We start from the raw sequence: 55,768 nt of genomic DNA, 5'->3' as shown, positions 1-55,768 counted from the left end.
AAATTCTAGGAGACGACGTGCTGCCGATGCGACTTGTTGGTCGATTAAAACTGCGGCTTTCGGATTTTCAGCTCGAATATAGGTAAAGATGCCGTCGCGATCGGAAAGTGCATAGCGCGCCCAGACGAGCTTCACTGATCAGCCTCATCAATTTCTTGCAGCGCCTGAGCTCGCCGCTCTTCGAAATGTGCTTCGACGTCCGCGTCGTCGATATCCGGCCGCGTATCGGCAAGCGCCTGCAGAACCTTGGTTCGAAACCAAGTGTCGTGCGCCTCACCATTACTTAAAAGCTCAAGCGGCAAGGCGCCTTCATTGGCAGTTCTGGTGAGCAATATTCGAACGGCGTCGGAAACCGTCAGCCCCATTGTCTCAAGAACAGCAGTAGCGCGTTCCTTGATCTGCGGATCAATCCTTGTCTGAACAAGCGCGGTCGACGCCATCTACTGTCTCCTTCAACCAGAATAGGGTGTAATGCAATTGAATGACGATTTCCACCATCTCCCTCCAAAAGCCATCTCGATCATGCGTGTCCGACCTGTCCGCGTATGAAAGAAAGACGCTGTCCGCAGTCGTGATTTCGGTATAAAATCGCAAGATGGATGACGCTATGCCCCTGTTTGCAGCGCTTAGGCATTCGGCGCTGCCTGATATTGCGGATGCCATAGAGCGGTTGGTCGTCGAAGCACCCGACCATCATCTTTGCCGCGTGAATGCGCTTGCCTTTGCGAACAAGTACGGATTCGACGAAGACTTGACGGTCAACGCCTTTCTGCATGCAGCGCGGCTCGGGCTGTTCGAGATGTCCTGGAACGTCCTTTGCCCGGGCTGCGGCGGCGTTCTCGATGCCAATACCTCACTGAAGACCATCCAGAGCGATACCTATAGCTGCGCGCTATGCGCCGCCGGTTATGAGCCGACGCTGGACGAGATGGTCGAGGTGACCTTCACAGTCAGCCCGCGCGTTCGCCATATCGCGGCGCATGATCCCCACTCCTTGTCTCCCACAGAATATTTCCGGCAGATCTATTGGGGCTCCGGCATCGAGCTTCCGGAAGAAGGTTACGAGGAAAAGGTCGATGCGTTCGTGCTGGAATCGCTCGAACTGCCGCCGGGGGAAAAGGCCGTCATATCGCTACAGCTGCCGGCAGAGTTCACCGTGATCTTCGAGCCTGTCACGCATGCTGCGCAATTCATCGACGTGCAGGGCGAGCCGACCAGGGAGCGGCAGAACCTTTCCCTCGTCTTTGACCGCGTGCAGCGGCATGGCGATGTGCTTAAGCTCAGACCAGGACCCTTACGTCTTTCCGTCGAAAACCGAACGGAAGTGCGCACCCTTCCATCCGTATGCCTTGCCAACGACGCGCTTCATTCGCTGCTGCACAATCGCCGGTCTTTCCTGACGGCCAAGCGGCTGCTTTCCAACCAGACGTTCCGTGACATCTACCGCACCGACACGATCGACGTCGATCAGCGGCTGAAGATCACTAGCCTCACATTTCTTTTCACCGATCTGCGCGGCTCGACGGAGCTTTACGAGCGCGTCGGCGACCTTGCCGCCTTCGATCTGGTGAGGACCCATTTCGGCATCCTCAACGATATCGTCGGCGCCGAGGCCGGTGCCGTCGTGAAGACCATTGGAGATGCCGTCATGGCCACTTTTCCGACGCCCGATCGGGCCATCATGGCTGCCATGCGGATGCGCGAGGCGATGCTCAGCCTCAACAAGGAGCGCGGCAGTGACGACCTGCTTCTGAAAATCGGTATCCACGAGGGACCGTGCATTGCGGTCAGTCTTAACGAGCGGCAGGACTATTTCGGCCAGACGGTCAACATCGCGTCGCGCGTACAGAACCTCGCGACGTCGCACGAGATCTTCGCAACCGGTTCCGTGCTTGGCTATCCCCAGGCGGCAGAACTCTTGAGCACCCACGGCTTGAAGCCGGTATCGCACAATGTCGCTCTTCGCGGCATCACGAACCAGATCGATGTTTTTGCTATCCCGTGATCAAAGCCGCGCAATGGCTCCCTGAAGACGTTTCAAAGCCTTCAGGGATGCAAATCAGCTGGCGAAACGGCCAGCGTCGGCGCCGTAGTAGTTCACATAGCGATCGGAAATGCTTGATATCGGCAGAACGATTAGGACGTCTGTCGTGTTGAAGGCCTGATCGACGACGGCGCCGGAGCCGACCATCGCGCCGAGGCGCAGATAACCCTTGATGAGCGGCGGCAGCGCCATCAACGCCTTCTTGGAATTGACTGCCTCCACAGGCATCAGGTCCATGGTGCGGGCAAGATTCGGAAGCGCGCCAACGGTCCATTCGTCCTTTGCAAGCACATTGTGATGCAGGAAGGACAAGGCGAGCGCATGCTGTTCCGGCTGGATACCCGGGAAGGAAGCGCAACCGAACATAGCGCTCATGCCGTGCTTCAGCGAGTAGGCCCAGTTACCCTGCCACAGCAGCTCGACGGTGCGCTTATTGCGATAGGCAGGCAGTACGCAGGAGCGCCCGAGCTCCATGAAGCGCTTTTCCGGGTGACGGGCGAGCAACCCGTCGATGGCGAATTCCGAAGCAGAATAGAAGCCGCCGTTCGCCATGGCCACTTCCTGGCGCAGCAGACGATAGGTGCCGACGATCTGGTCTTCCGAATCGCCTTCGAGCGAACGGTCGAGCACCAGCAGATGATCACAGATCGAATCATAGGCATCGACGTCGCGCCCGCGGCGCATCGCATCTGCCGGCAACTGAGCATTCATCTCTTCGACGAACACGCGAAAGCGCACGGCCTGCGCGGCATCGATCTCGCGCTCCGTTCGGGCAAGGCGCGTCTCAAGATTGCCGATGCGTCCAAACACATCGCCGCTCACGGGCACACTGGTTTTATTCGACGTCTGAACTGCTTCGCCCTGAATTTCGCGATTCAACATTTCGATAGACATGGCGGTTCCCCTCTACGGGTTGGGTTACACGCCATTAAGCAAATGTATACGACAGGAAAGTGACATGGTGCAATGCGAAATGCAAGAACCGTGCCTGTTCAAAACCTTCCACAAAGCCGGTTTTCAGTGGACGGAAGCGGCCTCCAAAGCGCGGGTTGCAAGTCTCTGAACCTCGGTCACCAGACGCTCCGGATCGACCGGTTTGGCGAGTACGGCATCGGCTCCCTCGAGGAGAGCCTTATTGTGAGTCTCCTGGCGATGGTCGGCGGTCAGCACGAGAATCGGCAGGGCCGGCAGGCCGTCGCGGCGTTCACCGGCGCGTATCCGAGCAAGCACATCCAGCCCTTCTCCGCCGGGCATGGACAGATCCGTGACCATCAGATCCAGCCGGTCCTCGCCCATCTCGGCTGCAATGCCGAGAAGGGTTTCGAAATCCCCGACAAGCTGGACATTGTGCCCCGCCTTCACGAGCGTTGCGCGCACCAGCATGGCGTTGACGGGGTCGTCCTCGCCAAGAACGATACGGAGGCCGGTCGGGGGCTTCACCTCCGGTACTGCCGGGCCGAAACCACGCTGGTTGTCGTTGATCGCATCCCGCTTTTCCATGCCCCGCATGCGGCCGCTGAGCACATCGATCAGCGACTGTTCACGAAGCGGCCGGATGAGCCAGGCATCGAAGAGATCAAGCGGCCGGATCGCGCGTTCCTCGGGATTGACCAGGAAGATCTTGCGCAGATCGGGTGCCGCGATCTGGACGCGGTCCGAAAATTCGCGGAAGAAATAGGGAGCCATACGGTGATCGACGATGATGTCAGTCGGCAGCTCGTCCGCCTTGCCCACCGCACTCAGCGAAAAGCCGCCGATATCGCCGGGTTCAAGCCGCTGGCAATGACCGCCGAGCGTGCGGATCGTGCTGGCGATGCCGATGCTCGCAGGGCCATCCGGCGCAAGCAGCAGCACGCGCGTTCCCTTCAGCAGGCCACGACGGCTCGAACCGCGGTGTTCCGGCGATACGCTTAGGGGGAATCGGATCGTAAATTCGCTGCCCTTGCCTTTTTCGCTGGTCACTGTCAGCGAGCCGCCGAATTCCTTGATGATGCGGGCTGAGATGGGCAGGCCAAGGCCCGTCCCTCCGCTTCTTTCGATCGCGTCGCCGGCCTGTTCATACTCGCCGAATATCCGGGCCTGTACAGCCGGCGTCATGCCTGGCCCGCTGTCCCTTACCGTTATCAGCAGGTCGGCTCCATCGAGGCCGGCTCGGATCAGTACACCGCCCTGATGCGTGAACTTGACTGCATTGCCGATGACGTTGAACAGCACTTGCCGAAGGCGTGCGGGGTCGAAATTCATGAGTTCGGGGACGTCGGCGGACACAGTCGTTCCGACCTCTATGCCTTTTTCATGTGCCCGATGAGACAGCATCTCGACGACGCTTTCGATCAGCTGGCGCAGGGGTTCCGCGCGAGGGCGGAGCTCGAACCGACCGACCTCGATCGTCGAAAAATCGAGAAGGTCCTCGACCAACTGCACCAGCGCGTTTCCGGACTGGCGAATGCCCGCCAGATAATTGCCCTGCTCGGCGGTGAGGTTCGTCTGACTGAGCAGGTGACTCATGCCGAGAATGCCCGACAGCGGGGTTCGGATCTCATGGCTGACAGTCGCAAGAAGCCGGGACTTGGCGGCATTGATGTATTCCGCCTTCAGGCGGGCTTCCTCGCGGGCGTGGGCCGTCAGGCGTTCGTCGGTGACATCGCGGGCGATGCTCTGCACCATCAGGTCGCCGGAGGCCGGATCGCGGATCATGACGTCATGCCAGGCAAAGATGCGTTGGCCGAGCGGCGTGGACATCTCGACATCATAGCGATTGGGCTCGGTGCCCGGACGGAAGGCAAGACCCAACTCTTCGCAGCTCATGCCTTCCGGATGCGGCCTGCCTGTCATCTGCCGGAAGACCGTGTTGGCGCGGACGATGCGGCGATCCATGTTTCGTGTCACGGCGATGTCGCCGAGCTGGTCGTGTATGGTCGCAAGAAGCATGGCGCGTTCGTCCTGCTCCCACTGCCGGTCATACTGATGCTCGGTGTAAGTCTTCGGCTGCGACGAATGAACGCGGCCTGCCGTGCCTTGGCTGTGTCTGACAAAATCTGTCACGGCGATCGCGACGGCCACAAGGATGAGGAAGGCGGCCAGAGCCAGCGGACCACCGGCATAGCCGATGGAGAGCATCAGGACGCCGGCAACAAGACCGCCGCCACTCAGCCAGTAGCGATGAAGCCGCTCCGGAAGTCGAGGCGATCTGGCCTGGGGCGGCGAATTTTCAGCGTTTTCAGGGATATGGCCATCGGCCAGATTTTCCGGCGCAAGCGGAGGCGCATCGATCCGCGGGACACCAGATCTGCGCGCGCCGTCACCAAAGGTGGACGCCAGCCTGTCCTGCAGATTTCCGAGAGCGCTCATGTGAGCCCTCTAACATGAGCACCCTTCCAAATGCCTTCCAGATATCGTTAAAACTTTATCCTTTGGCCTTTTTTGGTAGCAGCAGCTCATCCAAAATGACTGCCGCTGCGCCTACCGAAATCAAGCTGTCGGCGAGATTGAAAACGGCAAAGGACCATGTCTCGGTGTGGAACAGGACATAGTCGATCACGTGGCCGTAGAGAAAACGATCGACAAGGTTGCCGAGCGCACCTGATATGATCAACGCAAAGCCGAGATGGGCGAGCCAGCGGTCCTTCGACGTACGGTGCCATAGCCAGAGCACGAAAACGACGATGACAAGGCGCATGCCGACGATGAACCAGCCGTCCATGCCTGACAGCATCGAGAAGGCGACCCCAACATTATAGGTCCGGTAAAGCGCCAGCATGGGAATGACCGGAACAGCCTCCTGCAGCGGCAGAAAGCGGTCGACGGCGATCTTGATCGCCTGGTCGAGAATGACGGCGATGACGATGAAGATCAGGATCGGCAATGGCCGGGAAAACAATGCGGATTTGCGCGGCTCGGTGGACGGAAGTTCGGTCATCTGGTCTCGCTGAGCGTCAGGATGTGGCGGCGGGCCTCAAACAGCATCACTGCTGTCGCGACTGCCAGGTTGAGGCTGTCGGCGCGACCGGATTGCGGGATGCGGGCAAGCGCATCCGCCTCTTTCGCAAGCATGTCGGGCAAGCCGGATTGCTCATTGCCCATCAGAATGACGACGGGCTTCTTCTTGTAGTCGATGGTCCGGTAATCGACGGCGCCTGCGAGATGCGTGGCAACGACCGAAACCCCGGCGCCCTTCTTCCAGGCGAGGAACTCTTCGGCTGTCGCTTTGGCGACCGGGACGGCAAAGACCGACCCCATCGTGGCGCGCACGGTTTCCAGTGAAAAGGGATCGGTTGCCTCGCCGACGAGGATGACGCCGGAGGCGCCGGCCGCATCGACGGTTCGGATAATCGTACCGAGATTGCCGGGATCACGGACGCGGTCGAGCGCCACCCAGGTTTCGCCCGGCTTCGGATGGATGTCTCGCAGCGTCGTCCAGCGCTGGTCGAAGATGCCGACCACCATCTGCGGATTGTCGCGACGGGTGATCGAGGAAATGACCTTCTCGCTCACTTCCAGCACCAGTCCGCCCGAGGCCACCGTCTTTGCGGCGACCTGCTCGACCAGCGGCTTGCCCTTGGCTGCCTTGGCGTAGACGAGCGTACGGATGGTCCAGCCGAGCTCCAGCGCATCGATGACCAGCTTCAGGCCCTCGGCCATGAAGGTGCCGGTCTCCTCGCGCGTCTTCTTCGATGTCAGCGCCTTGATGTCCTTGATAACAGGGTTGGCAAGGGAGGTAACTTCCTTCACCTGACCGACCCGGCGCGGACCGCGCTCCTGGAATTCGTTCATTTCGGCACCCAACGGGAAAAGAGAGAGGTGGAAAGCGCCTTGCCCGGGGTCTTTCCATCGAGGCCTGCTTCGCGGATGACCAGCTCGCCCGATTCCACGGCGCCACCACGGCCACGCATGGTCTCGCGCATCAGCTCGTGGATCGAATAGAAGCTGGCGCGGATCGAATAGGCGGTCAAGACGAGGCCGAGCGCCTTCGGCGACAGGATCTCGCGGCAGATATCCAGCATCAGCGGTAGGTGCTCGAAGAGATGCCAGACTTCGCCGTTCGGGCCGCGGCCGAATTTCGGCGGATCGGTCAGGATGATGTCATAGGTACTGCCACGTCGTTCCTCCCTCAGGATGAACTTCATCGCGTCTTCGCAGATCCAGCGGATCGGCAGCTTCTCCATGCGGCCGAGCGCCTGGTTCTCGCGCGTCCAGCCGATCGCCTTCTTGGAGGCATCGACATGGGTGACTTCGGCGCCGGCGGCAGCCGCCACCAGCGAGGCGACGCCGGTATAGCCGAAGAGGTTCAGGACCTTCAGCGGCCGGCCGGCCTTCTCGACCTGATCTTTCATCCAGGTCCAGTGGACGATCTGCTCAGGGAAGACGCCGACATGGCGAAAGGAAGTGAAGCGGCCATGGAAATCGACGCCGAGCAGATGCAGCGGCCAGGTCTCGCCGAGCGCCGCCTTCGGAAAGCGCCAGCGCCCCGTTCCTTCCTCATCGGTATCGCCGGTGAAGACGGCATCGACATTTTCCCATGCTTGGACCGGCAGCGACGGCTGCCACAGCGCCTGCCCCTCGGGACGGACGATCCGGTACGGTCCGTATTGCTCAAGCTTCAGGCCGTTGCCGCTGTCGATCAGATGAAAGTCGCCGGCACCGAGGGATTCCAGAATGATCGGCACGCGCTCGGCAGGTCGCTCGCCGGTGCGGGCGATCAAAGGCCGATCAGGCGCTGTGGGAGCCGCCGTTTCGCGGACCGCAGCAGGTTTGGGATTTCGCGCCGATGCGGACGGTGCCGTCGGCTTGGCGGGGCGCTTCTGACGATCGTCCGTGGGCCGCCCGCTATTGGGAGCAGCCGCATTTCTCTGTCCCGGCCGGCGTTCTTTCTGTTTCACGTTCTTTTCCGCGTCCAAATAGTTAGAGCGTCCTCTAGCCACAAAACGAGGCGCAATCAACCTAAGCCGGCGTTCTACAGCCGAAGGGCTCAACCTCTCGCGATGACCGGCCTATTTCAAGCCCCCGTTTATCTTCAGCCAATGTGCCGCTGCATACAGAGCTGCAACATGCATGCCCTGCATGATGAGGGCGCCGGACTGAAGATCGCGAAGGACATCGTCAAGCGGCCGAAAAAGCACTTGCACGTCTTCGCTCTCATCCAGAGATTGCTCCGCTACCTTGTTGAGGCCGAGCGCAAGATAGGTCGTATGGATGTTGTTATGGGTCGCCGAATTGGGATGCGTCACGAGTATTTTGACGAATCTGTCCGCCTCGTAGCCCGTCTCCTCCAGCAATTCGCGTTTGGCTGCTTCCATGGCAGGGTCGTCGGACCGTCTGTCGCTTTCCTCAACCCCACCGGCGACCACACCGAGCACGATTTCGCCGCGACCGTGCCGGTATTCCCTGACCAGCAGGACACGTCCGTCCGGCATAACAGGGACAACGTTAATCCAGTCGGGATATTCCAGCACATGGAACGGGGCGACCAAGGTGCCGTCTGCGGTGAGGCAATCGTCGCTTCTGACCTTGATCCAGCGATCCTGGTAAGTGATGCGGCTAGCGGTAACGCTCCAAGGCTTGGGATCTCGTTCCATGACTGCCATATGTTTGAAGTGTGATGACGGATGAGATTGTCACCGGCGAAATAGCATCTGGGCGCCACTTGGCAAAGCGGTTTCCGATCTGCGATTATCCCGGCTCGAATGCGGAAATGGGAGGAATTGCATGGACATGACCGGGCAAGAGCGGATTGCCGCGCCACGCGATGTGGTGTGGACCGCCCTGAATGACCCTGACATTCTCATGCAGTGCATTCCTCGATGCGAGAGCCTGCAATGGGTTTCGGAAAGCGAATTGACGGCGCGGGTCAAGGTCAAGGTGGGGCTGATTTCGGCAGGTTTTACCATCGCGATCACGCTTTCCAACGTCCGCAGCCCTGAGAGCTACACGATTTCGGCCGAGGGCAAGGGCGGACTTGCCGGTTTCGGCAAGGGGTCGGCGAATGTGGTGCTCGAGGAGGATGGCAGGGAAACTATCCTTCATTACGAGGCCGGCGCTGAAATCGGCGGCAGGATCGCGCAGATCGGGTCGCGGCTCATCGGATCCGCCGCCGGGAAACTGGCGCAGCAATTCTTCGCCGATTTCAACGCGGCGGTCAGCCAATAGAGGGAGAATGTTGACGAACAGATCTTGGACGATCAGGCCGGCCGAGCGGGAAGACCGGACAGTGCTTTCGGATATCTACCTCTATGTGCGCCGCACGACCTTCACATGGGTCGATCCAGGCCAATTCCACGAGGAGGACTTTGCTGCCCATACGCGCGGCGAGCGGGTTTTCGTGTGCGAGGACAGGGCCGTCGGCATTGCCGGATTCCTGGCTTTGTGGGAGCCTGAGGACTTCATCCATATGCTTTACATCAGGCCGCGTTTTCAGGGCCAGGGTGCAGGCACCGCCCTCTTAGAATTCCTGCCTGGATGGCCCGTTCGAGCCTACCGCCTGAAATGCCTTGTGAGGAACAAGCGCGCGATGGGCTTTTACGCGTCCCTCGGCTTCCAGGTCACCGGCAACGGCACCTCGCCAGAGGGGGATTATCTGGACATGCAGCTGAGCGTGGCCGCAGAGATGTCAGGATAGACCCTATTTGGACGGAAGGTGACCGGCGATCTGTTCGGCGCGGCTGCGATGCCTGTCGGCTTCCGCCTGCCAACGGATCGCTTCACGAGCCTCGGTGCGCGCCCGCTTGCGGTGACGGCCCTGGCTGAACCAGGTGGCGGCGGCGCCGATGAGCATGCCGAGGATCAGCGCCACGAAAAGGAAGACGAACAGCGGAGCGTGAACCGCCAACACCTGGTCTTCCGGCCGGAACGGATTGAAGGCGACCGTCGCGGCCTGGCGGTTGGCAACGCAGAAGACGATGAGAATGACGCCGAGCGGTATCAGAACCAGCAGGTTGACGATCTTCTTTGCCATATCCGCAATCTCCGTTTTCCAAGCCCGCAACATATAGCCGGAACTTTCGGCGGCAGAATAGGCAAGATCAAGGCAAGTTCAAGTGCTCGCTTGTCGCTAGAGCGCTCCCGCTTTTCTTCGAATCGCGAAATCGCTCTATCGACTTGATTCGACGCAATTCAGGACGCAAAACCGCGTTACACTTTTGCTTGAATTGCTCTAGCGGCTTTCGATCCGGCTGGTGTCGGATGTCAATTTTCGTCGTCGTGCTCGTCGCCAGAGCCGGGATTGAGGCGCTCGCGCAGCTCCTTGCCCGTTTTGAAAAAGGGAACCCATTTTTCTTCAACGAAGACGGTATCTCCGGTGCGGGGATTGCGACCGGAGCGCGAAGGACGGTTCTTGACCGAGAAGGCACCGAAGCCGCGAAGCTCGACGCGATTGCCTCCTGCAAGCGCATCGGTGATCTCGTCGAGGACAGCGTTGACGATATTCTCGACATCGCGGTGATAGAGATGCGGGTTGCGCGCTGCAACAATCTGCACCAATTCCGACTTGATCACGGTCGTCCCCTTTAAATCATTGATTTATCAATGCCCGACACCCTGCCAAACAGAAAGCAGGCCGTCAAGAAACAACTTCTCGGTCATAAGTTTCTGGAAGTCCTCTCCCTTAACGAGATCACCATAACCAAAAAGATTTAGCAAGCCGGCAGCGGCCTTGGAGAAGAAGAAGGAGGACCTCTTGCCGGAGGCATCCCAATCGACGATCGGGATGTCCTTGCCGACCTTGCGAGTATCAAGATAGGCGCGGATCGCCTCGTCGCCGCCAAGGCTGTCGACGAGCTTGTTCTTCAGCGCCTGGCGCCCGGTAAAGATGCTGCCGTCGGCGAGCTTCACAACCTCGTCGCGCGGCAGCTTGCGGCGATCGGCAACCAGATCCACGAACCAGTCGTAGCTGTCCATGACAAGATTGCGGATCATTGCCTTGGCATCGTCACTGGCCGGATGGAAGGGCGATGGCTCCGCCTTCAGGGGCGCCGACTTGATCTCGTCCAGGGAGACCCCGACCTTGTCCATCAGATCCTTTACCTGCGGATACTGGAAAATGACGCCGATCGAGCCGGTGATCGAGGTCTCGCCGGCAACGATATCGTCGCCAGCCGTGGCAATCATGTAGCCGGCCGAGGCAGCCACCGTGCGGATGTCGGAGACGACGGGTTTCTTTGCGGCCACCGCGCGGATCGCCTTGAATATCCGTTCACCGCCATAGGTCGTGCCGCCGGTCGAGGAAATGGAGACGATCAACGCCTTCACCCGGTTATCGTCCTCGATCTTCTTCAGCCGCTCTAGAAGTTCGGTATCATCCTGGATAAGGCCTGATATTTTGACCCTCGCGATCTGCGGCCCCCGGTTCACGACGAGGTCGCCGCCGGCGACGCTATAGAGCGCGAAGCCTAACGCCACGAGAAGCAAAACGGCCACAATGCGCCAAAAACCGACTTTGCGGCGCAATTGCCGCCTGTCTGCGATTGCAGAACTGTCCATGACGTCCTATTTCCCTCCGTGTCACGAAGCGGACACATAGTTTCCTGGGCGGTTTGAGCAGTAGCGGCACACACCCAGTCATATGAAACATTCATAGAATGGATTTTTCTGCCGAGATTGTTTGTTGCAGAAAAAAATCCATATTGGCAAGTCAATGCAATAATGCGAAAGGACGTGGCGAGCTTGAATATGCACTGAGTGCAGAGTTCTCCCGGCCCCAATAGACGGACCATTGCATGCTCAACACTCTTGAAGCTTCTGACCAGGAAAAAAACAACGCGCTGCGCCGCAATGCGTATAGCGCTGCGTTGTTTCATTCCCGACGGGTGAGAAAGCTCAAGTTCTTGCTTCCGATTGCCGCCCTCATCATCTCCGCAATCTTCATTGCGGTCTCCGTGGCGCGCTCCTATCTGCCGGAAAACATCTCCATCGAAGGCGCCCAGATCGAGGATGGCAAGGTGGTGATGTCGCGGCCGGCGATCGCGGGGCGCAATGCCAACGGCGTGAACTATTCGATGGTGGCGGAAAAGGCGCTGCAGGATCTGAAGAATCCCAACCTGATCACCCTGAAGAACATCAAGGCATCCATGCCCGTCAATGCCGACGTGATCGCGCATGTGGAAGCCCTCAGCGGCGACTTCAATCGCTCGGCAGATACGCTCAAGATGACCGAGCCCTTTACCGTCGTCATGGACAACGGTATGAGAGCTGAATTCAAAACCGCCGACTTGGACATCAAGTCCGGTAACCTTGTCTCAAATGATAGGGTCGCAATCCAAAAGGGCGGTGCATCGGTCGTTGCGCAATCTGTAAAGATGACCGATAAGGGCAAAGTAATCGAATTCGATGGGCAGGTTCAAATGCATATCGACCCATCCACCATACATAATTCAGGCACCTAACAGCCGGACGGCCCATGACAAACGATTGTCGCTTCTCATTCTCTACCTCTGGCCTTCGCAAAGCCGCCTTGGCTGGGACGATAGGCATGCTTGGACTTCTGGCGGCCGCAAGCGCGGGTGCCCAGCAGTCGACGACCAGCAACATGCCGGGCCTGAAGCTTTCGAAGGATCAGCCGATCCAGATCGAAAGCGACAAGCTGCAGATCCACGATCAGGAAAGCACGGCCGTTTTCACCGGCAACGTCAAGGTCGTTCAGGGAACGACCACGATGCAGGCCGGCACGATGACGGTCTTCTATAAGAAGAAGCAGCCTGCCGATGCCAATGCAGCCGGCACCAAGCCCGCAGCCGACGCAAAACCGGCCGCTGACGCAAAGCCGGCCGCCAAGACGCCCGCCGCCGGCGGGGGCAACAATTCGCTCGTCTCCGGCGATGCCGACATCGACCACATCCTGGTCAATGACAAGGTCTATATCGTTTCGGGAACGCAGACAGCGACGGCCGACAACGGCTCCTTCGACATGGCAGGCCAGCTCGCCATCCTCAACGGCGACAAAGTCGTCCTGACGGATGGACCGAATGTTTTCACGGGCTGCAAGCTGACCGTTCACATGAATACCGGGGAAGCGCAATTGGATAGCTGCGGGGGCCGCGTCCAGATTCAGCTCGACCCGAAGTCGCAGCCGTCCGCAACTCAGAAAAGTAACTGATCCCGGTCCCTACGTGAAAATAATGTCGCTCCCCACTAAGCCCGGCAAAGCCGGGCCGCAGACTGGTGTATCCGAAACGGGTGCCCCGGACAAAACCCGCTATCAGGGCACCCTGATAGCGCGCGGCCTGACCAAGACCTATCGGACGCGACGCGTCGTCAACGGCGTCTCGCTTGTGGTGCGGCGCGGCGAGGCCGTGGGGCTGCTCGGGCCGAACGGTGCGGGTAAGACGACCTGTTTCTACATGATCACCGGTCTCGTGCCTGTCGACGAAGGGACGATCGAGATCGATGGCAATGACGTTACGACCATGCCGATGTATCGTCGTTCTCGTCTCGGCGTCGGTTACCTTCCGCAGGAAGCTTCGATCTTTCGCGGCCTGACGGTCGAGGAGAATATCCGCGCCGTTCTCGAGGTTCACGAAAAGAGCCGGGCCCAGCGCGAGCAGAAGCTCGACAGCCTGCTTGAGGAATTCCACATCCGCAACCTGCGCGCGGTTCCGGCCGTCGCACTGTCGGGCGGTGAGCGCCGAAGGCTGGAAATCGCCCGTGCGCTTGCCACGGACCCGACCTTCATGCTGCTTGACGAACCCTTCGCGGGCGTCGATCCGATCTCGGTCGCCGACATCCAGAACCTCGTCCACCATCTGACGGCCCGCGGGATCGGCGTTCTGATCACGGACCACAATGTGCGCGAGACGCTCGGGCTGATCGACCGCGCCTATATCATCCATGCGGGTGAGGTGCTGACCCACGGTCGCGCCAATGACATCGTCAACAATCCGGAAGTGCGCAGACTCTACCTTGGCGACAATTTCAGCCTCTGATACCGTACCGGCAGGCTAGAAATTCACCTTCCCCTTACTGTTCCGCTTGACCAAACCCAATAAAAAAGCAATTTTTGGGCCAGTTGGAAATCCGTGCCTTTTTCCCAAGCGATAAAGAGCGATTTCCCTGGGAGTCGAAGGGAGTTTCGCGTCCATCATGGCGTTATCTGCCAACCTTTTTCTGCGCCAAAGCCAGAGTTTGGTAATGACGCCGCAGCTGATGCAATCCATCCAGCTGCTGCAGATGACGCATTTCGAGCTCAACCAATTCATCGCCCAGGAAGTCGAAAAGAATCCGCTGCTCGAATTTACGACAAATGACGGCGAAATGGGCAGCGAGGACGGTCGCCAGGCAGAAGATGATGGCTACGACAGTCACGGCGAAGACGGCTCCGATCATGGAAGCGGCAACCTGGAAAGCGACTGGTATGAAAGCGACAATACCGGTCATGCGGATCGGCTGAACGCCGAACTGGATACCAATTTCAGCAACGTCTTTCCCGATGACGGCCCGCCGCAGCGCCTCGATGCGCCCGAATTGCTCAGCCAGTGGAAATCCATGCCCGGCAGTTCGGAGCCGAGCGAAGGATACGATCTCGACGATTTCGTCGCCGGGCAGATCTCGCTGCGCGATCATCTGAACCAGCAGATCCCGTTCCTGCTGCCCTCCCCGGCCGACCGGCTGATCGCCCAGCAGCTGATCGACCAGCTCGACGATGCCGGCTACCTGCGGGCAGATATCGACGAAGCGACCGGCCGGCTCGGCACGGAAACTGCGGAAATCGAGCGTGTGCTCGGCATATTGCAGACGCTCGATCCACCCGGCGTATTCGCCCGCTCGCTCGGCGAATGCCTGGCAATCCAGCTCAAGCAGAAGGATCGGCTGGATCCCGCGATGGCGATGCTTTTGGAGCACCTCGATCTGCTGGCCCGACGCGATTTCGCCACGCTCAAGCGGGTGTGCGGCGTCGACGAGGAAGACCTTCTCGACATGATGACCGAGATTCGCCAGCTCAACCCGAAGCCGGGCAGCGGCTTCGAGACCGGCGTGTCCGAGGCGATCATGCCCGACATCATCGTGCGCCCATCGGCCGACGGAAGCTGGCTGGTCGAGCTCAACCCGGATACGCTGCCCAAGGTCCTGGTGAACCAATCCTATTTCGCGTCGATCTCCAAGACGGGGGGCGATTACGCATTCCTGTCCGAATGTCTTCAGAACGCCAATTGGCTGACGCGCAGCCTCGACCAGCGCGCCAAGACCATGATGAAGGTGGCAAGCGAGATCGTCCGACAGCAGGACGCCTTCCTGGTTAATGGCGTCGATCACCTGCGGCCTCTCAATCTCAAGACCGTCGCCGACGCGATCAAGATGCACGAGTCGACCGTCAGCCGCGTTACCTCCAACAAATACGTGCTGACGCCTCGGGGCCTGTTCGAGCTCAAGTACTTCTTCACCGTCTCGATCGGCGCGGTCGAGGGCGGGGACAGTCACTCGGCGGAAGCGGTCCGTCACCGGATACGGACGCTGATCCTGCAGGAGAGCCCGGAGGCGGTGCTTTCCGACGACGATATCGTCGACACGTTGAAGAAAGGCGGCATCGAGCTCGCACGCCGAACCGTCGCCAAATATCGCGAAGCGATGAACATCCCCTCTTCCGTCCAGCGGCGCAGGGAGAAGCGGGCGCTTGCGAAAGTCTCCGGTTTCTAAGCCACAGCATCTTCAACCATACGCTGTCGGGATATTTCGATTCGTTAAGAGACTGTTGACTTTCGCCTTAGTCGCGGCTAGAAGCCCGCCGCAATCGGTGCAAGACATTACCGTGAGACTTATCCCCATCATCCTGAAGGCGCCTGACAAACGCAATTTGTCTTCAATCGTGCGAAGTGCTTGGATGAGCTTGAGGCTTGGCGTAAACTGATACGCGCAGATCACTACAAGAAGGGAAACTCCATGAGTGTGCGTGTATCCGGTAAACATATGGAAATTGGCGATTCTTTCCGTCAACGGATCGAAGACCAGGTCGGTATGGCCGTCACGAAATACTTCGACGGGGGGTATTCGGGCCAGGTGACAGTTGAGAAATCCAGCTCACGCTACGCGGCAGACTGCAAAGTTCATCTCGACAGCGGCGTGGTATTGCACGCAGCCGGCGAGGCAATGGATCCTCAACTCGCGTTCGATGCCGCTCAAGTCCGGATCGAGAAACGTCTGCGCCGCTACAAGCGCAAGCTGAAGGATCATCAGGCAGCGAACCATATCAACGGCTTTGCCGAGGTTGCCTACACGGTCATGGACGGCGTCCCTGATGAGGATGATGAAATTGCCGACGACTTCGCACCCGCGATCGTCGCTGAGAGCACGAAGCAGCTGAAGACCATGTCGGTCGCGACCGCCGTGATGGCGCTCGACATGACCGACGAGCCGCTGCTTCTGTTCCGCAGCCCTGGCAAGGATCACTTGAATATCGTCTACCGCCGACAAGACGGCAACATTGGCTGGATCGACGCAGCCAATATCAAAGGCTGAGAAATGAAGATGGGCGGCGGCCCACGGGCCGCCGCTTCCCGGTCATCGAATCTCGGCGACACGAAGGAACGAAGAGAATGGCGTTGGCAGATCTTCTGCAACAAGATGCAATCATCCCCGCCTTGAAGGCTAATTCCAAAAAACAGCTGCTTCAGGAACTGGCGATCAAAGCCTCCAAACTCACGGGACTGCCCGAGCGGGAAATTTTCGATGTCATTCTGCAGCGCGAGCGCCTCGGCTCCACCGGAGTCGGCAACGGCATCGCCATCCCGCACGGCAAGCTCACAAGCGTAAAATCCATTATCGGCATCTTCGCCCGCCTGGAGGCACCGGTTGATTTCGAGGCACTGGACGATCAGCCGGTCGATCTCGTCTTCCTGCTGCTCGCCCCCGAGGGCGCCGGCGCGGATCACCTGAAGGCCCTGTCGCGGATTGCCCGCGTGCTGCGCGACCAGGATCTGGTCGCCAAGCTCAGGGCCACCAACTCGGCTTCGGCCATCTACGCTTTCCTCAACCAGGAACAGGCGTCCAACGCCGCTTGAAGCGGCTGATATCTCCCTTCTCCCTCCGGGAGAAGGTGGCCTGAGGGGCCGGATGATGGGCGGCACAGCAGACGGAAGGTATTATCCTTCGCTCGCCGCTCACTCTATTTATCGTTTCGCTACCCCATCTCTCCGTCCGCCTACCGGCATCTTCTCGCCGCTGGCGAGAAATGGCCTTTCGGGCGCCCGGCACGATTTGCCGTCTGCGGGGCCGAATTATTCGTAGATTTTCGCGGCTGCGAGCAGCGTGGCGGCGTGTTCCCACGGATTACCCGGCAATGGCTGCTGCCAATCGATTACCCATGCCTGTATGGCTTCCAAAAAGCATGCGAGATCAGCGTTTTCCCATTGCCCTGTTGCGCCAGAATCATTCAGATCCATCCTCAACTGCCTGAGAAATTCAATGAAAGTATCACGGTCGCAAACGAGACTTGGGTTCATCGGAATAGCATGACAAAGCCGGCGTATCTCTGCAATGGGCAAAGCGGCGATGCCCGGAGAGCGCTGAATGCAGCGTGCCAACTCTTTTGGGGAGAACTTACGTGCTGATCGATAGCATCGACGAGCTATATAAAAGGAGGCATTGGCGGTACTGGCGAGTAGACGAACTTGTTGCCAAAAGAGGTCCGGAAAAGAACGATTTTTTGTTCATCAAGCTGATTATGGCTCGGCCTGATTTGACTGAGAAGAACACCATTACCTACTATTTCGACCAATGTATCGATTTCGAGCCCATTAAGGTATCGAACTTTTCCGGCATCCATTTGATGATCGAGCACAAAAGGTCAGACTTTCGCGAAGAGGTTCGCTTTAGAGTGTACGATGAAGAGCACAAAGCGTTTGATTTCCTCTGCGGGCAGTTTGTCGTAGAAATCGATGAGTGACCGGTTTGGGCCGAAAGCCGTCATGGAATCTTCGCCCCACGCATAATCATTTCCAATGGTCGATAAATCTTTTAGCGATTGGGCCGTCCTTGGTAGCAAGGACGCTCCAACCGGGTTTCGCCCCCGGCACTAAAATGCCCACCAGTTCATCGTGTAAATATATCCTGGCAATGGCTTCATATTGCTCGGATGCTTCCCAAGAAATACGTACGTCTGCCGGTTGCTCCATGAATCGAATTGCGAGGTCGGTACGTACATATTCAGCAGGATTCAAAAATGGCATTGCCTCTTTGTCGTGCCATTGGCCCTCAGCCGGGGCATGGCTACGGTTGTATAGCCATACGTCAGCGATAAATTTGTTTTTCCTATCAGTTAAATAACCATAAGCCACTCGTCCATCGTCTTCCACGAGAACGCTGTAACCAGACGCCACATCTCTAACGATAGCCATTATTGAATCTTCTGCGCTCATCGGATGAACCAACTTTATTTGTGGCGACCGCGGGAATCCGGTGAGGGTTTTATACCGCTTGGCTTGGCAAGGCTATGTCCGCAAAGGGCCGATAGCGGCCCAATTCCCTCTTTCATCCCCCTAGAGGCATGGCTGATTGAGCTGAAGGCGCGGCTATCAGACGCCCGCGCCCAGGGTGATGAGAAGTTCATCCAGCTGCTCGAACTGCTCGGGCATCGCGTCTTCCATGCCGACGAACGACTGGTCTAGGGCTTCCTTGGAGGGATAGAGTTCTCGCAGGACCAGCAGCGTCTTGCCGTCCTCTTCCTCGAAAGTGACGGTGGTGACGGCGCCTTCACCGCTTTCGTCATTGGTCCAGACGAGGCGCGAAGGCGGCGTCACTTCGAGATATTTGCCGAAGAAGGCCATGGAATTAGAGGCGTCGCGTCCGAACGCGATACGATAGCCGCCCCCGGTGCGAACATCCATTTCGCAGGAAAGCAGGGGGACGCCAATCGACTTCGGCGCCCACCACAACTTGAACAATTCAGGTTTGGTCCATGCGTCGAAGACGAGACGAACCGGACCATTGAAGGTCCGCGTCACGACGAGTTCGAGCTCGGACCTCCGTTCGACTGCCGTGCGGCTGTCACTCACTCTGCTGCCCATCGATTTTCTCCTTCCGTTTCAAAGCCTCGACGACCTGGTCCAGCGCGTCGAAGCGCGTGTTCCAGATCCGGCGGCGTGCTTCGATCCACGCTGCCTCCTCCTCGAGCGCGCGCAGGCTGAGCCTGCAGGTCCGCACGCGCCCGACCTTCTCCGTCGTAACCAGCCCCGCCTGTTCCAGGATGCCGACGTGCTTCTTCATGCCCGTAAGCGTCATGTGGAACTTGTCTGCGAGTTCCGTGATCGAAGCATCCGCACCGCCGAGCTGCTCCAGAACGCCGCGTCGCGTGGCGTCCGAGAGTGCGGCAAAGGAGGCATCAAGGCGACCTGTCGAAAACTGAACCATTTGGTTCAGTGTTAGCATGCGAAACGGCGTCGCGCAACAGGCCGGCCAGCGGCAGAGCCTCCGAACGACGTCCACGCAAAGACGAAAGGCATCAAACAAAAACGCCGCGCGTCGAAAGACACACGGCGTCATTCATTCCAAAATGCAGCTTTGCGCCGATCAGGCGTCCTTTTCGTCGAGCGGACTATTGGCGCCCGACTCGGATGCCTCGACGATTTTCGGGCCGCCCTTGGCGACGCCGACCATGGCAGGGCGCAGAACGCGCTCGCCGATGATGTAGCCGTCCTGCACGACCTGCACGACCGTGTTGTTCGGCACTTCGGCATTCGGCATTTCGAACATGGCCTGGTGGAAGTTGGGATCAAACTTCTGCCCGACCGGATTGATCTTGCGCACGCCGTGCCGCTCAAGAGCGGACAGCATGGAGCGTTCGGTCATTTCCATGCCTTCGATCAGGGTCGTGAGGCCTGCGTCAGCCGTCTCGCGGGCTTCTGCGGGAATGGAATCGAGCGCGCGGCGCAGATTATCCGAGACGGTGAGCATATCGCGAGCAAAACCGGCAACGGCGTAGGACTTGGCGTCCTTGACCTCGCGCTCCGTACGGCGACGCAGATTGTCCATGTCGGCGGCGAGACGAACGAAGCGCTCACGCACGTCGGCGTTCTCAGCCCTCAGAAGTTCGACGGGATCCGGTTCGGCCGAGACCTGATCGACGGCATCGGCATTCTCCTGCGCGATATCCGCAAAGTTGTCGGCCGCCGTGGCATCAGGTCCGTTTTTCGTTGTTTCGTCGGTCATGACGGTCTCCGAATAGTATTGTCCTTGGGATTTGCCCCCGATATCGAGGTTTGGCTCGGAAAAATCAAGACTTTGTCGCGAAGAAGCCTTGTTCTCCACGGCCATTCGACCTTGAAGCACGCTTCGTCAGGAGCCGGGCCTCGACATCCTGGAAATCAGCTGGGCGGTATAATCCACCATAGGGACGATGCGGGCATAGTTGAGGCGTGTCGGGCCGATTACGCCGACAGCGCCGACAACCTTGTCGTCTTCATCCCGGTAGGGCGCAACGATCAGCGAGGAGCCGGAGAGCGAAAACAGTTTGTTTTCCGAGCCGATGAAGATGCGCACACCCGGGCCGCTCTCCGCCAGATTGAGAATCTCGATCAGGCTGTCCTTCTTTTCGAGATCATCGAAAAGCAGCCGTAGCCGATCGAGATCGTCCGCGCCGACATCTGCGAGAAGGTTGGAGCGACCGCGCACGATCAGTTGGCCCGGCTTGCTCTCGTCTCCGTCGCCGGACCATACCGCGATGCCTCGTTCGACGAGTTCCCTTGACAGAATGTCGAGCTCATGACGGACATTTTCCTTCAGCGACTGAAGCTGCTTGCGCAGTTCCGGCAGCGTCTGGCCCGTCATGTGGGCATTCAGGAAATTCGCCGCTTCCGTCAGCTGGGACGATGTTACGCCGGCTGGCAGCTCGATAATGCGGTTTTCCACCTGGTCATGGTCGCCGACGAGAACCGCAAGAGCCTTCGTCGGCTCGAGGCGAATGAATTCGACATGCTTTAGCACCGCATCGTTCTTGGCGGTTATGACGAGACCGGCACCGCGGGAAATGCCCGACAACATGCGGCTTGCTTCGCTCATGACGGCTTCCATCGGCTGGTCGCGGTTGCTGCCGCGAACCTGCCGGTCGATGTTGGCGCGGTCTTCGGCCGAGAGATCGCCGACCTGCATGAAGGCATCGACGAAAAAGCGCAATCCGACCTGGGTCGGCAACCGTCCTGCACTGATATGCGGGGAATAGATCAGGCCGAGCTCTTCCAGATCGCTCATCACGTTGCGCACGGATGCCGGCGAAAGGGACATCGGCAGCAAACGGGAGAGATTGCGGGAGCCAAGCGGTTCGCCGTGCTCAAGATAGCTTTCGACGATGCGGCGGAAGATTTCCTTCGAGCGTTCGTCCAGCGCAGTAGCGGCATCAGAAACCGGCGTTGTCGGGAACCCCATCTCGTTCTTCAAATCCACTCCGTTGATCCTTGGTAAGGATATAATCAATCAACCGGCATTGGCAAAAGGGAAAATACTGTCGATGAAGCCGACGGCGCGGTCTTGGCTTGCATTTAACCTGAATGTGATTTCGGCCCATCTTTAACGATGAACTATTGCAATCGCGGGAGGCGATGATAGACGGGAATTCCGGCTCTGTTTCAAAGGGAAATTTTCATGCCGGATTCTTCCACATTATTGCTTTTCGCCGCCGCGTCTTTGGTCCTCACCGCAACGCCCGGTCCCGATATGCTGCTGATTGCGTCGCGGAGTGTCAGCCAGGGGCGATCTGCAGGATTTCTCACCTATGCGGGAATAGCTGCCGGCACGTATTGCCACGCTATCGCGGCCGGGCTTGGGCTATCCCGCCTCTTTCTCACCGTGCCTGTCGCCTACGAAGTCGTGCGCTGGGCCGGCTGCGTCTATCTGCTCTATCTCGCCTACAAGACGGTCAGAACACGAGGATCCGCCTTCGCTCCCTCTTCCTCGCTCATGCGACGCTCGGGCAAGCGGATTTTCGTGGAAGGTCTCGCCACCAATCTCCTCAACCCGAAAATGGCGCTTTTCGTGCTGGCGCTCTTTCCGCAATTCGTCGAGCCAGCAGGTAGCCCTCTGCTCCTGCAGATGGTTCTCCTCGCTACGATCTTGAACGGAGTGGGCTTCATCGTGAACGGCACCGTCATCTATTTGGGAAGCCACATCCGCACCCGGCTCTCTGCAATTCGCCGTTTTCCCAGGCTCCCTCAGTATCTGCTTGCGACCGTCTTTACCGGATTGGCGTGCCGTCTGGCTCTCGGAACGGGAAACTAAAACCCTTCGAGGTCCTGAGGCAGAGGAGCGCAATGATGAGCATTTCGTATTTTGACCCACGGCTCGTGGTTCCGGCCTGCTTTTTCTTTGCAAAAGGCAGTAACCAATCGTAGAAGCGGGTCATCAACATCAGGAGAAAAGAATGCGCCCTTCAGGCAGAAAAACCGACCAGATGCGCAAGGTCTCGTTCGAGCGCAATTTTTCCAAGCATGCCGAGGGATCGTGCCTGGTGAAGTTCGGCGATACCCATGTGCTCTGCACGGCGAGCCTGGAAGAAAAGACGCCGCCGTGGCTGCGCAACACCGGCAAGGGCTGGGTCACCGCCGAATACGGCATGCTGCCGCGCGCGACCGGCGAGCGCATGAAGCGTGAAGCTGCCGCCGGCAAGCAGGGCGGCCGCACCCAGGAAATCCAGCGCCTGATCGGTCGCTCGCTGCGCGCCGTGGTCGACCTGGTGGCGCTCGGCGAACGCCAGATCACCATCGACTGCGACGTCATCCAGGCCGATGGCGGCACGCGTACGGCATCGATAACAGGCGGCTGGATCGCGCTCTACGATTGCCTGAAATGGATGGAAAGCCGCAACATGATCAAGGTCGACCGGGTGCTGAAGGACCATGTCGCCGCCATCTCCTGTGGCATCTTTGCCGGCCAGCCGGTCATCGACCTCGACTATCTCGAGGATTCATCCGCCGAGACCGACGCCAATTTCGTCATGACCGGCGCCGGCGGCATCGTCGAGATCCAGGGCACGGCGGAAGGCACGCCATTCTCGGAAGAAGAATTCAGCGCGCTGATGGGCCTTGCCAAGGCCGGCATCGCCGATCTGGTGTCGCTGCAGAAGCAGACGGTCGCCTGACACCAAAGGGACGCAGCCGATGAACCCAATGCTGGAAGGCATTCTGGAGACCGCGCTCTACGCTGAAGATCTTGACGCAGCCGAAGCCTTCTATGAGGGCACGCTTGGGCTTTCGAAGATCACGCGGGCCGGCAACCGGCATGTCTTCTTCCGCTGCGGGCCGGGCGTTCTTCTGATCTTCAATCCGGCGGAAACGGTCAAGCTGCCGGCTGCCGATGCTGCCCTGCCCGTGCCGCCGCACGGCATGCATGGACAGGGACATGCCTGCTTCCGGGTGTCGAAAGAAAATATCGATGCCATGGCGGCGAGGCTGAAAGCTGCCGGCGTCGCCATCGAAGCCGACTTTCATTGGCCGAACGGCGGCCGTTCGATCTATTTCAGAGACCCTGATGGCAACAGCCTGGAATGTGCCGAAGCCGTGATCTGGGGTCTCGTTTAAGGATTTTTTGAATGCGCAAGCTCGATACGAAGACCATCGTGGTCGCCAGCCACAATGCCGGAAAAATCCGCGAGATTGCGGATCTGATCGGCCCCTTCGGGTTTACCGCGAAATCCGCTGCGGAACTCAACTTCATCGAACCCGATGAAACGGGCACGACGTTTGAGGAAAATGCCACGATCAAGGCGCTCGCTTCGGCCCATGCTTCCGGTCTGCCGGCGCTTTCCGACGATTCCGGCCTCGTCGTCGACGCTCTTGGCGGCGATCCGGGCGTCTATACCGCCAACTGGGCGGAGACGGCTGAAGGCACGCGCGATTTCGCCATGGCGATGCGCAAGGTCGAGGACGCGCTGGAGAAGGTAGGGGCGAAGGCGCCTGAAAGCCGTACAGCCCGTTTTGTCAGCGTTCTCTGCCTTGCCTGGCCCGACGGCCACACCGAGCTTTTTCGCGGCCAAGTCGAAGGCACGGTCGTCTGGCCGCCGCGTGGCGGCCAAGGCTTCGGCTACGATCCCGTCTTCCAGCCTCAGGGCTATGACGTCACTTTCGGCGAGATGAGCGCCGAACAGAAGCATGGCTGGAAACCAGGCGAGCCTCAGGCCCTGTCGCATCGCGCCCGGGCGTTCAAAATCTTTGTCGAAACCTGCCTGGAAGCGTAAGGTCAAGCGGTGGACACTCTCGATTCGCCAAGCCATGGCCTACGTAATACGCCCCTGCTTCCCGATACCGGCGAACCCGGTTTTGGCGTCTATGTGCATTGGCCTTTTTGCGCGGCAAAATGCCCCTACTGCGACTTCAACAGCCATGTCCGGCATCAGCCCGTCGACCAGGAGCGCTTCACCGCTGCTTTCCTGAAGGAGATGGCGACGATGCGCGCCATCAGCGGGCCGAAGACCGTCACCAGCATCTTTCTCGGTGGCGGCACGCCTTCCCTGATGAAGCCGGAAACCGTCGATGCGATCCTTGAGGGGATTGCCAAGAATTGGCATGTGCCCGATGGCATCGAGATCACCATGGAGGCCAATCCATCGAGCGTGGAAGCCGAGCGCTTCCGCGGTTATCGCGCGGCCGGCGTCAATCGCGTTTCCATGGGCGTGCAGGCGCTGAACGATCGCGACCTGAAATTCCTTGGTCGGCTGCACAATGTCGAGGATGCGCTGAAGGCGATCAAGCTGGCGCGCGAGATCTTTCCGCGCATGTCTTTCGACCTGATCTACGCCCGCCCTGATCAAACGGTCGAGGAATGGGAACGGGAGCTGAAAGAAGCCATTTCCTATGCCGTCGACCATCTGTCGCTCTATCAGCTGACGATCGAGGAAGGCACGCCCTTCTTCGGCCTGCACAAGGCGGGCAAGCTGATCGTGCCCGATGGCGAGCAATCGGCGCTTCTCTACGAGGCGACGCAGGAGATCACGGCGCGCGAGGGGCTTCCGGCCTATGAAGTGTCCAACCACGCCCGTCCCGGCGCTGAAAGCCGGCACAATCTCACCTACTGGCGCTATGGCGACTATGCAGGCATCGGGCCTGGCGCCCATGGCAGGCTGACGCGGGGCCACGAGAAACTGGCAACCGCGACCGAGCGCAAGCCCGAGACCTGGCTCGACATGGTGGAACGCGAGGGCGACGGCATGATCGATCGGGAAATGCTCGGTTATGACGAGCAAGCCGACGAGCTGTTGCTGATGGGCCTGCGGTTGAAAGAGGGTATCGATCTCGTCCGTTGGCAAGAGCTTTCCGGCCGCGACCTTGATCCGAAACGCGAGGAATTCCTGCTGGAGCACGGCTTTATCGAGCGGCTCGGCAATTCCCGCCTGCGCTGCACGCCGTCGGGCATGCTGATCCTCGATTCCGTGGTCGCCGATCTCGCCTGCTAGAAGCAATTCCAGCAAAAGTGCGCAGCGGTTTTGCGTCCGGAATTGCAGAAGGCTCCAAGGCTCAGGCGATCCGCTTTTTCCTGAAGCTTAACAATCGCCCGTCGATCGCGGCAAGTCCGATCGCGATCAGCGCCATTCCGACGAGATGCCTGCCCTCAAGATGCTCGCCGAGGACGGCAGCGCCCAAGAGGATGGCGCTGACGGGGATGAGAAAGGTCACCAGCATCAGATTGGTGGCACCTGCTGTCGCCAGGATACGGAAGAAGAGAACATAGGCGATTGCCGTCGAAAGCAGCGCGAGGCCGAGCAGAGCCAGCCATGTCTCGGCAGAGGGCATTGCGAGCGTCCAGGGGTGATCGGCGATCAGAGCAATCGGCAGCATCAGGACCGTGGATGCCGTGACCTGACCTGCGGCCGGGATGAGCGGCGCCATGCCCATGCGGCGGAAACGGCGACCCCATATGCCCGCCAGAGAGTACGACACGGCAGCACCCAGGACCGCGAGTTGGGCCAGAAGGTTTGAACCGAGATCGCCCAGCGCTTTAAAGCCGATCATATAGGCGACGCCGGCGAAACCGACCACGACGCCGACCAGCCGATTTGCCGTCATCTTCTCGTCGGTCGTCAGCAGATGCGCGACCACGACGGCAAAGAGCGGCGTTGTCGCATTGAGGATGGAAGCGAGGCCGCTTGCGATATGGGTCTGGCCCCAGACGATCAAGCAGAAGGGGATCATATTGTTCAGAATCCCCATGCCGAAGAAAGCAGCCCAGGATTTTCCGTCCCGCGGCATGGCTTGACCCGTGGCGCGGACAAAGAGGTTCAGCGCAATGGCCGCAAACAGCACCCGGCCGGTGACGATCGTAAAGGGCGGCAATGTCTTTACCAGAATACCGTTGAAGAAGAAGGAACCGCCCCAGAGGATCGACAGGGCGATCAGCATCGTCCATTCCGCCGCGCCCATCTGTTTGCTCGACATATCCGCTCCTCCGCATCGTCTTTTCTTATCGAATAGAGATTGGCGATGATTGGAGCCACCCGTTTCCTGCGGCTTCGCTTTCTCGCTGACGCCGCGGTTCTTCGTGAAACGGAAATTGGCGGAGGCCGCTGGCTGCCGACCGAGGCGGCCGGCAGCCAGGCAAAGCCTTAGGACCGGCCGGTTACGCCGCCCTTGAAAAGGCTGCCGGTGCGTGTGCGCAGGAACATTTCCAGCGGGATATGCTCCTGATGCAGGAAGCCGGTCTCAGGCAGCAGCCCGTCGCGGACCATCTCGATGATGGCGACGACCGAGGCCGAGGTGGTCCAGGAGATGGCCGTGCGCCGCTCGCCGGCAATTTCGATCGGATAATAAGCGCGCACGAACTCCCTGCGGCGCAGGCTGCCATTCTCCGTGCCTTCCGCCGAGACATGGACATAGACGACATCATCCTCGACCGGCGGCTTGGCTTCCGTCAGGATCTCGCCCGCCAGCTTGCGATGATCACGCATCAGAAGTTCGTGGAAGAAGAAGTTCATCAGCTCCATATGGCCGGGATAGCGCATGGTCTTGTAGTCGAGATTGTCGACGCGGCCGAGCATGGTGCTGCACATGGTTCCAAGCCCGCCTGAAGTCGTGAAGGCCTCGAGCTTGACGCCGTTCACGTAGAGGATCTCGTGCCATTCCATCGGCGAGACCAGCTTTCGCACGCCGCCCTCGATGACCTCGCAATCGTTGAGATATTCGTTGACGACGCCCTCCGGCGACCAGTTGAACGCATAGCCCAAAAGACCGGTCGGATGCTGCGGAAGAGCGCCGACGCGCATGCGCACCGACCGGCAGCGATCAAAGCCGTCGGCAAGGCTCGCCCCGACAATGCCGACGAAGCCGGGCGCCAGGCCGCATTGCGGCGCCATCAGCCCGCGGGCAGTGCGGGAAAGCTCGATGATGCCGTTGGTGGTGGGCACATCCTCGGTCAGATCGAAATAATGGATGCCGGCAAGATGCGCGATCCGCGCTAGTTCGGCATTGAGATGAAACGGCAGGCAGGAGAGTACCGCCTCCACTTTCGAAAACAATTCGCCGATGACCGCACCATTGGTGACGTCGCCCGCCTCGCATTGAAAGGGAAGGACGTCCCTCGGCAATTGCATATCGACGCCGGTGACGACGAAGCCGCTTTCATGCAGCAATGTGGCTGCAAGCCGTCCGACCTTGCCCAATCCAAGAACGGCGATTCTTTCAAAATTCATGCAGTTTCTCCCAATGGAATCGCTCCTCGCGAGACCGACTCTCTCCCCTTCCATGTCTATAGAATAAAAAACTTATAAAAGAAAACGGCCGGCGATGACGCCGGCCGTTCGGGCAAGACGGGAAAATCCTGCCTTTATTCGTTGATCAGACGCTTCAGAAGCTCGATCTCGTGGGACAGCTTGCTGTCGCCGGAAATCAGTTCCTCGATCTTGCGGACAGCATGCAACACCGTCGTATGGTCACGCCCGCCGAAGCGACGGCCGATCTCCGGGAAGGAGCGCGGGGTCAGCGTCTTCGACAGATACATGGCGATCTGGCGTGGCTTGACGATGACGCGCGTGCGGCGGTTCGAGACCAATTCCTGACGCGAGACATTGTAGTGACGAGCGACGATGCGCTGGATGTCCTCGATGCGGACCCGGCGCGGCTCGCCGGAACCGACGAGATGGGCCAGCAGTTCGTCGACGCGCTCGACCGTCAGGTTCGGCTCGAAGGAACGGCGGAAGAGCAGCTGGTTGAAGGCGCCTTCCAGTTCGCGGCCGCTCGCCGTGACGTTTCTTGCGACGTGTGAGAGCAGGTCGGCGGGAATATCCAGCGACGGATCTTCCTGACGGGCCACTTCGAGACGGCGCTTGAGGATTTCGAGGCGCATTTCATAGTCCGGTGCCTCGACTTCGATGGCGACGCCGCCCTGCAGGCGGGACCGCACGCGCGGATCGAGCGATTCCAGCTCCCATGGGGCGCGATCGGCCGCAACGACGACCTGCTTGGCGCTGTCGAGCAGCATGTTGAGCAGATGGCAGAACTCGTGCTGGATCATCTTGCCCTGCAGGAACTGCATGTCGTCGATGATCAGAAGGTCGATGTTGCGCAGCGAATCCTTCAGCGTCAGCGCATCATTGTCGCGGATCGCGGTTGCGAAACGCCACATGAAATATTCCGCCGTGAGATAGACGACGCGCAGTCCGCGCGGGTTCTGCACGGCGGCATTGGCGATCGCCTGCAGAAGATGCGTCTTGCCGAGACCGACAGACGAATGGACGAAAAGCGGATTGAACCGGACAGCGCCGGGGCCGGCTTCCGCGATGGTCTTGGCTGCTGCAAGACTGATGCGGTTGGAGCTGCCCTCGACATAGGTGTCGAAGGTAAACCGCGAGTCGAGTGGCGAGCCGAAGAGCGGCGAGCCAAAACTGGCGGGACGGGCAGAAGCGACAGCACTGACAGCCTGTGCTACTGCCTGACCGGCGGGCTGAGCCGCCGGACGACGGATCTGCGCAACCGACGCAGGTTCAGGCAGAGACAGTTGCTCATCCGCGTTAGGCGCCTTAACGCCCCCACGGGTAGCCGTACGCACTAAAATTTCGACTTTGAGAATTTCCGCATCTTCTGCCTGGAACAGGCCGGTAATCAGATCGAGATAGCGGTTGTTGATCCAGGATTTGAGAAAAGTCGTCGGAACACTCAACCGAACGACACTTTTCGAGACCGAATGCAATTTGAGACGCGCAAACCAACTCGCATAGACATCGGGACCGACCTGAGCCTTCAAGCGCGCGCTAACACGCTCGAACAGAATGCTATGCTTCATGTCTCCTTTTTCCCCCGCCGCTTCAAGGCAAACCGAGCCGAGAGCCTGCTGTGCATTGTCCCCTTGCTTCAATGCACCGGCCGTCATCGTATTCATTTGCATTATTGCCGCCTTCCAAAAATTCATTCGTATCGGGCAAAACGGAAACCGCCGTCCGATGCTTAGCCAAATGGTCTGGGACCGCTCCTCGCGAGCAGCCACATACCGGTTCATCAGCCATCGCCCCCTACCCGAAGGGCGTGCGCAAGAGGCTGCGGCGAAAACTGCAATCAAGCAGTTTGCGTCATACCTTCCTGCCAGGGCAGTCGCTCAGTCCTCGTTTCCGACCGGCTGCACCCGCATGGCTTTCAATTTTTCTCCCCTGCCCCTGCAGCCTTGCTTGGATTGGCTGCCTGAGGTGACAAGTTCCCACGACCGGAAACATCGCTGCTTCCGGGGTTCACCCGTCAACTGTTTGAAAGACCGGAATATTTCATCCGTCACAAGGGACAAAAGACCACCCACGCCGCCTTGAATGGCAGTGTTCGCGTAAGCCGTTTCAGGTGATGTCCGCGCCCCTTGTTGGATTGCATTTAGGCAGGATCACCGACGGGAATCAACGATGAATTTTACGCAAAATTAAGAGCCGGCCATTGACTCAGGATCGCATTTTTGACTGTCACACCGTCGTCAAAAAAGAATCGCTTTTGAATCAAGGGGATTCCCCGATGGTGCGATTCCGCCACGCCCTGAAACAAAAAAAATAATAAACTGCTTGACTCATCTGGTAGCCGGCAGCCAATCCGAGGCATCGCGCGGCGTTGGAGCAACCTGCCATAAATCATTGTTTTTAAATGATTTTTTCTGTCATCGCACTGACATGGACAGGTGTTGCAAATTAACCATTTGGGTGAGTTTTGTACGAATCCAAAAAGCCCGGCCAAAGGACCGGGCTCATCGTAACGCTATAATTGTTAACGAAATTTAAGCGGTTGCCGTCGACAGCGCCTTAACGCGCTTGGCAAGACGCGAGACCTTGCGGGACGCCGTGTTGGCGTGAAGGACGCCCTTCGTTGCCGCGCGCTGCAGTTCCGGCTGCACGACTCGGAAAGCTTCCTTGGCGCGATCGGCATCACCAGATGCGAGGGCCTCTTCGACCTGGCGAACGAAAGTGCGAACGCGCGAGCGACGAGCCTTGTTGACTTCGGTGCGGCGTGCGATCTTGCGGGTCGCTTTCTTCGCCGAGTTGGTATTGGCCATGTATGCCTCTCTCAAGAATTCGAACAAAACTCCGCTATTGCCGCGTCAGGCCCTGCGGCCGTTTCATCCAGCAATGCGGGAGCAATTGCGGAAAACCAGATCGGCTTTCCAAACTGTGGCGGGCATATAGCTCTATTGAGCCCCGGCGTCAACGCGGATTCTTAGCAAATCCGCCAAAACCCGCCACATCACGCGGCAGGCCTCATCGGTTCTTGAACGCCGGCTTGCGCTTTTCAATGAAGGCCGCCATGCCCTCTTTCTGATCCTCGGTCGCAAAGAGGCTGTGAAAGAGGCGCCGCTCGAAACGCAGGCCTTCCTCCAGCGTGGTCTCCAGAGCCCGGTTGACGGCCTCCTTGGCCATCATGACTGACGGGCGCGACAGGGAGGCAATCTTTGCGGCTGCCGCCAGTGCCTCATCGAGAAGCTTGTCAGCCGGCACCACGCGGGCAACAAGACCCGAGCGTTCCGCTTCCGCCGCATCCATCATGCGGCCGGTCAATATCAGATCCATTGCCTTCGCCTTGCCGACCGAGCGGATCAGGCGCTGCGAGCCGCCCATGCCGGGAATGACGCCGAGCGTGATCTCCGGCTGGCCGAACTTGGCCGTGTCCGACGCAATGATGAAATCGCACATCATGGCAAGCTCGCAGCCGCCGCCGAGCGCAAAGCCGCTGACGGCTGCGATGACGGGCTTGCGCGCCTTGGCGATTTCTTCCCAACCACTGATGAAGTCGCTCTTATATATGTCGGCGAATTCGAGGGGCTGCATTTCCTTGACGTCGGCGCCGGCGGCAAAGGCCTTCTCCGATCCGGTCAGCACGATCGCGCCGATCGCCTCATCCGCATGAAAGGCAGCATAGGCCTGCTTGAGCTCCGCCAGCACCGTGGAATTCAGCGCATTCAGCGCCTGCGGTCGGTTGATGCGGACCAGGCCCACGGCTCCATGCGTTTCGACAACAAGCGTTTCGTAGCTCACAGCTCTTCTCCCTCGACTTATTTCTGACAGGTGGCGCAATAGAAGGTGGAACGCCCCGCCTGCACGATGCGCGAAATCGTACCGCCGCATCCCGGCGTTCGGCAAGCCTCGCCTTCCCGGTCATAGACGGAGAAGGAGTGCTGGAAATAACCGAGCGAGCCATCCGTCTGGATATGATCGCGCAGGGACGAACCGCCGGCGGCGATCGCATCGGCAATGACGTCGCGAATGGATGAGACGAGCAGGGTCAGCTCTTCTTTCGGCTTGCCGGATTTGGCAACCAGCGTGCCTGCCGCGCGGGTGGGCAAAAGGTGGGAGCGCCACAGCGCCTCGCACACATATATATTGCCGAGGCCCGCTATGTTCTTCTGATCGAGCAGGGCGCTCTTCAGCGGCTGCGCCTTGTCCTTGAAGCGCTCGGCCAGATAGTCGGCATCAAGCGAATTACCTGTCGGCTCCGGCCCGAGATCGCGAAAGGACGGGTGGAAGGCAAGCTCGCTGCGCCGGGCCATGTCCATGAAGCCGAAGCGGCGAGGATCGTTATAGATGACGCGGCTGCGGCCTTTCTCGCCCTCAAGATGAAAAATCACGTGATCGTGTTTCTCGTCTTTCGAGCGCGGATGGTGAAAATCACCCGGAATATCGTCCCGCCCGCCCGCCTCGATACGGAAGGAGCCGGACATGCCGAGATGGGCAATCAGGGTCATGCCGTCGTCGAAATCGATCAGCAGATACTTGGCGCGACGGGACAGGCCGATGATGCGCCGCCCGGCGGCAAGCTTGGCAAGCTCGGGCGGAAAGGGGAATCTGAGGTCGCCGCGGCGCAGCTCCAGCTCGGTCAGCAGGGCGCCTTCCATCGTCGGCGCCAGGCCGCGCCGGACGGTCTCGACCTCTGGCAATTCGGGCATGATGATCCATCTTTATATTTCAGCCGCTTGCAATGGGCGATCAGCAAGATGAGCTTTAATTTAACCTCGTCTTGATCTAAACCAGCGCCAACGTGCCACGGCGTGTTAGCTTGGCCCTTGAGATAGCGTGGTGTCGGCGGTTTCGCTATGGTCACCGTTGCGATTTATGGAATGGAGTAGAGTTGATGGCACAAAGCCGCACCTCCGCCGATGGCGGCATGGAAACGTCCTACGGCTTCCGCGAGGTGGCAGACGGCGAAAAGCAGGGTCTGGTCAACGAGGTCTTCCACAAGGTCGCCAAGCGCTACGACGTCATGAACGACGTGATGTCCATGGGCATGCATCGCGCCTGGAAGGATGCGATGATTTCCGCGCTCAATCCGCGCAAGGATTCCTCCTACAAAGTTCTCGACGTCGCCGGCGGCACGGGCGACATCGCCTTCCGCATCGTCGAGGCATCCAACCGGCTGGCGCATGCCACCGTTCTCGACATCAACGGTTCAATGCTGGCAGTCGGCTCGGAGCGGGCAGAAAAGAAAAAGCTCTCCGACAACCTCACTTTCGTCGAGGCGAATGCAGAGGACCTGCCTTTCGAGGCAAATTCCTTCGACGCCTATACGATCGCCTTCGGCATCCGCAACGTGCCGCGCATCGATGTGGCGCTGAAGGAAGCCTTTCGCGTATTGAAGCGCGGCGGGCGGCTTCTGGTGCTGGAATTCTCCGAGGTCGACATGCCATTGCTCGACCGCGTCTACGAGGCATGGTCGTTCAACGCCATCCCGCGCTTCGGCAAGGCGATAACGGGCGATGCGGAGCCCTACCAGTATCTGGTGGAATCGATCCGCAAGTTCCCGAACCAGCAGGATTTCGCAACGATGATCCGCGAAGCCGGATTTTCGCGCGTGACCTATACCAATTACACCGGCGGCATTGCGGCGCTGCATTCCGGCTGGAAGCTTTAGGGCATGATGCTGAAGACTGCGAAACGGCTTGCCGTTAACACGCTGCGGGCCGGACAAACACGATGAGTGCTTTCGGCGCATATTTCGGGCTCCTCAGGGTGGGCTGGGTGCTGGTGCGCGAGGGTGTCGTCTCCGCGCTGCCATCAGAAGGGCTTCCCCCCTCCGTTAGCCTGGCAAAATCCTTTGTCAGCATGTTTGCCCGAGGCGGCTCCAAGAACCAGGCGCGCAGCGACCGGCTTTCCAAGGCCGTCGAGCGGCTTGGCCCTTCCTATGTGAAGATCGGCCAGTTCCTGGCGACGCGTCCGGATGTCGTCGGCGTCGAATTCGCCAACGACCTGTCGCAGCTTCAAGACCGCATGGCCTTCTTTCCTGTTGCTGCGGCAAAGGCCAATATCGAGGGCTCGCTGGGCCGTCCGCTCGATGAACTCTATGCCAGCTTCGGCGACCCGATCGCCGCCGCCTCGATCGCGCAGGTGCATCCCGCCGAGATCGATACGCCCGAGGGGCGCAAGAAGGTCGCCGTCAAGGTCGTGCGACCGGGTGTCCGGCAGCGCTTCGCCAACGATCTTGCGGCCATGTACATGGTCGCGGGATTGCAGGAGCGCTTCATGCCCTCCAGCCGCCGCCTGCGGCCGGTCGAGGTGACGAAGACGCTGGAGCAGACGACCAAGGTCGAGATGGATCTGCGTCTGGAAGCTGCCGCCTTGTCGGAAATTGCCGAGAACACGGAAAAAGATCCCGGTTTCCGCGTGCCTAAGGTGGATTGGGAACGCACCGGCCGCGACGTCATCACCATGGAGTGGATCGACGGCATCAAAATGTCCGATGTCGAGGCGCTCAAGGCGTCCGGTCACGACCTCAACGCGCTCGCCGACATCCTCATCCAGTCCTTCCTGCGCCACACGCTGCGCGACGGCTTCTTCCATGCCGACATGCATCCGGGCAATCTCTTCGTCGCGCCCGATGGCATGATCGTCGCGGTCGACATGGGCATCGTCGGGCGGCTGGGCAAAAAGGAGCGCCGCTTCCTTGCCGAGATCCTCTACGGCTTTATTACCCGCGACTATCTTCGCGTCGCAGAGGTGCATTTCGAGGCAGGTTACGTGCCGGGCCATCACAATATGGAAAGCTTTGCCCAGGCGATCCGCGCCATCGGCGAACCGATCCACGGCCAGCCGGCCGAGACGATCTCGATGGGCAAGTTGCTGACGCTGCTGTTCGAAGTGACCGAACTCTTCGACATGGAAACGCGGCCCGAGCTTGTCATGCTGCAGAAGACGATGGTGGTGGTCGAGGGCGTATCGCGCATGCTCAATCCGCGTTTCAACATGTGGAAGGCATCCGAGCCCGTCGTCGGCGACTGGATTCGCACCAATCTCGGCCCGAAGCGCATCGTCGCCGACCTGCGCGACGGGCTCAAGGCCGCCGTCAAGCTGGCGGAAGCCGTCCCAGAAATTGCTGCCAAGACTGAGAAATTCCATCACGAACTGCTGCAGATGAGCGAGAACGGGCTTCGCTTTGACGCACAGACGGCAGAGGCGATCGGCAAGTCGGAGGCAAAGCACAATCGTTCCGCCCGAGTGGCGCTCTGGTTCATCGCGCTGGCGCTCATCTATATCGCCTGGCGGCTAAGCTGAGCTGCGGCACCCCTATCAGGGCCGCCGCACAAAAACATCACGTGTTCGATATTTGGGATATCCCTCCCTCCTTCATGGTCGCATAATCTTGCTGCAAAAGGAGAATCGAAACCCATGCAACGCCAGATGTCCGGCATCGAACTCACGGGCCAACCGCTGAGTTTCACCGATCTCTTGAGGATCGGAGCGGGCGTCACGATACCGACCGCTTGCGAAAAAGGCATGTTGCGGATCGCCGCTGCCCGCCAGATCGTTCAGGAGGCAATCGACTCCGGCATGCCCGTTTACGGGTCCACGACGGGCGTCGGCGCCATGAAGGATGTCGAATGGTCGGCCGATGAGCTGTCCGCCTTCAATCTCGGCCTGGTGCGCGCCCACCACTTCGGCACCGGCTCCCCCTTTCCCATGTCCGTCGTTCGCAATGCCATGGCGATCCGCGTCAACACGGCACTGACCGGACAGGTGGGCTGCACGCGGGAACTGATCGAATCCTACCTTCGGCTGCTCAACGCAGATGTCATTCCCGTGGTGCGCCGCACCGGCTCGATCGGCTGCGCCGATATCGGCCTGATGGGGCAGATCGGCGCCGTATTGACCGGCGTCGGCGAGGCGGTCTACCGCGGCCGCCGGATGCAGGCGGCGGAAGCCTTTGCCGCAGCGGGTCTCGAACCCATCAACATGGCGCCGCGCGACAGCCTGGCCTCCCTCAGCGTCAATGCGGTCAGTTTTGCGGCAGCGGCGGAAGCCACGCGCAATGCGGCCGCCTCGACCCGCATATTGCTTGCGACCGGCATGATGGCATCGGGTGCGCTCGGCGCCTCGCGCGATCCGTGGATTTCGGTGCGCCATGTCGGAACGGCGCGGGAGGCCTTGATCGGCTCCTGGCTCTGTAATGCTTCCGAGGACTGGCAGTGGCCGGTTGCCACCCATGTCCAGGACCCGCTCAGCCTGCGCATGATCGCCCAGGTCTTCGGCGCCGTCATAGAAAACCTGCTCTCGACAGGCCACAAGATCCTGGCCGCGACAGGCCGTTCCGACGACAACCCTGTTGTCGTCGAGGGTCGCGTGATGACATCGGGTGGATCGTTGCCGCTCGATGTGACGATCCTGCTCGAATCGGCAGCGCTCTGCATGGCGCATGCGGCGCGAAACGCCTTCAACCGCTGCGTCCTGCTCGGCAATGGGCAGCGCCGCGGGCTGCCGGTCAATCTGGTGCCGGAGGGCCGCATCGCGACCGGCTTCGGCCCGATCATCAAGCTCGCCGGCGAGATCTTCTCGCGGGTTCTTTCCATGACCAATCCGGTTTCGGCGCAGTCGCTGGTGGTTGCAGCCGGCATGGAAGACGAGGCGGCCTTCCTGCCGCTCGTTATCGAGCGTTTTGAACGGCAGATGCGGGCGCTGAAGCGTCTCGCCGCTTTGGAAGCGCTGCTCGCGGCCCAGGCGATAGACATTCTCGGCGACAAGCCGGATGGCGTCGGCAAGATGCTTTACGAGGTGGTGCGCCGCCATGCCGATTTCTATGTTGTCGACCGGCCGCTTTCGGCGGAGGTCGAGGCGATCGAGGAAGACCTTGCCTCGGACGATTTCATTTCCATGTTGATCGAGCATACGCCGATCGCGTCCTTCGATGACTTCTTCGCGCTGGGATCGGTGCGACGGGTGGAAGAGCGCTGGTGCCAGGAGCCGATCGCCGCGATGGCAGACATGGTGCGCGACACGCAGATTCGAACCAGCGAAAGGCAGTGACATGGCCGATTTCGATCTCGTGCTCCAGGGAACCGTGGTTCTGCCTGATCGCATTGTCGAGCAAGGCTATGTCGCGGTGCGATCGGGCAAGATCGCAGAGGTCGGCATCGGCGTTGCGCCGGCGGCGCGCGAGCGGCATCTGCTCGGCAAGGCTCTGATCCTGCCAGGCGCGATCGATGCGCAGACGCATTCGCTAAGCCAGAAGGACCAAGAGGATTTCATCTGGTCGACCCGATCGGCAGCGGCCGGCGGCGTGACCACCATCGTCGACATGCCCTATGACGAAGGCAATCTCGTCTGCTCGGCGGAAGCGGTGAAGAAGAAGATCGACCATGCGAGCCCGCAGGCCCGTGTCGATTTCGCGCTCTACGGAACGGTCGATCCCGAGGAAGGCCCGAAGCGCATCCGCGAGATGGTGGATGCCGGCGTCGCGGCCTTCAAGTTCTCCACCTTCGGCACCGATCCGAAGCGCTTTCCGCGCATTCCCCCTGCCCTGCTCGACGCCTGCTTTGCGGCGATCGCGCCGACGGGGCTGACCGCCGGCGTCCACAACGAGGACGACGAGGCGGTTCGCACCTACATGGAGCAGGTGAAGGCAAGCGGCATTTCCGACTATCGGGCTCACGGCCTGTCGCGCCCGCCGATCACCGAGCTGCTTGCCATGCACACGATCTTCGAGACGGGCGCCAATACCGGCTGCCCGGCGCATGTGGTGCACTGCTCGCTCGGCCGGGGCTATGACATTGCCCGCGCCTATCGCCGTGACGGTTTCGAAGCCACTGTCGAATGCTGCATCCACTATCTCGTGCTCGACGAGGAAAACGACGTGAAGCGGCTTGGAGGCAAGGCGAAGATCAATCCGCCGATCCGCCCCCGCGCCGAGGTCGAAACGCTGTGGCGCAAGATCGCCGATGGCAATGTCTGGCTTGTTTCGACGGACCATGTCAGCTGGTCGGAGAACCGCAAGACCAACCCGGATATGCTTGCCAATGCATCCGGCGTGCCTGGGCTCGAAGCCATGGTGCCGCTCTTCGTCAAGGGCGCCCTGGAGCGCGGCATTCCGCTGACCTGGGCGGCAAAGCTGATGGCCGAAAACCCGGCAAAACATTTCCGTCTCGATCATGTCAAAGGCGCGCTGACACCGGGCAAGGATGCCGATATCGTGGTTCTCGAACCGCGGGAAACAGTCTATGACGCTGCTGCCAGCGGCAACAACGTCGTCGGCTGGAGCCCCTATAACGGCATCCGTCTGCCCTGGACGGTGTCGGCCACCTATCTGCGCGGCATCAAGATCGCCGACGGCGCCAAAGTGCTGGCCGAACCCGGCAGCGGCGCCTTCGTCCGGCCTCTGCCGCGGCAGGTCATTGCCGGAGAGACCGCATCATGAACCGCAACCTGCCCGTCAACGCCGATCGCATTGCCGAGGATATCGACGCGCTCGCCAGGATCACCGAGCCCGATCATCCCTGGACGCGGCGCGCCTTTTCGCCGCTGTTTCTGGACGGCCGCGCCTACATTGAAGCGCGCATGAAGGCTGCGGGCCTCGAAACACGGATCGATGCCGGCGGCAACCTGATCGGCCGTCGCGCCGGCAAGAAGCCCGGCCTCGGCACACTCATGGTCGGCTCGCATTCCGACACGGTCCCCGACGGCGGCCGTTTCGACGGTATTGCCGGGACCATCTCGGCGCTGGAAGTCGCTCGCGCGCTCAAGGACAAGGGCATCGAGCTCGACCACGATCTCGAAATCGTCGATCTGCTGGCCGAAGAAGTCAGCATCTTCGGCGTTTCCTGCATCGGCAGCCGCGGCATGACCGGGCAGCTGCCCGAGGCATGGCTTTCGCGCACCAGCGGCGACCGCACGCTGGCCGACGGCATCCGCGAAGTGGGCGGTGATCCCGCAACCTTGCTTGAGCAGAAGCGCCCCGATCTCAAGGGCTTCCTCGAACTCCATATCGAACAGGGACCGATTCTCGAGGCTGAACACAAGGATGTCGGCATCGTGACCGCCATTGCCGGCATTACCCGCGTCGAGATAACGGTCGAAGGCCGGGCTGATCATGCCGGCACGACGCCGATGGATCGCCGCGCCGATGCGCTTGTTGCCGCCTCGCAGCTCGTTCTCGATATCCGTGAGGCGGCAATCGGCCTGACCAAGACGCCTGGCCATTTCGCGGCGACGGTCGGGGAATTCCGCATCGAGCCGAACGCGGCCAATGTGGTTCCCTCGAAGGTGGTGATGCTGATCGACGGACGCGCTGAAATCCGCTCCGACATGGAAACCTTCTGCGTCTGGCTCGACGAGCACGTCGCCAAGATCGCCGCCACGCATGGGGTTGTGATTGCAACACCGAAGCGCGTCTCCGACAATTTCCCGACGCCCGGCAATCCCGGCATCATCGAAACGCTGGAGCGCGCCTGCGACACGGTCGGCGCCCTGCATCGCCGCATGGCGTCAGGCGCCGGACACGACACGGCCTGGATGGCCAAGGTCGCTCCTGCGGCGATGATCTTCGTGCCCTGCAAGGACGGTCGCAGCCATTGCGCCGACGAATGGGCGGAGAACGACGATATCGCGCTTGGCGCAGCCGTCCTCTTCGAGGCCGTGCGTGAGATGGACAAGGCCCTGGCTTAATTATTTTTTTGTAATTTCGGTGAGGCGGCAGCGCCTTGCCGGAATGATTTGAGGAGAGATCGATGGGACGCATACTGGTCGAGAAGGATGTCGAGGCGGCGGTCAGAGGCGGGTCTGTCTATGCCGCCGGTGGTGGCGGCTGGGCGGATCATGGCCGGATGCTCGGCTATGCCGCCGTCAATGTCGGCAAGCCGGAACTCGTCTCCATCGAAGAACTCAATGACAATGACTGGATCGCGACGGCAGCCGCGATCGGCGCACCGGCCTCGACCACGCCCTGGGAGATGCAGGGCATCGACTATGTGAAGGCCGCCCAGATGCTCGAAAAGGAGCTCGGCGAAAAGCTGTCCGGGCTCATCATCGGCCAGAACGGCCGCTCCTCGACGCTGAACGCGTGGCTGCCCTCGGCGATCATGGGCACCAAGGTTGTGGATGCCGTGGGCGATATCCGGGCGCATCCGACCGGCGATATGGGCTCGATCGGCATGGCCGGTTCGCCCGAGCAGATGATCCAGACCGCGGTCGGCGGCAACAGGGCCGAGAACCGCTATATCGAACTGGTGGTCAGGGGCGCGACCGCGAAGATCTCGCCGATCCTGCGGGCCGCATCCGACCAGTCGGGCGGGTTCATCGCCAGCTGCCGCAATCCGCTGCGCGCCCATTACGTCCGCACCCATGCCGCTCTTGGCGGCATCTCCATGGCGCTTTCGCTCGGCGAAGCGATCATCGAGGCGGAAAAGAAGGGCGGCTCCGCCGTCATCGATGCGATCTGCAAGACAACAGGCGGGCATATTCTGGCCGAAGGCACGATCTCGAAGAAGAGCGTGGTCTATACCAACGAGGCCTTCGACATCGGCACCATCGTCGTTGGCAGCGGCGACAAGGCGGCCACCATGCACGTCATGAACGAATACATGGCCGTGGAAGTCGATGGTAAGCGCCTGGCGACATTCCCATCCGTCATCACCACGCTGTCGCCGGAGGGCGAACCGCTCTCAGTCGGCCAGCTGCACGAGGGCATGCAGGTCTTCATCCTGCATGTGCCGATGGACATCATTCCGCTGTCGGCCAGCGTGCTCGATCCGACGGTCTATCCCTTCGTCGAAAAGGCGATGGGGATCGAGATCGCCAAATACGCACTCGCCGGGCAGCCGGGCTGAGAGGTAGGCGGCTATGGCGCGCGATGCCGGGCTGGAAGAATTGCTGAAGGAACAGCTGGGCAACCGGCCGGGCCTTAGCGAGAAGGCCATGTTCGGCGGCTGGGGGTTTCTGCTCAACGGCAATCTGCTCTGCGCCGCCCGCGAAGACGGCATGCTGGCGCGGCTCGGCAAGGGCAATGACGACTGGGCGCTGAAGCTGCCCGGTATCATTCCGATGATCTCGCGCGGCCGGCACATGCAGGGCTGGGTGCGCGCCGGGGCCGAAGCCTATGGCGACGATGCGTTGCGCGGACGATTGCTGGATGCGGCGCTTGCCTATGTGGATACGCTGCCGACGAAGTGAATGTTGGGGCACGCTCCCATCTCCCCGAGGGGAGAAGGGAGAAATCGCGGGCCTCCGTGCTCACCGAAAAACTTAGACAGAGGACCAAGGACGATGCCCAAAGCCAATCCCCGTCATCCGAAATTTCCCATTCCGGGCGGTCCGGAGCTGCGCGCCAAGGGATGGCGGCAGGAGGCATTGCTCAGGCTTCTCGAAAACGTGCTGTCCGTCGGCGAGGATCCCGACAATCTGGTGGTCTATGCCGCACTCGGCAAGGCGGCGCGCAACTGGGCGGCGCACAGGGGCATCGTCAAGGCGCTGACCGAGATGGAAGAGGACCAGACGCTGCTGATCCAGTCGGGCAAGCCGATCGGCCTGATCCGCACGCATGCCAAGGCGCCGCTGGTCATCATGGCGAATTGCAACATCGTCGGCCAATGGGCGAAGGCTGAGGTGTTTTACGAACTGCAGCGCAAGGGCCTGATCTGCTGGGGCGGACTGACAGCCGGCGCCTGGCAATATATCGGCAGCCAGGGCGTCATCCAGGGCACCTACGAAATCTTCATGCGGATCGCCGAGCGCCGCTTCGGCGGCGATCTCGCCGGCCGCTTTATTCTAACGGCGGGTCTTGGCGGCATGGGCGGCTCGCAGCCACTCGCCGGCCGCATGGCGGGTGCGGCCATCCTCTGCGTCGACATCGATCCGGAGCGCGCGCGCAAACGCAAGGAGATTGGCTATCTGCAGGAGATCGCGCCCGATCTCGACACCGCGCTTGCGATGATCGACGCCGCCGTGAAGGAGAAGCGGGCGCTCTCCGTCGGCCTCGTCGGCAATGCGGCGGAAGTCTATCCCGAAATCGCGCGGCGCGGCATCGTGCCTGATATCGTCACTGACCAGACCTCGGCGCATGACCTCGTCTATGGCTACGTGCCGAAGGGCATGAGTCTTTCCCAGGTCAAGGAGTTGCGCGACGACGGCCAGGGACAGCTGATGGCGGCGGGCCGCGCCTCGATCGTTCAGCATGTGACCGCCATGCTGGACTTCCAGAAAAAGGGTTCCGAAGTCTTCGACAACGGCAACCTGATCCGCACACAGGCGAAAGAAGGCGGCGTCACGAACGCCTTCGACATTCCGATCTTCACCGAGGCCTATCTGCGCCCGCTCTTCTGCCGCGCTATCGGGCCCTTCCGCTGGATGGCCCTGTCGGGTGAGGAGAGCGACATCGCCCGCATCGACGACCTCTTGCTCGAAATGTTCCCAAACAACAAGATCATCACCAACTGGGTGCGGCTGGCGCGCGAGCATGTGCCCTTCGAAGGCTTGCCGGCGCGCATCGCTTGGCTCGGGCATGGCGAGCGCACCGCGCTCGCCCGCCGCGTCAACGAGCTGGTCGCGAGCGGCGAGCTCAAGGGCCCGATCGCCTTTTCGCGCGACCATCTCGACGCAGGCGCCATGGCGCATCCCAACATCATGACGGAGCGGATGAAGGACGGATCGGACGCCATCGCCGACTGGCCGCTGATCGACGCCATGATGCTCTGCTCCTCCATGGCCGATCTCGTCGTCGTCCATTCCGGCGGCGGTGGCTATGCGGGCTATATGACGAGCTGCGGCGTGACCGTGGTCGCCGATGGCACAGGGGAGGCCGATGAGCGGCTCGATCATGCGCTCACCAACGACACGGCGCTCGGCGTCATGCGCTATGCGGATGCTGGCTACGAAGATGCGCTGGATGAGGTGGCAAAGAAGGATGTGCCGTATATTCGGCTGGGGTGACGGCTTCTTCTTGCCACGCCAGCATGGATAGGTCAGAGACAGCCGCAATGAAGACCCTCTCTGGCCTGCCGGCCATCTCCGCCACAAGGGGAGAGAAGACTCGTGGCAACCGCTCGCCCCAACCGGGTACAAGCAACGCGGCAGGTTAGTCCCTCCCCTTGTGGGGAGGGGTTGGGGAGGGGTCTTGCCACAGGCGATGCCACACGACTTGGAGTACTGACCCAATGATCCCCTGGACCCTGCTCGATACCGCAAGGATCCCGAATGGCGGCGGAGAGCTGCGCCTGAAGCAGCGCGGCCAGGAATTCTCGATCATGCTCGGCACCAACGAGCTGATGAACAGCCGCCTCAGCGGTTCGGAACGGGCGCTGGCAACTCTGTCCTGCGAGAAGATCCGTGGTCGCAAGCATCCGCATCTGCTGATCGGCGGGCTCGGCATGGGCTTCACCTTGCGCGCAGCGTTGGCCGAACTCGGCGAAGATGCCAAGGTGACCGTCGCCGAACTGGTTCCCGCGGTCATATCCTGGGCTCGCGGACCGATGGCATCGGTCTTTGACGGTTGCCTCGACGATCCGCGTGTTGCGCTCCACCAAGGCGATATCCGCCCCCTTATCCGCTCCACCAAATCGACCTATGACGCCATCCTGCTCGATGTCGACAACGGGCCGGATGGCATCACCCATGAAGCCAATGACGGTCTCTACGACTTCAAGGGCCTGCGCGCCGCTCGCGATGCCCTGCGGCCCGGCGGCGTGCTGGCAGTCTGGTCCGCCCATCCCGACCGCGACTTCACCCGACGCCTCAGGGAAATCGGCTTTGCGGCCGATGAGGTGAATGTGCGCGCCAACGGGAAAACCGGTGCGCGGCATGTCATCTGGATTGCGGTCAATCCATCGCGATAATGGGCTGGGTGATTGTCGGATTGAGATAGCGGATGGCGCAGTCCAGGCTGCCGGGCTTGAACAATCTTCAGTAGAACTGATCTTCCTCTATGGGCCGACGCCTTCCAAGGCGTGGCATGCCCTTCCCGGAGCACCAATGAACGGCCGCACTTACGGAATCCTTCTCGTCAGCATCGCGACCGTGATGTGGAGCAGTGCCGGGCTTTTCGTACGGCTGCTCGGCCTTGATACATGGACGACGCTCGGCTGGCGGTCGCTGTTCGGCGGCCTCACGCTTCTCGTCATATCGCTTTACCAAAACCGACGCCCGACGCCCGCGGGCACAAAGCATGCGATCGGCCTCTATCTCTTCGCCGGGTTCATCGCCGGCCTGTCGATGTTCGGCTATATCGGCGCACTGAAATTCACCTCGGTTGCCAATGTGCTGGCGATCTACGCAACGACGCCCTTCATCTGCGCCGGCATCGCCTTTCTCTGGATGCGAGAGCGGGCGGAGCGACGCGTGCTGATCGCAAGCGGCATCGCCCTCATCGGCGTACTTGTTGTGGTGGGGTTTGCGGCACGGTTCGACGATCTCGCCGGCAATGGGCTCGCCCTGTTGATGACCGTCAGCTTCGCTTATCTGCTGATCTTCGCGCGGCGCCATCCGGCCCTGAAGCTCGCTCCGGTCAACGCCGTTGGCTCCGGGCTTTGCCTGCTGTTGTCGCTGCCGTTGATGTCGCATCAGATCCCGCCGCCTTCAGAACTGGCGATCCTTGCCGTCTTTGGCTCCACAACCTCAGGCCTTGCCTATCTGCTTTTCATGACCGGCAGCCGCCACATCCAAGCTGCGGAAGCGGGATTGATCGGGCTCACCGACATCGTTCTCGGGCCGCTCTGGGTCTATCTCGCATTCGGCGAGAATCCCGGTATGCCAACGACCATCGGCGGCGCGCTGATCCTGTTTTCAGTGGTCTGGTACATGTGGGGCCGGCTGAGGGCTGCCCGGGCTTTGTCGCGACAGAGACTGAAGAGCGCCGCCTAGAGCGTTCGCTTTTCTTCGAATCGCAAAGCCGCTCTATCTCCTTGATTTCACGCAATCCCGGACGCAAAACCACTCCGCACTTTTGCTGGGATTGCTTTAGAGATAGTTCGAGACTTCGATCAGGTTGGCATCGGGATCACGGAAATAGACCGAGCGGATCGGGCCGGTGGCACCGGTGCGATCGACCGGGCCTTGCTCGATCGCCGCTCCGATTTCGCCGAGATGGGCGATGACGGCATCAAGCGGTGTCTCGGTGATGAAGCAGAGGTCGGCGGAACCGGGCGTCGGTCGCTTGGCTTTCGGCTCGAACTCGCGGCCTGCCTGATGCAGGTTGATCTTTTGGTTGCCGAAAGTCAGCGCCTTTCGACCCTGCCCAAATGTTTCCACGCCCATGCCGAGCACGCGGGCATAGAAATCGCAGGTCGCCTCGATGCTGGCGACCGTCAGCACCAGATGATCGAGACGGTCGATGCGGATCATCGGCAAATCCTTCAGCGTGCACCAAGCTTTGCTGCGCCGAGCGCTGCGACAAGGCAGGCGGCGAGCATGGCGAGAATGAAGGAAACCACGGCCGACCAACCGTCGACAAGCCAGAAATATCCGCCGATCGAACCGGCAATGCTGGAGCCGAGATAATAGGCCAGCAGATAGAGCGACGAAGCATGGCCCTTCGTATCGCGCGCCAGACGACCAACCAGGGCGCTTGCTACCGAGTGGGTCACGAAGAAGCCGATCGTCAGAAGCACGATGCCTGTTATGATCAGGAACAATGAAGAGGCGAGCGTGATGGCCGTGCCGGCGGCTGCGATCAGCACCCCGATCGGCATGACGACGAAATGACCAAGCCGGTCTCCAAGCCGACCCGCTGCCCAGGAGGCCACGATACCGAAGAGGTAGGCGGTGAAGATCAGGCCGAGTTCGGTCTGGCTGAGATTATAGGGCGCGGCCACCAGCCGAAATCCGGCATAATTATAGACCGTAACGAAGGAACCCATGGCGAGGAAGCCGATCGCAAAGAGTAGCGGCAGCGCCGGATTTCTGACGTGACCAAGCCACGCCTTCACATGGAAGCTCGCCTGGAAGCCCTTGCGCGGCACGAAATTGCGCGACGGTGGCAGGAGGAAGAGGAAGCCGATGGCGGTTGCCAATCCGAGCAGGCCGATCGCTGCCAGCGCCGGGCGCCAGCTGAAAAATTCCGCCAGTGTGCCCGTCACCACTCGGCCGGCCATACCACCGAATGCGTTGCCGGCAATGTAAAGCCCCATCGAGGCGCCGAGGCCGCGCGGATCTATCTCTTCTGCAAGGTAGGCCATGGCAACGGCGGGAACACCGCCAAGCAGGAATCCTTCAAGAGCACGGAAGACCAGGAGAACCTGCCAGTTGGGCGCGACCGAACAGGCCAGCGTGCAGACGGCGGCGCCGAGCAGCGAGGCGAACATCAGGCTTTTGCGGCCCATGCCTTCGGAGACCGCGGCGGCGCAGAAAATCGCAAAGGCAAGAAATCCCGTCGAAAGCGACAGGGAGAGCGAGCTTTCAGCCGGCGTGACGCCGAAATCCTGCGAGAAAACAGGCATCAACGGCTGGACGCAATAAAGCAGCGAGAACGTGGCAAAACCGGAGAGAAAGAGCGCGAAGCTGGCGCGCTTATAGGCCGGCGTGCCGCGCGTCAGGAACTGCCGGGCTTCGGCTTTCGGCTCGCTTGTGATGACGCGCAGTTCGGGGCGGGAGGGGGTTTCAAGCGTTGAGGCTTGCTGCTCTGCGGGGCGGGACATGGTGCACAACCTTTCTTGCATCCAGATCTAGCCACGGCATCATCATTTGTCCAATATATGGAACAGTCGATCTCAATATGTTTTGGAGATAGCGATGGAGCTGCGTCATATCCGTTATTTTCTGGCTCTCGCCGAGGCCGGAAATTTTACCCGTGCGGCGGCCAAGCTCGGCATCGGCCAGCCGCCACTCAGCCAGCAGATCCGCGATCTGGAGGATGAGGTCGGTGCCCAGCTTTTCCATCGCGTGCCACATGGCGCCGAACTGACGGCGGCCGGGGAAGCCTTCCTGTCGGAGGCGAAGGCGGCCGTCGATGCCGCTGACAAGGCAAAGCTTGCCGCACAACGCGCCAATCGCGGCGAGATCGGCCGGCTGTCGCTTGGCTTTACCGCCTCTTCCGCCTTCAACACCGTCGTCAGCGCGACGATCCGTCAGTTCCGCAGCCGTTTTTCGGATGTGCGCCTGTCGCTGACGGAGATGAATACCAATGCACTGATGGAAAGATTGATGCGTGGGGAGATCGATGCTGCCTTCATCCGCCCCGGTCTGGAGGACCCCGGGGATGTTCGGCTGAAGCGGCTTCCCGATGAGCCGATGTTGATCGCGATGCCTGCGAGCCACCCGCTGGCCGGAGAGGCCGAGGTGCCGCTTTCCGGCCTTGCCAATGACCCTTTCATCCTTTTCCCACGCGTTGTCGGCCTCAGTCTCTACGACGATATTTTCGCTGCCTGTCGCGACGCCGGCTTTGAACTGGTCGTATCCCAGGAAGCGCCACAGATTCCGTCGGTGGTCAATCTGGTTGCCGCCAATCTCGGCGTATCCATCGTTCCGGCCTCGATTGCGCAGATCAGGCTACCCGGCGTTGCCTATCGGCCGATCAAGGGGCCGCCGCTGGTGGCGCGGCTGGCGCTGACGATCCTGAAATCGCAGCGCGGGCCGGTGACGGAAAATCTGATGCGGCTGGTGGATTAGACATCTTCATCGACATCAACCTGAGCGGCGGCATCCCAATAGGGAGGGTTGCCGAAAGCGCGCTTCAGGTGCTGGGCCATGGCCTTCAGCTTGACCGAGGGGTGACGGCCCTCCGAATGGGCCATGTAGATGAATTCCGGCTGCGCACGATAGCCGACATCGATCTCAACGAGCTTGCCTGCCTTGACCGGCGGGCCGGCGATGAAGGCAGGCAGGAGAGCAATGCCAAGACCGGCAATGGCGGCATCGGCGATCATGTCGCCATTGTTCATACGCAGGGCAGAGCGGGCACGGACGATGACAGGGCCTTCAGGCCGTTCGAAACGCCAGTCAAAATTGCCCCGGTTGGTATAGAGGATGCCGCGATGGCTATCGAGTTCGGCAAGTGAAGCAGGCGTGCCGTTGCGCAGCAGATAATCCGGCGAAGCCACCAGCAGGCGGCGGCTGGGGGCGAGCTTCCAGGCGATTAGGCGCGTATCCTGGATGGTTCCGTGCCGGATCACCGCATCGTAACCATCGGCAGCGGCATCGACCCGCCGGTCGTCGAGATCCATGATCAGTTCGATATCAGGGTGTTCGCCGAGAAACGCATAGAGCGCCGGGCCGAGATGCAGGCGGCCGAAAGTGACGGGGGCTGCTATACGCACAGGCCCGGCCAACGTCCCGCGCCGCTCAGCAATATCGGACGCTGCCTCCTGTACCTCATGCACGATACGCGTAGCACGCTCCAGGAAGGCGACGCCATCTTCCGTTAGTGTCAACTTACGGGTTGTGCGATGCAACAACTTGGCGCCGAGTGTCTTTTCCAGTTCCGCCAGTCTTTCGCTGACGACGGATTTCGACAGGCGCAGGCGGCGGGCGGCCTCGCTGACCGAGCCGGCCTCGGCGACGGCGACAAAGGCGGTGATCCCCTCGATCTTGATCATCGTTCGGTAATTCCGAATTCGAGTTCCATTATACGGAGACTAATCCGAACGATCGAAAAACGCCATTATCCATTGCATCGGACAGGCCAACGAAATGGCCGCCCTCAACAAAGGAGATGGATCAATGAATCGCTTGAATGGAAAAGTCGCAATCGTAACCGGCGCAAGCTCTGGCATCGGCCGCGCAACGGCAAAGCTCTTTGCTGCCGAAGGTGCAAAAGTCATCGTCGGCGCACGCCGCCAGGCAGAACTGGAAAGCCTTGTTGCCGAAATCAAGGCTGAAGGCGGCGATGCCGCAGCGCTTGCCGGCGACGTACGCTCGGAAGAGTATCACAAGGGGCTGGTCGCTTTGGCCGTCGAACGCTTCGGCAGGCTTGACATCGCCTTCAACAATGCCGGCATTCTTGGCGAGGCTGGCCCGAGCACCGGCGTTTCGGAAGCCGGTTTTGCCGAGGCGCTGACGGTCAACCTCACCGCGTCCTTCCTCGCCGCAAAGCATCAGATCGCCGAGATGGTAAAGCATGGCGGCGGCTCGGTCATCTTTACCTCAACCTTCGTCGGCTACAGCTTCGCCTTCCCGGGCGTTGCAGCCTATGCCGCCAGCAAGTCGGGCCTGATCGGCCTCACCCAGGCGCTGGCTGCCGAATTCGGCCCGCAGCATGTCCGCGTCAACGCGGTTCTGCCGGGCGCGGTTGACACCGACATGTATCGCGAGATGAACGATACGCCGGACAAGCAGGACTTCATCACCAACCTGCATGCGCTGAAGCGTGTTGCAGCCCCGGATGAACTTGCCCGCTCGGTTCTCTATTTCGCCTCGGATGATTCAAGCTTCGTGACCGGCACGGCTTCGCTGGTCGACGGTGGCGCCTCGATCACCCGGACCTAACGCCAATATGGCGCGATTATCCGCCTGGGCTGGAAAGTCCTTTCCTGAACGAGCGGATTATCGCGTCGGCAAATCCATAGCATTGTCATTCTCAACAAACGGGCCGCCAGGCGGCTCAGAGCAAGGAATACAACCATGTCACGCCTGCAGAACAAGACTGCCCTGATTACCGGCGGCACCAGTGGCATCGGGCTTGAAACCGCCCGCCAGTTCATCGCCGAAGGCGCTCGCGTCGCTATCACCGGCAGCAGCGCCAAGAGTGTCGAGACGGCTCGCGCCGAGCTTGGCGACAAGGCCCTCGTCATCCAGGCCGATGCCGGACATGTCGAAGGGCAGAAAGCCGTCGCCGAAGCGGTGAAGACCGCATTCGGCCATCTCGACATCCTCTTCGTCAATGCCGGCGTGGCGGAATTCGGTCCGCTTGAGCAATGGAGCGAGGCGGCCTTCGACAAATCGATCGCCATCAACGTCAAAGGTCCGTTCTTCCTCGTGCAGGCCCTGCTGCCGATCTTCTCCAACCCGGCCTCGATCGTGCTCAACACCTCGATCAACGCGCATATCGGCATGCCGAATTCCAGCGTCTATTCGCTGACCAAGGGCGCACTGCTGACTTTTGCAAAAACGCTGTCAGGCGAACTCATCGGCCGTGGCATCCGCGTCAACGCCGTCAGCCCCGGTCCGATCGCAACGCCGCTTTATGACAAGCTCGGCGCTACGGCAGCGGACTCCAAGGCAATGACCGACCATATCAAGTCGCAAATCCCCGTCGGACGTTTCGGCGACCCTGCCGAAGTTGCCAAGACCATCGTCTTCCTCGCTTCTGACGAGGCGGCCTACATCGTCGGCAGCGAACTCGTCATCGATGGCGGCATGAGCAACCTCTGAGAAGTCGAGCACTCGGAGGCATTAGAAAGGCCGCGGCACCCCTCTCCTGCCGCGGCCTTTCGAATTCAAAGGATAAACATCGCTGCGCAAGCCGGCATCAGCCGCGCTTGATGAGCTCGCGGGCAACCGCCTCGATCGTCGTCGCTCCCTTCAGCGAAGCACTCTCACCACCCTCGAACTCGATCCAGCCCTCGTTGAAGCCATCGAGCATTCGTATGCGCGGCTCGGGGTTCTTCATGCCCTGCGAGCGGAAGAGCTCTTCCCAGGTTTCGCGGGCGACGACTTCGGTCCTGACCGGCTTTCCAAGAGCGGATGCGAAGGCAGCGGCGATGTCCAGGGGCGTGATGCGGGCCGGGCCTTCGAGCTGGACGATGCGCTTGCCGGTCCAATCTTCCTGCAGCATCTCAGCGCCGAGGGCACCGATATCATCGACGGCGACCATCGGCACCGGCTTGTCGAGCGGGTAAAGAAAGCTTGGGATGATGCCGCTTTCCTTTGCGGGGCCGACATCCCAGGCGGAATTCTCCATGAACCAGCCGGCGCGCAGGAAGGCGATCGGCATGGGGAGATCGGACAATTCCTGTTCGACGAGACCGAGCTGGTTCAGAAGATTGAACTCCGTCGCCTGGGCACCGATCGTCGAGAGGCAGACGACTTTCTTCGGCCTGGCCGCAACAAGCGCAGCCTTCAGCGCCGTGATGACCGAGCGCACTTCCGGAAAGCCCAGTGTCGGATCGAAGGTCGGCGGGATCAGCAGAAAGGCGGCATCGACGCCGGAAAACGCTTTCGTCAGCGCCTCTGCATCGGCCATATCGGCGAGGACGATTTCGGCGCCCTGATCCTTCCAGACCGCACCCTTATCCGCATTGCGGACCACGGCGCGGACCGGCAGACCCTTTTCCAGCAGTCGCGTGGCGACAACGCCACCGACCTGACCCGTAATTCCTGTGACAGCAAACATGATTGGCTCCTTCATCGCCCGCCATCGCTTATCGACGGCCTGTTTGCGCGCATATTCCTCCAACATAACCTTTGACTGAAGTGCGCTTCTGTCACATGATTGGTGACATGAGTTCACGGATTGGATGAGATGTTCGACGGTCGATTGCTGAACGGCGTCAGTGTGCTTGCGGCTGTTGTCGAGGGCGGCAGCTTCGTCAGGGCAGCCGAGGCGCTTGGCCTGTCGCCTTCAGGGGTCAGCCGCGCGATTGCCCGGCTGGAAGCGCGGATCAATGTCCGGCTGCTGGAACGCACCACGCGGTCCGTGCGGCTGACGGACGAAGGCGCGCGTTTCTACGCCCAAGTCGTGCCATTGCTTGGTGGCATCGAGGAGGCAGCGACCAATGCCGCAGGCGCCATGCAGTCCGTGCGTGGACGGCTGCGGATCAATGTCGATCCCTATTTCTCCCGGCTGGTGCTCGGCCCGCGGCTCGGCACGTTCATGGACCGCTATCCTGAGCTGCAGATCGAGATCTTCACCCGCAACGAGATCGGCGATCTCATCGCCGACGGCATGGACGTGGCCGTGCGTTTCGGCGAGCCGCCGCAGACCTCATTGATCGCCCGGCAGCTGATGCAGACGCGGGTGATAACCGTCGCCGCGCCGGCCTATATCGAGCGGCATGGCCGGCCGAAGACGCCGGCCGACGTGGCAAGGCACTCCTGCATCTTCTATCAGGACCCGCGAACCGGCCGGGCTTTCGAATGGGAGCTTCGGCGCGGGAAGAAGGTGGTCGAGCTCGAAACGCACAGCCGCATCCTCGTCAACGATGCCGGGACGACGCTTGCAACCTGCCTTGCCGGGCTCGGCATCGCGCAGGTCTTTCTGATCGGGCTCAGGGAATATCTCGACAGCGGCCAACTCGTCGACCTCTTCCCCGACTGGCCGGACGAGCTGTTTCCGCTTTATGCCTTCTATCCCTCGCGCCAACATGTGCCGGCAAAGGTGCGCGCCTTCATCGACTTCTGTGTCGAGATCACCGGCTGATTGCATGTTGCAAGCCAAAGGCTTAGGCTCAAATCAAGGTCAAAAAGGCGACGGGAAAAAGCCATGGCTCTCAGCGGCAAACGCATCCTTCTCATCATATCCGGCGGCATTGCCGCCTATAAGAGCCTTGACCTGATCCGACGCTTACGCGAGCGTGGCGCTTCGGTGCGCCCTGTTATGACCGAGGGCGCGCAGCAGTTCATCACGCCCCTCGCCGTCGGGGCGCTTAGCGCCGACCATGTCTTTACCGATCTCTTTTCTCGACAGGACGAGCAGGATGTCGGCCATATCAGGCTGGCGCGGGATTGCGATCTCGTGCTCGTCGCACCCGCCACCGCCGATCTCATGGCGAAGATGGCAAACGGGCTTGCCGACGATCTGGCCTCGACGGTCCTGCTTGCGACCGACAGGCCGGTTCTCGTCGCGCCCGCGATGAACCCGAAAATGTGGGCGCATGCCGCAACGCGCCGGAATGTCGAAACGCTTGGAGGCGACGGCATCCGCTTCGTCGGCCCTATGGCCGGCGAGATGGCTGAGAGCAAGGAGGCCGGCGTCGGCCGCATGGCCGAGCCGCCGGAGATCGTCGCTGCCACGGAGGAGATGTTCGGCACCACGGCCCCCGGGCCGCTTTCCGGCCGCAAGGCGATCGTGACCTCCGGCCCGACGCATGAGCCGATCGACCCGGTGCGCTATATCGCCAATCGCTCCTCCGGCCGCCAGGGCCATGCGATAGCGGCAGCACTTGCAAAACTCGGCGCGGAGGTGACGCTGGTCTCGGGTCCAGTCAACATCCCCGATCCGTCGGGCATGACGGTCATTCATGTGGAGCGGGCGGAAGAGATGCGTGATGCCGTGCTCGGCGCGTTGCCGGCGGATATCGCCGTCATGGTGGCTGCCGTCGCCGACTGGCGCGTGGCATCAGCGGCCGATCAGAAGATCAAGAAGCATCCCGGCGAATCGATCCCAACGCTAGCGCTCACGGAAAATCCGGACATCCTGCGGACCGTCGGTCACCACACGATGCGGCCGAAGCTGGTAATTGGATTTGCCGCCGAAACCCAGGATGTCGAAAGCAATGCCCGCTCGAAGCTGGAACGCAAGGGCGCCGACATGATCGTCGCCAATGATGTTTCGCCCTCGACCGGCATCATGGGCGGCACGCACAACAGCGTGAAAATCATCCGCCATGACGACATCGAGCAATGGCCCGACCTCTCCAAGGACGAGGTCGCCAGCCGGCTCGCGGCGCTTATCGCGGATCGTTTCAGGCAGGGATGACGATGGCGCCCTTATGGGTACCCTTCGACCGCTCTTCCGGCAGGAAGGGAGTGACCTCGACGCCATCCTGATGGACGACGACGGCACTGCCATCGGGAACCTCCGTCCAGGCATCGACATCGTCGTTCAACGGCTCGGAGACGATGCAATAGCCGCTGCCCTTGCCGAGCGGTGCGGCATAGAGTGTCGGCGCCTTTCGATCGGTGGCGTAACGGATCGCATAGAGCGACTTGCCGTCGGAAAAGGCGGCCGTGAAGCGCACCAGCGCCTTGCCGGTCAGATGCTCGGCGAGACCCTCGACGAAGCCGATCGTCTCCTTGATCGCACGGACGGGGTTCTCGGCGAGGCCAAACTGCAGCGCGAGCAGGAACAGCAGCTCCGAATCCGTCGTGCCAGATCGGGCGTGAAAGAGTTCGTCGTCCAGCATCGCCTCCATCGGGCGGCGAAGACGGTCGAAATCGGAAATCTGGCCATTGTGCATGAAGGACCAGTCGCCATGGACAAAGGGATGGCAATTATCGCGCCGCGTGCCGCCGCCGGTCGAGGCGCGGACATGGGCAAGGAAAAGCGGCGAGCGGATCTGGCGGGCCAGGCTCTTCAGATTGCAGTCGGACCAGGCGGGCAGGATATCGCGATAGCGGCCAGGCTCGGAACGGTCCCCATACCAGGCGATGCCGAAGCCGTCGCCGTTCGTCGCCGTCTTGGCACGCGTTGCGCAATGGGATTGCTCGATCAGGGAATGGGCGGGCGACGACACCAGCTCCTCCAGATAGAGGGGGTCTCCGCGATAGGCTGCCCAGCGACACATGCTTGTCTTTACTCCGATTCCCGCATCTATCCTGTCCTGCGGGAGAATGGCGAAATCAAGGAACGATTGTTCAGCGGAATAGGTAACAAAGTCTTAATGCGATCCGCTACTTGACGCTAAGAATGACAGATTTCTGACACATGGTCCGATCACATTTTTGCAACGCAACATTTTTCTTTTGTGAACAGTCCGTCTCGGTCTGTCGCCCTTCGCCTCAACAAGTGTCGTCGATATATTCACCGTCAAGTTGACACTCCAGGAGGCAAATATGTCCTTTCGCCCTGTAAAACATCAAAGCATCGCGCAACCGACCATGGAAGGCGCTGGCGTCAAGCTGCATCGCGTCTTCGGTTTCGGTGACCCGTCCCTCACCGACCCGTTCCTGATGATGGATGATTTCCGCAATGACAATCCGTCGGATTATATCCGCGGCTTTCCCTGGCACCCGCATCGCGGCATCGAGACGATCACCTATGTGCTGGCCGGAACGGTCGACCATGGCGACAGCCTAGGCAATCAGGGCCAGCTTGGCGCCGGCGACATCCAGTGGATGACAGCCGGCAGCGGCATCATGCATGAGGAAATGCCGAAAGGTGATTTCGCCGGGCGCATGCATGGCTTCCAGCTCTGGGCGAACCTGCCCTCGTCGCTGAAAATGACGGCGCCGCGCTATCAGGATGTCAAATCAGCCGACATTCCCGTTGTCGTCGACGATGACGGAACGGCGGTGCGCGTCCTCTGTGGCAACTTCTGGGGCAAGGCGGGTCCGGTCGACGGCATCGCCGCCGAGCCGATCTATCTCGACGTTTCGGTGCCGCCAGGCAAGAAGAAGCGCCTGCCGGTCGACACTTATCGGACCGCGTTCGCCTATATCTTTGCCGGCTCGGGCACCTTCCGCGACGCTTCGAAGCCTTTCGGCGTCCGCGTCGAGAAAGAAGTCAACGGTGAAGAAGTCAATATTCGGGATATGTCCGGCAACCGGACGCTCGTCGTCTTCGACACCGGCGACGAAGTGACCGTGCAGGCTGGCGAACAGGGCATCCGCTTCCTCCTGATCTCGGGCAAGCCGATCGAGGAGCCGGTCGCCTGGCATGGACCGATCGTCATGAATTCACGCGAAGAGATCATGCAGGCCATGCGCGAGCTTCAGAACGGCACCTTCATCAAGGCCCCGCACTAGGCCTCGTTGACCGAAGCCCAAAAGAAAACAGCCCGGGTAAAACCGGGCTGTCGATTGATCTGGGATAGCTTGGCGAGCGTCTAGCGATTTCCGCCGCTGCCGCGGCCACTTCCGCCGCCGTTGCCGTTGCCACCACCATTGCCCTGGCCGCCGTTACCGCCGCCATTGCCCTGGCCACCGTTGCCGCCGCCATTACCACCGCCGTTATGCGGATCGCTGCCGTTACCGCCGCCATTACCCTGGCCGCCGTTACCGCCGCCATTGCCCTGGCCGCCGTTACCGCCGCCATTGCCCTGGCCACCGTTGCCGCCGCCATTGCCCTGGCCGCCGTTTCCGCCACCGTTGCCCTGGCCGCCGTTGCCGCCGTTACCCTGGCCGCCGTTATCGCCGCCATTGCCCTGGCCACCGTTGCCGCCGCCATTACCCTGGCCGCCGTTACCGCCACCATTGCCCTGACCGCCGTTATCGCCACCGTTACCCTGGCCGCCGTTATCGCCGCCATTGCCCTGGCCACCGTTGCCGCCGCCATTACCCTGGCCGCCGTTACCGCCACCATTGCCCTGACCGCC

58 protein-coding genes and 2 pseudogenes (1 of these 60 only partly in view) are annotated in these 55,768 nt (G+C 60.6%); 31 read left to right on the top strand and 29 right to left on the bottom strand.

What is annotated here, in order from left to right; genetic code table 11:
- Together EV561_RS09610 and EV561_RS09605 are read right to left on the bottom strand one after the other, a co-directional pair.
- Positions 1-135 (bottom strand): annotated as a pseudogene (locus EV561_RS09610) (type II toxin-antitoxin system RelE/ParE family toxin) (it extends 159 nt beyond the left edge of the window).
- Complete coding sequence (locus tag EV561_RS09605; protein WP_132520644.1) at positions 132-440, bottom strand: type II toxin-antitoxin system RelB/DinJ family antitoxin; 309 nt, start codon at positions 438-440, stop codon at positions 132-134. The pseudogene EV561_RS09610 and the gene EV561_RS09605 overlap by 4 nt, the downstream one beginning before the upstream one ends.
- Before the next feature lie 155 nt (positions 441-595).
- On the opposite strand from EV561_RS09605, the gene EV561_RS09600 reads away from it, so the two are divergent.
- On the top strand, positions 596-2,005 hold the full coding sequence (locus tag EV561_RS09600) for an adenylate/guanylate cyclase domain-containing protein (protein ID WP_132520641.1): 1,410 nt from the start codon (positions 596-598) through the stop codon (positions 2,003-2,005).
- A gap of 54 nt (positions 2,006-2,059) precedes the next feature.
- On the opposite strand, the gene EV561_RS09595 is transcribed toward EV561_RS09600, so the two are convergent.
- The 6 genes from EV561_RS09595 to EV561_RS09570 all read right to left on the bottom strand — a co-directional run bounded on the left by EV561_RS09595 (position 2,060) and on the right by EV561_RS09570 (position 8,619).
- Complete coding sequence (locus EV561_RS09595) at positions 2,060-2,938, bottom strand: GNAT family N-acetyltransferase (protein WP_132520638.1); 879 nt, start codon at positions 2,936-2,938, stop codon at positions 2,060-2,062.
- 123 nt (positions 2,939-3,061) lie between these two features.
- On the bottom strand, positions 3,062-5,395 hold the full coding sequence (locus EV561_RS09590) for an ATP-binding protein (RefSeq protein ID WP_132520635.1): 2,334 nt from the start codon (positions 5,393-5,395) through the stop codon (positions 3,062-3,064).
- A gap of 55 nt (positions 5,396-5,450) precedes the next feature.
- A complete protein-coding gene (gene lspA, locus EV561_RS09585) occupies positions 5,451-5,963 on the bottom strand; it encodes a signal peptidase II (RefSeq protein WP_132520632.1) in 513 nt (170 codons plus the stop codon).
- Positions 5,960-6,817 carry an RNA methyltransferase gene (locus EV561_RS09580; protein ID WP_132520629.1) on the bottom strand — a complete coding sequence of 286 codons (858 nt, stop codon included), beginning with the start codon at positions 6,815-6,817 and terminating at the stop codon, positions 5,960-5,962. The genes lspA and EV561_RS09580 overlap by 4 nt, the downstream gene beginning before the upstream one ends.
- Complete coding sequence (locus tag EV561_RS09575) at positions 6,814-7,923, bottom strand: class I SAM-dependent methyltransferase (RefSeq protein ID WP_132520626.1); 1,110 nt, start codon at positions 7,921-7,923, stop codon at positions 6,814-6,816. Before EV561_RS09575 ends, EV561_RS09580 begins: the two co-directional genes overlap by 4 nt.
- Positions 7,924-8,034: 111 nt before the next feature.
- Positions 8,035-8,619, bottom strand: a complete 585-nt coding sequence (locus tag EV561_RS09570; protein WP_132520623.1) for an NUDIX hydrolase — start codon at positions 8,617-8,619, stop codon at positions 8,035-8,037.
- A 130-nt stretch (positions 8,620-8,749) separates the two neighbouring features.
- Between EV561_RS09570 and EV561_RS09565 the strand changes: the two genes are divergently transcribed.
- Both EV561_RS09565 and EV561_RS09560 read left to right on the top strand, forming a co-directional pair.
- Positions 8,750-9,190: a carbon monoxide dehydrogenase subunit G gene (locus EV561_RS09565; RefSeq protein ID WP_132520621.1), complete on the top strand. Its 441-nt coding sequence runs from the start codon at positions 8,750-8,752 to the stop codon at positions 9,188-9,190.
- A gap of 7 nt (positions 9,191-9,197) precedes the next feature.
- Positions 9,198-9,659 (top strand): GNAT family N-acetyltransferase, encoded by a 462-nt coding sequence (locus tag EV561_RS09560; protein ID WP_132520618.1) that lies wholly within the window; start codon positions 9,198-9,200, stop codon positions 9,657-9,659.
- A gap of 3 nt (positions 9,660-9,662) precedes the next feature.
- Here EV561_RS09560 and EV561_RS09555 read toward each other — a convergent pair whose 3' ends face one another.
- From EV561_RS09555 to sppA, 3 genes are all read right to left on the bottom strand, one after another.
- Complete coding sequence (locus EV561_RS09555; RefSeq protein WP_132520615.1) at positions 9,663-9,995, bottom strand: LapA family protein; 333 nt, start codon at positions 9,993-9,995, stop codon at positions 9,663-9,665.
- A 230-nt stretch (positions 9,996-10,225) separates the two neighbouring features.
- Positions 10,226-10,534 carry an integration host factor subunit beta gene (locus EV561_RS09545; protein ID WP_132520609.1) on the bottom strand — a complete coding sequence of 103 codons (309 nt, stop codon included), beginning with the start codon at positions 10,532-10,534 and terminating at the stop codon, positions 10,226-10,228.
- A 27-nt stretch (positions 10,535-10,561) separates the two neighbouring features.
- Complete coding sequence (gene sppA, locus EV561_RS09540; protein WP_132520606.1) at positions 10,562-11,518, bottom strand: signal peptide peptidase SppA; 957 nt, start codon at positions 11,516-11,518, stop codon at positions 10,562-10,564.
- 236 nt (positions 11,519-11,754) lie between these two features.
- Between sppA and lptC the strand changes: the two genes are divergently transcribed.
- From lptC to ptsN, 6 genes and pseudogenes are all read left to right on the top strand, one after another.
- On the top strand, positions 11,755-12,420 hold the full coding sequence (gene lptC, locus EV561_RS09535) for an LPS export ABC transporter periplasmic protein LptC (RefSeq protein ID WP_132520603.1): 666 nt from the start codon (positions 11,755-11,757) through the stop codon (positions 12,418-12,420).
- A gap of 14 nt (positions 12,421-12,434) precedes the next feature.
- Entirely contained in the window at positions 12,435-13,130 is a 696-nt protein-coding gene (locus EV561_RS09530) for an LptA/OstA family protein (protein ID WP_132520600.1), read from the top strand.
- An 88-nt stretch (positions 13,131-13,218) separates the two neighbouring features.
- Positions 13,219-13,956 (top strand): annotated as a pseudogene (gene lptB / locus EV561_RS09525) (LPS export ABC transporter ATP-binding protein); the annotation flags it as partial.
- A gap of 157 nt (positions 13,957-14,113) precedes the next feature.
- Entirely contained in the window at positions 14,114-15,664 is a 1,551-nt protein-coding gene (gene rpoN / locus EV561_RS09520) for an RNA polymerase factor sigma-54 (protein WP_132520594.1), read from the top strand.
- A gap of 243 nt (positions 15,665-15,907) precedes the next feature.
- Positions 15,908-16,483 carry a ribosome-associated translation inhibitor RaiA gene (raiA, locus tag EV561_RS09515; RefSeq protein WP_132521626.1) on the top strand — a complete coding sequence of 192 codons (576 nt, stop codon included), beginning with the start codon at positions 15,908-15,910 and terminating at the stop codon, positions 16,481-16,483.
- Positions 16,484-16,560: 77 nt separating this feature from the next.
- Positions 16,561-17,025 carry a PTS IIA-like nitrogen regulatory protein PtsN gene (gene ptsN, locus EV561_RS09510; RefSeq protein WP_132520591.1) on the top strand — a complete coding sequence of 155 codons (465 nt, stop codon included), beginning with the start codon at positions 16,561-16,563 and terminating at the stop codon, positions 17,023-17,025.
- A gap of 216 nt (positions 17,026-17,241) precedes the next feature.
- On the opposite strand, the gene EV561_RS09505 is transcribed toward ptsN, so the two are convergent.
- Positions 17,242-17,406, bottom strand: coding sequence for a hypothetical protein (locus EV561_RS09505; RefSeq protein ID WP_165927782.1), 165 nt, complete (start codon positions 17,404-17,406; stop codon positions 17,242-17,244).
- A 161-nt stretch (positions 17,407-17,567) separates the two neighbouring features.
- Between EV561_RS09505 and EV561_RS09500 the strand changes: the two genes are divergently transcribed.
- Positions 17,568-17,909: a hypothetical protein gene (locus EV561_RS09500; protein WP_132520585.1), complete on the top strand. Its 342-nt coding sequence runs from the start codon at positions 17,568-17,570 to the stop codon at positions 17,907-17,909.
- A 46-nt stretch (positions 17,910-17,955) separates the two neighbouring features.
- On the opposite strand, the gene EV561_RS09495 is transcribed toward EV561_RS09500, so the two are convergent.
- From EV561_RS09495 to hrcA, 5 genes are all read right to left on the bottom strand, one after another.
- A complete protein-coding gene (locus EV561_RS09495; RefSeq protein WP_132520582.1) occupies positions 17,956-18,360 on the bottom strand; it encodes a hypothetical protein in 405 nt (134 codons plus the stop codon).
- A 177-nt stretch (positions 18,361-18,537) separates the two neighbouring features.
- On the bottom strand, positions 18,538-19,029 hold the full coding sequence (locus EV561_RS09490) for an SRPBCC family protein (protein ID WP_132520579.1): 492 nt from the start codon (positions 19,027-19,029) through the stop codon (positions 18,538-18,540).
- On the bottom strand, positions 19,010-19,372 hold the full coding sequence (locus tag EV561_RS09485; protein ID WP_132521624.1) for a metalloregulator ArsR/SmtB family transcription factor: 363 nt from the start codon (positions 19,370-19,372) through the stop codon (positions 19,010-19,012). The genes EV561_RS09490 and EV561_RS09485 overlap by 20 nt, the downstream gene beginning before the upstream one ends.
- A 159-nt stretch (positions 19,373-19,531) precedes the next feature.
- On the bottom strand, positions 19,532-20,170 hold the full coding sequence (gene grpE, locus EV561_RS09480; RefSeq protein WP_132520576.1) for a nucleotide exchange factor GrpE: 639 nt from the start codon (positions 20,168-20,170) through the stop codon (positions 19,532-19,534).
- Between the two features lie 126 nt (positions 20,171-20,296).
- Positions 20,297-21,382 (bottom strand): heat-inducible transcriptional repressor HrcA, encoded by a 1,086-nt coding sequence (hrcA, locus tag EV561_RS09475; protein ID WP_132521622.1) that lies wholly within the window; start codon positions 21,380-21,382, stop codon positions 20,297-20,299.
- Between the two features lie 216 nt (positions 21,383-21,598).
- Between hrcA and EV561_RS09470 the strand changes: the two genes are divergently transcribed.
- The 5 genes from EV561_RS09470 to hemW all read left to right on the top strand — a co-directional run bounded on the left by EV561_RS09470 (position 21,599) and on the right by hemW (position 25,400).
- Positions 21,599-22,231, top strand: coding sequence for a LysE family translocator (locus EV561_RS09470; RefSeq protein WP_132520573.1), 633 nt, complete (start codon positions 21,599-21,601; stop codon positions 22,229-22,231).
- 142 nt (positions 22,232-22,373) lie between these two features.
- Positions 22,374-23,090: a ribonuclease PH gene (rph, locus tag EV561_RS09465; RefSeq protein WP_132520570.1), complete on the top strand. Its 717-nt coding sequence runs from the start codon at positions 22,374-22,376 to the stop codon at positions 23,088-23,090.
- 19 nt (positions 23,091-23,109) lie between these two features.
- Positions 23,110-23,529, top strand: coding sequence for a VOC family protein (locus EV561_RS09460; protein WP_132520566.1), 420 nt, complete (start codon positions 23,110-23,112; stop codon positions 23,527-23,529).
- An 11-nt stretch (positions 23,530-23,540) separates the two neighbouring features.
- Entirely contained in the window at positions 23,541-24,185 is a 645-nt protein-coding gene (gene rdgB, locus EV561_RS09455; RefSeq protein WP_132520563.1) for an RdgB/HAM1 family non-canonical purine NTP pyrophosphatase, read from the top strand.
- Between the two features lie 9 nt (positions 24,186-24,194).
- Positions 24,195-25,400 (top strand): radical SAM family heme chaperone HemW, encoded by a 1,206-nt coding sequence (gene hemW / locus EV561_RS09450; protein ID WP_245512637.1) that lies wholly within the window; start codon positions 24,195-24,197, stop codon positions 25,398-25,400.
- Between the two features lie 61 nt (positions 25,401-25,461).
- Here the strand turns inward: hemW and EV561_RS09445 are convergent, their stop codons facing one another.
- The 6 genes from EV561_RS09445 to mutM all read right to left on the bottom strand — a co-directional run bounded on the left by EV561_RS09445 (position 25,462) and on the right by mutM (position 32,341).
- Positions 25,462-26,379, bottom strand: coding sequence for a DMT family transporter (locus EV561_RS09445; RefSeq protein ID WP_132520560.1), 918 nt, complete (start codon positions 26,377-26,379; stop codon positions 25,462-25,464).
- A 167-nt stretch (positions 26,380-26,546) separates the two neighbouring features.
- Positions 26,547-27,629, bottom strand: a complete 1,083-nt coding sequence (locus EV561_RS09440; protein WP_132520557.1) for a saccharopine dehydrogenase C-terminal domain-containing protein — start codon at positions 27,627-27,629, stop codon at positions 26,547-26,549.
- A 134-nt stretch (positions 27,630-27,763) separates the two neighbouring features.
- A complete protein-coding gene (gene dnaA / locus EV561_RS09435; protein WP_132520554.1) occupies positions 27,764-29,320 on the bottom strand; it encodes a chromosomal replication initiator protein DnaA in 1,557 nt (518 codons plus the stop codon).
- Between the two features lie 861 nt (positions 29,321-30,181).
- Complete coding sequence (gene rpsT, locus EV561_RS09430) at positions 30,182-30,457, bottom strand: 30S ribosomal protein S20 (protein ID WP_132520551.1); 276 nt, start codon at positions 30,455-30,457, stop codon at positions 30,182-30,184.
- Between the two features lie 202 nt (positions 30,458-30,659).
- Complete coding sequence (locus EV561_RS09425; protein ID WP_132520548.1) at positions 30,660-31,433, bottom strand: enoyl-CoA hydratase; 774 nt, start codon at positions 31,431-31,433, stop codon at positions 30,660-30,662.
- A gap of 17 nt (positions 31,434-31,450) precedes the next feature.
- Positions 31,451-32,341 (bottom strand): bifunctional DNA-formamidopyrimidine glycosylase/DNA-(apurinic or apyrimidinic site) lyase, encoded by an 891-nt coding sequence (gene mutM, locus EV561_RS09420; protein ID WP_132520545.1) that lies wholly within the window; start codon positions 32,339-32,341, stop codon positions 31,451-31,453.
- Between the two features lie 185 nt (positions 32,342-32,526).
- Here mutM and ubiE point away from each other — a divergent pair, with 185 nt between their 5' ends.
- The 10 genes from ubiE (at position 32,527) to EV561_RS09370 (ending at position 44,504) form a co-directional block, all read left to right on the top strand.
- Positions 32,527-33,303 carry a bifunctional demethylmenaquinone methyltransferase/2-methoxy-6-polyprenyl-1,4-benzoquinol methylase UbiE gene (ubiE, locus tag EV561_RS09415; RefSeq protein ID WP_132520542.1) on the top strand — a complete coding sequence of 259 codons (777 nt, stop codon included), beginning with the start codon at positions 32,527-32,529 and terminating at the stop codon, positions 33,301-33,303.
- A 62-nt stretch (positions 33,304-33,365) separates the two neighbouring features.
- The gene (ubiB, locus tag EV561_RS09410) at positions 33,366-34,940 is read left to right on the top strand and encodes a 2-polyprenylphenol 6-hydroxylase (protein ID WP_132520539.1); all 1,575 of its coding nucleotides are present in this window, start codon (positions 33,366-33,368) and stop codon (positions 34,938-34,940) included.
- 114 nt (positions 34,941-35,054) lie between these two features.
- A complete protein-coding gene (locus EV561_RS09405) occupies positions 35,055-36,686 on the top strand; it encodes an aromatic amino acid lyase (RefSeq protein ID WP_132520536.1) in 1,632 nt (543 codons plus the stop codon).
- 1 nt (position 36,687) lies between these two features.
- On the top strand, positions 36,688-38,073 hold the full coding sequence (locus EV561_RS09400; protein WP_132520533.1) for an amidohydrolase family protein: 1,386 nt from the start codon (positions 36,688-36,690) through the stop codon (positions 38,071-38,073).
- Positions 38,070-39,320 (top strand): Zn-dependent hydrolase, encoded by a 1,251-nt coding sequence (locus EV561_RS09395; RefSeq protein WP_132520530.1) that lies wholly within the window; start codon positions 38,070-38,072, stop codon positions 39,318-39,320. The genes EV561_RS09400 and EV561_RS09395 overlap by 4 nt, the downstream gene beginning before the upstream one ends.
- A 62-nt stretch (positions 39,321-39,382) precedes the next feature.
- Entirely contained in the window at positions 39,383-40,480 is a 1,098-nt protein-coding gene (locus tag EV561_RS09390) for a DUF917 domain-containing protein (protein ID WP_132520527.1), read from the top strand.
- A 13-nt stretch (positions 40,481-40,493) separates the two neighbouring features.
- Positions 40,494-40,823, top strand: a complete 330-nt coding sequence (locus EV561_RS09385) for a TfoX/Sxy family protein (RefSeq protein WP_132520524.1) — start codon at positions 40,494-40,496, stop codon at positions 40,821-40,823.
- Positions 40,824-40,916: 93 nt separating this feature from the next.
- Positions 40,917-42,578, top strand: coding sequence for a urocanate hydratase (locus EV561_RS09380; RefSeq protein WP_132520521.1), 1,662 nt, complete (start codon positions 40,917-40,919; stop codon positions 42,576-42,578).
- A gap of 224 nt (positions 42,579-42,802) precedes the next feature.
- Positions 42,803-43,480 (top strand): hypothetical protein, encoded by a 678-nt coding sequence (locus tag EV561_RS09375; protein WP_132520518.1) that lies wholly within the window; start codon positions 42,803-42,805, stop codon positions 43,478-43,480.
- Between the two features lie 136 nt (positions 43,481-43,616).
- The gene (locus EV561_RS09370; RefSeq protein WP_132520515.1) at positions 43,617-44,504 is read left to right on the top strand and encodes a DMT family transporter; all 888 of its coding nucleotides are present in this window, start codon (positions 43,617-43,619) and stop codon (positions 44,502-44,504) included.
- Between the two features lie 96 nt (positions 44,505-44,600).
- Here EV561_RS09370 and EV561_RS09365 read toward each other — a convergent pair whose 3' ends face one another.
- Together EV561_RS09365 and EV561_RS09360 are read right to left on the bottom strand one after the other, a co-directional pair.
- A complete protein-coding gene (locus EV561_RS09365) occupies positions 44,601-44,984 on the bottom strand; it encodes a VOC family protein (protein ID WP_132520512.1) in 384 nt (127 codons plus the stop codon).
- Positions 44,985-44,995: 11 nt separating this feature from the next.
- Complete coding sequence (locus EV561_RS09360) at positions 44,996-46,276, bottom strand: MFS transporter (RefSeq protein ID WP_132520509.1); 1,281 nt, start codon at positions 46,274-46,276, stop codon at positions 44,996-44,998.
- Positions 46,277-46,370: 94 nt separating this feature from the next.
- Between EV561_RS09360 and EV561_RS09355 the strand changes: the two genes are divergently transcribed.
- Entirely contained in the window at positions 46,371-47,246 is an 876-nt protein-coding gene (locus EV561_RS09355) for a LysR family transcriptional regulator (protein ID WP_132520506.1), read from the top strand.
- Here EV561_RS09355 and EV561_RS09350 read toward each other — a convergent pair.
- Positions 47,243-48,172, bottom strand: a complete 930-nt coding sequence (locus EV561_RS09350; RefSeq protein WP_132520503.1) for a LysR family transcriptional regulator — start codon at positions 48,170-48,172, stop codon at positions 47,243-47,245. The genes EV561_RS09355 and EV561_RS09350 overlap by 4 nt on opposite strands.
- A gap of 124 nt (positions 48,173-48,296) precedes the next feature.
- On the opposite strand from EV561_RS09350, the gene EV561_RS09345 reads away from it, so the two are divergent.
- Both EV561_RS09345 and EV561_RS09340 read left to right on the top strand, forming a co-directional pair.
- The gene (locus tag EV561_RS09345) at positions 48,297-49,061 is read left to right on the top strand and encodes an SDR family oxidoreductase (protein WP_132520500.1); all 765 of its coding nucleotides are present in this window, start codon (positions 48,297-48,299) and stop codon (positions 49,059-49,061) included.
- Positions 49,062-49,196: 135 nt separating this feature from the next.
- Complete coding sequence (locus EV561_RS09340; RefSeq protein WP_132520497.1) at positions 49,197-49,946, top strand: SDR family oxidoreductase; 750 nt, start codon at positions 49,197-49,199, stop codon at positions 49,944-49,946.
- Positions 49,947-50,043: 97 nt separating this feature from the next.
- Here the strand turns inward: EV561_RS09340 and EV561_RS09335 are convergent, their stop codons facing one another.
- Entirely contained in the window at positions 50,044-50,907 is an 864-nt protein-coding gene (locus EV561_RS09335; protein ID WP_132520494.1) for an NmrA family NAD(P)-binding protein, read from the bottom strand.
- 129 nt (positions 50,908-51,036) lie between these two features.
- Between EV561_RS09335 and EV561_RS09330 the strand changes: the two genes are divergently transcribed.
- Positions 51,037-51,933, top strand: coding sequence for a LysR family transcriptional regulator (locus tag EV561_RS09330; protein ID WP_132520491.1), 897 nt, complete (start codon positions 51,037-51,039; stop codon positions 51,931-51,933).
- Between the two features lie 63 nt (positions 51,934-51,996).
- Positions 51,997-53,211 (top strand): bifunctional phosphopantothenoylcysteine decarboxylase/phosphopantothenate--cysteine ligase CoaBC, encoded by a 1,215-nt coding sequence (gene coaBC / locus EV561_RS09325; protein ID WP_132520488.1) that lies wholly within the window; start codon positions 51,997-51,999, stop codon positions 53,209-53,211.
- On the opposite strand, the gene EV561_RS09320 is transcribed toward coaBC, so the two are convergent.
- Complete coding sequence (locus tag EV561_RS09320; RefSeq protein ID WP_132520485.1) at positions 53,198-54,019, bottom strand: class II glutamine amidotransferase; 822 nt, start codon at positions 54,017-54,019, stop codon at positions 53,198-53,200. The two genes, coaBC and EV561_RS09320, sit on opposite strands and share 14 nt — an antisense overlap.
- 268 nt (positions 54,020-54,287) lie before the next feature.
- Here EV561_RS09320 and EV561_RS09315 point away from each other — a divergent pair, with 268 nt between their 5' ends.
- On the top strand, positions 54,288-55,199 hold the full coding sequence (locus EV561_RS09315) for a pirin family protein (protein ID WP_132520482.1): 912 nt from the start codon (positions 54,288-54,290) through the stop codon (positions 55,197-55,199).
- A gap of 80 nt (positions 55,200-55,279) precedes the next feature.
- Here EV561_RS09315 and EV561_RS37840 read toward each other — a convergent pair.
- The coding region (locus EV561_RS37840) for a hypothetical protein (RefSeq protein WP_245512636.1) at positions 55,280-55,768 on the bottom strand (489 nt) is incomplete at its 5' end.

It is taken from the genome of Rhizobium sp. BK376 (assembly GCF_004341625.1).
GTDB lineage: Bacteria > Pseudomonadota > Alphaproteobacteria > Rhizobiales > Rhizobiaceae > Rhizobium.
Note: the sequence above shows the minus strand (reverse complement) of the source record. Positions and strands in the feature narration are given on the sequence as shown.

Bases quoted from the DNA above. Each gene is read 5' to 3' on its own strand.
- EV561_RS09605 (WP_132520644.1), bottom strand. From the start codon at position 440: ATGGCGTCGACCGCGCTTGTTCAGACAAGGATTGATCCGCAGATCAAG.
- EV561_RS09600 (WP_132520641.1), top strand. From the start codon at position 596: ATGGATGACGCTATGCCCCTGTTTGCAGCGCTTAGGCATTCGGCGCTG.
- EV561_RS09595 (WP_132520638.1), bottom strand. From the start codon at position 2,938: ATGTCTATCGAAATGTTGAATCGCGAAATTCAGGGCGAAGCAGTTCAG.
- EV561_RS09590 (WP_132520635.1), bottom strand. From the start codon at position 5,395: ATGAGCGCTCTCGGAAATCTGCAGGACAGGCTGGCGTCCACCTTTGGT.
- lspA (WP_132520632.1), bottom strand. From the start codon at position 5,963: ATGACCGAACTTCCGTCCACCGAGCCGCGCAAATCCGCATTGTTTTCC.
- EV561_RS09580 (WP_132520629.1), bottom strand. From the start codon at position 6,817: ATGAACGAATTCCAGGAGCGCGGTCCGCGCCGGGTCGGTCAGGTGAAG.
- EV561_RS09570 (WP_132520623.1), bottom strand. From the start codon at position 8,619: ATGGAACGAGATCCCAAGCCTTGGAGCGTTACCGCTAGCCGCATCACT.
- EV561_RS09565 (WP_132520621.1), top strand. From the start codon at position 8,750: ATGGACATGACCGGGCAAGAGCGGATTGCCGCGCCACGCGATGTGGTG.
- EV561_RS09560 (WP_132520618.1), top strand. From the start codon at position 9,198: ATGTTGACGAACAGATCTTGGACGATCAGGCCGGCCGAGCGGGAAGAC.
- EV561_RS09555 (WP_132520615.1), bottom strand. From the start codon at position 9,995: ATGGCAAAGAAGATCGTCAACCTGCTGGTTCTGATACCGCTCGGCGTC.
- sppA (WP_132520606.1), bottom strand. From the start codon at position 11,518: ATGGACAGTTCTGCAATCGCAGACAGGCGGCAATTGCGCCGCAAAGTC.
- lptC (WP_132520603.1), top strand. From the start codon at position 11,755: ATGCTCAACACTCTTGAAGCTTCTGACCAGGAAAAAAACAACGCGCTG.
- EV561_RS09530 (WP_132520600.1), top strand. From the start codon at position 12,435: ATGACAAACGATTGTCGCTTCTCATTCTCTACCTCTGGCCTTCGCAAA.
- rpoN (WP_132520594.1), top strand. From the start codon at position 14,114: ATGGCGTTATCTGCCAACCTTTTTCTGCGCCAAAGCCAGAGTTTGGTA.
- raiA (WP_132521626.1), top strand. From the start codon at position 15,908: ATGAGTGTGCGTGTATCCGGTAAACATATGGAAATTGGCGATTCTTTC.
- ptsN (WP_132520591.1), top strand. From the start codon at position 16,561: ATGGCGTTGGCAGATCTTCTGCAACAAGATGCAATCATCCCCGCCTTG.
- EV561_RS09505 (WP_165927782.1), bottom strand. From the start codon at position 17,406: ATGGATCTGAATGATTCTGGCGCAACAGGGCAATGGGAAAACGCTGAT.
- EV561_RS09495 (WP_132520582.1), bottom strand. From the start codon at position 18,360: ATGGCTATCGTTAGAGATGTGGCGTCTGGTTACAGCGTTCTCGTGGAA.
- EV561_RS09490 (WP_132520579.1), bottom strand. From the start codon at position 19,029: ATGGGCAGCAGAGTGAGTGACAGCCGCACGGCAGTCGAACGGAGGTCC.
- EV561_RS09485 (WP_132521624.1), bottom strand. From the start codon at position 19,372: ATGGTTCAGTTTTCGACAGGTCGCCTTGATGCCTCCTTTGCCGCACTC.
- grpE (WP_132520576.1), bottom strand. From the start codon at position 20,170: ATGACCGACGAAACAACGAAAAACGGACCTGATGCCACGGCGGCCGAC.
- hrcA (WP_132521622.1), bottom strand. From the start codon at position 21,382: ATGGGGTTCCCGACAACGCCGGTTTCTGATGCCGCTACTGCGCTGGAC.
- EV561_RS09470 (WP_132520573.1), top strand. From the start codon at position 21,599: ATGCCGGATTCTTCCACATTATTGCTTTTCGCCGCCGCGTCTTTGGTC.
- rph (WP_132520570.1), top strand. From the start codon at position 22,374: ATGCGCCCTTCAGGCAGAAAAACCGACCAGATGCGCAAGGTCTCGTTC.
- EV561_RS09460 (WP_132520566.1), top strand. From the start codon at position 23,110: ATGAACCCAATGCTGGAAGGCATTCTGGAGACCGCGCTCTACGCTGAA.
- rdgB (WP_132520563.1), top strand. From the start codon at position 23,541: ATGCGCAAGCTCGATACGAAGACCATCGTGGTCGCCAGCCACAATGCC.
- EV561_RS09445 (WP_132520560.1), bottom strand. From the start codon at position 26,379: ATGTCGAGCAAACAGATGGGCGCGGCGGAATGGACGATGCTGATCGCC.
- EV561_RS09440 (WP_132520557.1), bottom strand. From the start codon at position 27,629: ATGAATTTTGAAAGAATCGCCGTTCTTGGATTGGGCAAGGTCGGACGG.
- dnaA (WP_132520554.1), bottom strand. From the start codon at position 29,320: ATGCAAATGAATACGATGACGGCCGGTGCATTGAAGCAAGGGGACAAT.
- rpsT (WP_132520551.1), bottom strand. From the start codon at position 30,457: ATGGCCAATACCAACTCGGCGAAGAAAGCGACCCGCAAGATCGCACGC.
- mutM (WP_132520545.1), bottom strand. From the start codon at position 32,341: ATGCCCGAATTGCCAGAGGTCGAGACCGTCCGGCGCGGCCTGGCGCCG.
- ubiE (WP_132520542.1), top strand. From the start codon at position 32,527: ATGGCACAAAGCCGCACCTCCGCCGATGGCGGCATGGAAACGTCCTAC.
- ubiB (WP_132520539.1), top strand. From the start codon at position 33,366: ATGAGTGCTTTCGGCGCATATTTCGGGCTCCTCAGGGTGGGCTGGGTG.
- EV561_RS09405 (WP_132520536.1), top strand. From the start codon at position 35,055: ATGCAACGCCAGATGTCCGGCATCGAACTCACGGGCCAACCGCTGAGT.
- EV561_RS09400 (WP_132520533.1), top strand. From the start codon at position 36,688: ATGGCCGATTTCGATCTCGTGCTCCAGGGAACCGTGGTTCTGCCTGAT.
- EV561_RS09395 (WP_132520530.1), top strand. From the start codon at position 38,070: ATGAACCGCAACCTGCCCGTCAACGCCGATCGCATTGCCGAGGATATC.
- EV561_RS09390 (WP_132520527.1), top strand. From the start codon at position 39,383: ATGGGACGCATACTGGTCGAGAAGGATGTCGAGGCGGCGGTCAGAGGC.
- EV561_RS09385 (WP_132520524.1), top strand. From the start codon at position 40,494: ATGGCGCGCGATGCCGGGCTGGAAGAATTGCTGAAGGAACAGCTGGGC.
- EV561_RS09380 (WP_132520521.1), top strand. From the start codon at position 40,917: ATGCCCAAAGCCAATCCCCGTCATCCGAAATTTCCCATTCCGGGCGGT.
- EV561_RS09375 (WP_132520518.1), top strand. From the start codon at position 42,803: ATGATCCCCTGGACCCTGCTCGATACCGCAAGGATCCCGAATGGCGGC.
- EV561_RS09370 (WP_132520515.1), top strand. From the start codon at position 43,617: ATGAACGGCCGCACTTACGGAATCCTTCTCGTCAGCATCGCGACCGTG.
- EV561_RS09365 (WP_132520512.1), bottom strand. From the start codon at position 44,984: ATGATCCGCATCGACCGTCTCGATCATCTGGTGCTGACGGTCGCCAGC.
- EV561_RS09360 (WP_132520509.1), bottom strand. From the start codon at position 46,276: ATGTCCCGCCCCGCAGAGCAGCAAGCCTCAACGCTTGAAACCCCCTCC.
- EV561_RS09355 (WP_132520506.1), top strand. From the start codon at position 46,371: ATGGAGCTGCGTCATATCCGTTATTTTCTGGCTCTCGCCGAGGCCGGA.
- EV561_RS09350 (WP_132520503.1), bottom strand. From the start codon at position 48,172: ATGATCAAGATCGAGGGGATCACCGCCTTTGTCGCCGTCGCCGAGGCC.
- EV561_RS09345 (WP_132520500.1), top strand. From the start codon at position 48,297: ATGAATCGCTTGAATGGAAAAGTCGCAATCGTAACCGGCGCAAGCTCT.
- EV561_RS09340 (WP_132520497.1), top strand. From the start codon at position 49,197: ATGTCACGCCTGCAGAACAAGACTGCCCTGATTACCGGCGGCACCAGT.
- EV561_RS09335 (WP_132520494.1), bottom strand. From the start codon at position 50,907: ATGTTTGCTGTCACAGGAATTACGGGTCAGGTCGGTGGCGTTGTCGCC.
- EV561_RS09330 (WP_132520491.1), top strand. From the start codon at position 51,037: ATGTTCGACGGTCGATTGCTGAACGGCGTCAGTGTGCTTGCGGCTGTT.
- coaBC (WP_132520488.1), top strand. From the start codon at position 51,997: ATGGCTCTCAGCGGCAAACGCATCCTTCTCATCATATCCGGCGGCATT.
- EV561_RS09320 (WP_132520485.1), bottom strand. From the start codon at position 54,019: ATGTGTCGCTGGGCAGCCTATCGCGGAGACCCCCTCTATCTGGAGGAG.
- EV561_RS09315 (WP_132520482.1), top strand. From the start codon at position 54,288: ATGTCCTTTCGCCCTGTAAAACATCAAAGCATCGCGCAACCGACCATG.